Source organism: Ruegeria sp. G5, assembly GCF_056533365.1.
Map to the genome: position 1 here is coordinate 1 of NZ_JBQFOK010000013.1, position 57,062 is coordinate 57,062.

The 57,062-nt window shown below is 57.0% G+C and carries 55 protein-coding genes and 1 tRNA gene (1 of these 56 running past the window's edge); 24 read left to right on the plus strand and 32 right to left on the minus strand.

The features are described from left to right. Positions 1–88: 88 nt before the first annotated feature. Complete coding sequence (gene nspC, locus ACR0BD_RS18165; RefSeq protein ID WP_480832560.1) at positions 89–1,258, plus strand: carboxynorspermidine decarboxylase; 1,170 nt, start codon at positions 89–91, stop codon at positions 1,256–1,258. Further along, complete coding sequence (gene speB, locus ACR0BD_RS18170) at positions 1,255–2,097, plus strand: agmatinase (protein WP_480832562.1); 843 nt, start codon at positions 1,255–1,257, stop codon at positions 2,095–2,097. Before nspC ends, speB begins: the two co-directional genes overlap by 4 nt. On the opposite strand, the gene ACR0BD_RS18175 is transcribed toward speB, so the two are convergent. Continuing rightward, positions 2,094–2,684 (minus strand): HD domain-containing protein, encoded by a 591-nt coding sequence (locus ACR0BD_RS18175; protein ID WP_480699553.1) that lies wholly within the window; start codon positions 2,682–2,684, stop codon positions 2,094–2,096. The genes speB and ACR0BD_RS18175 overlap by 4 nt on opposite strands. Positions 2,685–2,784: 100 nt before the next feature. On the opposite strand from ACR0BD_RS18175, the gene ACR0BD_RS18180 reads away from it, so the two are divergent. After that, complete coding sequence (locus ACR0BD_RS18180) at positions 2,785–3,615, plus strand: LysR family transcriptional regulator (protein WP_480832564.1); 831 nt, start codon at positions 2,785–2,787, stop codon at positions 3,613–3,615. On the opposite strand, the gene lptF is transcribed toward ACR0BD_RS18180, so the two are convergent. Further along, positions 3,612–4,751, minus strand: coding sequence for an LPS export ABC transporter permease LptF (gene lptF / locus ACR0BD_RS18185; protein ID WP_480832566.1), 1,140 nt, complete (start codon positions 4,749–4,751; stop codon positions 3,612–3,614). The two genes, ACR0BD_RS18180 and lptF, sit on opposite strands and share 4 nt — an antisense overlap. A gap of 119 nt (positions 4,752–4,870) precedes the next feature. Next, positions 4,871–4,946: transfer RNA gene (locus tag ACR0BD_RS18190), tRNA-Trp, on the minus strand. A gap of 143 nt (positions 4,947–5,089) precedes the next feature. On the opposite strand from ACR0BD_RS18190, the gene ACR0BD_RS18195 reads away from it, so the two are divergent. Continuing rightward, the gene (locus ACR0BD_RS18195; protein WP_480832568.1) at positions 5,090–5,794 is read left to right on the plus strand and encodes a lysophospholipid acyltransferase family protein; all 705 of its coding nucleotides are present in this window, start codon (positions 5,090–5,092) and stop codon (positions 5,792–5,794) included. On the opposite strand, the gene ACR0BD_RS18200 is transcribed toward ACR0BD_RS18195, so the two are convergent. From ACR0BD_RS18200 to ACR0BD_RS18220, 5 genes are all read right to left on the minus strand, one after another. Beyond that, entirely contained in the window at positions 5,791–6,036 is a 246-nt protein-coding gene (locus ACR0BD_RS18200) for a MoaD/ThiS family protein (RefSeq protein WP_480832570.1), read from the minus strand. The two genes, ACR0BD_RS18195 and ACR0BD_RS18200, sit on opposite strands and share 4 nt — an antisense overlap. Further along, on the minus strand, positions 6,029–8,284 hold the full coding sequence (locus tag ACR0BD_RS18205; protein ID WP_480832572.1) for a xanthine dehydrogenase family protein molybdopterin-binding subunit: 2,256 nt from the start codon (positions 8,282–8,284) through the stop codon (positions 6,029–6,031). The genes ACR0BD_RS18200 and ACR0BD_RS18205 overlap by 8 nt, the downstream gene beginning before the upstream one ends. After that, positions 8,284–8,763 (minus strand): (2Fe-2S)-binding protein, encoded by a 480-nt coding sequence (locus ACR0BD_RS18210; protein ID WP_480699565.1) that lies wholly within the window; start codon positions 8,761–8,763, stop codon positions 8,284–8,286. The genes ACR0BD_RS18205 and ACR0BD_RS18210 overlap by 1 nt, the downstream gene beginning before the upstream one ends. Next, on the minus strand, positions 8,760–9,626 hold the full coding sequence (locus ACR0BD_RS18215; protein ID WP_480832573.1) for an FAD binding domain-containing protein: 867 nt from the start codon (positions 9,624–9,626) through the stop codon (positions 8,760–8,762). The genes ACR0BD_RS18210 and ACR0BD_RS18215 overlap by 4 nt, the downstream gene beginning before the upstream one ends. 128 nt (positions 9,627–9,754) lie before the next feature. Then, the gene (locus tag ACR0BD_RS18220; RefSeq protein ID WP_480832576.1) at positions 9,755–12,967 is read right to left on the minus strand and encodes a reductive dehalogenase; all 3,213 of its coding nucleotides are present in this window, start codon (positions 12,965–12,967) and stop codon (positions 9,755–9,757) included. A gap of 75 nt (positions 12,968–13,042) precedes the next feature. Here ACR0BD_RS18220 and ACR0BD_RS18225 point away from each other — a divergent pair, with 75 nt between their 5' ends. Beyond that, positions 13,043–13,939: a LysR family transcriptional regulator gene (locus tag ACR0BD_RS18225; protein WP_480832578.1), complete on the plus strand. Its 897-nt coding sequence runs from the start codon at positions 13,043–13,045 to the stop codon at positions 13,937–13,939. A 41-nt stretch (positions 13,940–13,980) separates the two neighbouring features. Here ACR0BD_RS18225 and ACR0BD_RS18230 read toward each other — a convergent pair whose 3' ends face one another. The 4 genes from ACR0BD_RS18230 to ACR0BD_RS18245 are packed head-to-tail and all read right to left on the minus strand — an operon-like array spanning position 13,981 to position 19,693. Continuing rightward, positions 13,981–15,252, minus strand: a complete 1,272-nt coding sequence (locus ACR0BD_RS18230) for an NAD(P)/FAD-dependent oxidoreductase (RefSeq protein ID WP_480832580.1) — start codon at positions 15,250–15,252, stop codon at positions 13,981–13,983. 35 nt (positions 15,253–15,287) lie between these two features. Next, the gene (locus tag ACR0BD_RS18235; RefSeq protein ID WP_480832582.1) at positions 15,288–16,322 is read right to left on the minus strand and encodes an ACP S-malonyltransferase; all 1,035 of its coding nucleotides are present in this window, start codon (positions 16,320–16,322) and stop codon (positions 15,288–15,290) included. Next, the gene (locus ACR0BD_RS18240; protein WP_480832584.1) at positions 16,319–18,511 is read right to left on the minus strand and encodes a dehydrogenase E1 component subunit alpha/beta; all 2,193 of its coding nucleotides are present in this window, start codon (positions 18,509–18,511) and stop codon (positions 16,319–16,321) included. Before ACR0BD_RS18240 ends, ACR0BD_RS18235 begins: the two co-directional genes overlap by 4 nt. Before the next feature lie 12 nt (positions 18,512–18,523). After that, positions 18,524–19,693 carry a pyridoxal phosphate-dependent aminotransferase gene (locus ACR0BD_RS18245; protein ID WP_480832585.1) on the minus strand — a complete coding sequence of 390 codons (1,170 nt, stop codon included), beginning with the start codon at positions 19,691–19,693 and terminating at the stop codon, positions 18,524–18,526. Between the two features lie 98 nt (positions 19,694–19,791). Between ACR0BD_RS18245 and ACR0BD_RS18250 the strand changes: the two genes are divergently transcribed. Further along, complete coding sequence (locus tag ACR0BD_RS18250) at positions 19,792–20,682, plus strand: LysR substrate-binding domain-containing protein (protein ID WP_480832587.1); 891 nt, start codon at positions 19,792–19,794, stop codon at positions 20,680–20,682. Positions 20,683–20,779: 97 nt separating this feature from the next. Here ACR0BD_RS18250 and ACR0BD_RS18255 read toward each other — a convergent pair whose 3' ends face one another. Together ACR0BD_RS18255 and ACR0BD_RS18260 are read right to left on the minus strand one after the other, a co-directional pair. After that, on the minus strand, positions 20,780–21,937 hold the full coding sequence (locus tag ACR0BD_RS18255; RefSeq protein ID WP_480832589.1) for an acyl-CoA dehydrogenase family protein: 1,158 nt from the start codon (positions 21,935–21,937) through the stop codon (positions 20,780–20,782). A gap of 104 nt (positions 21,938–22,041) precedes the next feature. Then, positions 22,042–22,608: a TetR/AcrR family transcriptional regulator gene (locus ACR0BD_RS18260; protein WP_480832591.1), complete on the minus strand. Its 567-nt coding sequence runs from the start codon at positions 22,606–22,608 to the stop codon at positions 22,042–22,044. 299 nt (positions 22,609–22,907) lie between these two features. Between ACR0BD_RS18260 and ACR0BD_RS18265 the strand changes: the two genes are divergently transcribed. The 7 genes from ACR0BD_RS18265 to ACR0BD_RS18295 all read left to right on the plus strand — a co-directional run bounded on the left by ACR0BD_RS18265 (position 22,908) and on the right by ACR0BD_RS18295 (position 31,312). Beyond that, on the plus strand, positions 22,908–23,372 hold the full coding sequence (locus tag ACR0BD_RS18265) for a nuclear transport factor 2 family protein (RefSeq protein WP_480832593.1): 465 nt from the start codon (positions 22,908–22,910) through the stop codon (positions 23,370–23,372). A gap of 9 nt (positions 23,373–23,381) precedes the next feature. Then, on the plus strand, positions 23,382–24,002 hold the full coding sequence (locus tag ACR0BD_RS18270; protein WP_480832595.1) for a pyridoxamine 5'-phosphate oxidase family protein: 621 nt from the start codon (positions 23,382–23,384) through the stop codon (positions 24,000–24,002). A gap of 42 nt (positions 24,003–24,044) precedes the next feature. Further along, positions 24,045–24,206: a hypothetical protein gene (locus ACR0BD_RS18275; protein WP_480699590.1), complete on the plus strand. Its 162-nt coding sequence runs from the start codon at positions 24,045–24,047 to the stop codon at positions 24,204–24,206. Between the two features lie 104 nt (positions 24,207–24,310). Further along, on the plus strand, positions 24,311–26,782 hold the full coding sequence (locus ACR0BD_RS18280) for a heavy metal translocating P-type ATPase (protein ID WP_480832668.1): 2,472 nt from the start codon (positions 24,311–24,313) through the stop codon (positions 26,780–26,782). After that, on the plus strand, positions 26,779–27,168 hold the full coding sequence (gene cueR / locus ACR0BD_RS18285; protein WP_480832597.1) for a Cu(I)-responsive transcriptional regulator: 390 nt from the start codon (positions 26,779–26,781) through the stop codon (positions 27,166–27,168). Before ACR0BD_RS18280 ends, cueR begins: the two co-directional genes overlap by 4 nt. A gap of 98 nt (positions 27,169–27,266) precedes the next feature. Further along, on the plus strand, positions 27,267–28,139 hold the full coding sequence (locus ACR0BD_RS18290; RefSeq protein ID WP_480832599.1) for an NAD(P)-dependent oxidoreductase: 873 nt from the start codon (positions 27,267–27,269) through the stop codon (positions 28,137–28,139). A gap of 107 nt (positions 28,140–28,246) precedes the next feature. Then, positions 28,247–31,312 (plus strand): aminotransferase class III-fold pyridoxal phosphate-dependent enzyme, encoded by a 3,066-nt coding sequence (locus tag ACR0BD_RS18295; protein ID WP_480832601.1) that lies wholly within the window; start codon positions 28,247–28,249, stop codon positions 31,310–31,312. Positions 31,313–31,360: 48 nt separating this feature from the next. On the opposite strand, the gene ACR0BD_RS18300 is transcribed toward ACR0BD_RS18295, so the two are convergent. Together ACR0BD_RS18300 and hemP are read right to left on the minus strand one after the other, a co-directional pair. Continuing rightward, positions 31,361–31,837 carry a hypothetical protein gene (locus ACR0BD_RS18300; RefSeq protein ID WP_480832603.1) on the minus strand — a complete coding sequence of 159 codons (477 nt, stop codon included), beginning with the start codon at positions 31,835–31,837 and terminating at the stop codon, positions 31,361–31,363. Further along, positions 31,834–32,001 carry a hemin uptake protein HemP gene (gene hemP / locus ACR0BD_RS18305; protein WP_082637147.1) on the minus strand — a complete coding sequence of 56 codons (168 nt, stop codon included), beginning with the start codon at positions 31,999–32,001 and terminating at the stop codon, positions 31,834–31,836. Before hemP ends, ACR0BD_RS18300 begins: the two co-directional genes overlap by 4 nt. A gap of 220 nt (positions 32,002–32,221) precedes the next feature. Here hemP and gph point away from each other — a divergent pair, with 220 nt between their 5' ends. Beyond that, positions 32,222–32,887, plus strand: a complete 666-nt coding sequence (gph, locus tag ACR0BD_RS18310; RefSeq protein WP_480832605.1) for a phosphoglycolate phosphatase — start codon at positions 32,222–32,224, stop codon at positions 32,885–32,887. 11 nt (positions 32,888–32,898) lie between these two features. Here gph and ACR0BD_RS18315 read toward each other — a convergent pair whose 3' ends face one another. Beyond that, complete coding sequence (locus ACR0BD_RS18315) at positions 32,899–34,245, minus strand: substrate-binding protein (RefSeq protein ID WP_480832607.1); 1,347 nt, start codon at positions 34,243–34,245, stop codon at positions 32,899–32,901. A gap of 676 nt (positions 34,246–34,921) precedes the next feature. On the opposite strand from ACR0BD_RS18315, the gene ACR0BD_RS18320 reads away from it, so the two are divergent. Continuing rightward, a complete protein-coding gene (locus tag ACR0BD_RS18320; RefSeq protein ID WP_480832609.1) occupies positions 34,922–35,767 on the plus strand; it encodes a helix-turn-helix transcriptional regulator in 846 nt (281 codons plus the stop codon). Further along, positions 35,767–36,258 carry an A24 family peptidase gene (locus ACR0BD_RS18325; RefSeq protein WP_480832611.1) on the plus strand — a complete coding sequence of 164 codons (492 nt, stop codon included), beginning with the start codon at positions 35,767–35,769 and terminating at the stop codon, positions 36,256–36,258. Before ACR0BD_RS18320 ends, ACR0BD_RS18325 begins: the two co-directional genes overlap by 1 nt. 3 nt (positions 36,259–36,261) lie before the next feature. Here the strand turns inward: ACR0BD_RS18325 and ACR0BD_RS18330 are convergent, their stop codons facing one another. From ACR0BD_RS18330 to urtA, 15 genes are all read right to left on the minus strand, one after another. Beyond that, positions 36,262–37,245, minus strand: a complete 984-nt coding sequence (locus ACR0BD_RS18330) for a type II secretion system F family protein (RefSeq protein WP_480832613.1) — start codon at positions 37,243–37,245, stop codon at positions 36,262–36,264. A gap of 12 nt (positions 37,246–37,257) precedes the next feature. After that, on the minus strand, positions 37,258–38,286 hold the full coding sequence (locus ACR0BD_RS18335; protein ID WP_480832615.1) for a type II secretion system F family protein: 1,029 nt from the start codon (positions 38,284–38,286) through the stop codon (positions 37,258–37,260). A 12-nt stretch (positions 38,287–38,298) separates the two neighbouring features. After that, positions 38,299–39,696, minus strand: coding sequence for a TadA family conjugal transfer-associated ATPase (locus tag ACR0BD_RS18340; RefSeq protein WP_480832617.1), 1,398 nt, complete (start codon positions 39,694–39,696; stop codon positions 38,299–38,301). A 51-nt stretch (positions 39,697–39,747) separates the two neighbouring features. Continuing rightward, positions 39,748–40,950 (minus strand): CpaE/TadZ family protein, encoded by a 1,203-nt coding sequence (locus ACR0BD_RS18345; RefSeq protein ID WP_480699616.1) that lies wholly within the window; start codon positions 40,948–40,950, stop codon positions 39,748–39,750. An 11-nt stretch (positions 40,951–40,961) separates the two neighbouring features. Then, positions 40,962–41,600: a TadE/TadG family type IV pilus assembly protein gene (locus tag ACR0BD_RS18350; RefSeq protein ID WP_480832619.1), complete on the minus strand. Its 639-nt coding sequence runs from the start codon at positions 41,598–41,600 to the stop codon at positions 40,962–40,964. Further along, a complete protein-coding gene (locus ACR0BD_RS18355) occupies positions 41,597–42,097 on the minus strand; it encodes a TadE/TadG family type IV pilus assembly protein (RefSeq protein ID WP_480832621.1) in 501 nt (166 codons plus the stop codon). The genes ACR0BD_RS18350 and ACR0BD_RS18355 overlap by 4 nt, the downstream gene beginning before the upstream one ends. Further along, positions 42,094–43,635, minus strand: a complete 1,542-nt coding sequence (locus ACR0BD_RS18360; RefSeq protein WP_480832622.1) for a TadE/TadG family type IV pilus assembly protein — start codon at positions 43,633–43,635, stop codon at positions 42,094–42,096. The genes ACR0BD_RS18355 and ACR0BD_RS18360 overlap by 4 nt, the downstream gene beginning before the upstream one ends. Positions 43,636–43,663: 28 nt before the next feature. Further along, positions 43,664–44,518, minus strand: coding sequence for a Flp pilus assembly protein CpaB (cpaB, locus tag ACR0BD_RS18365; RefSeq protein ID WP_480832624.1), 855 nt, complete (start codon positions 44,516–44,518; stop codon positions 43,664–43,666). Positions 44,519–44,687: 169 nt separating this feature from the next. Next, a complete protein-coding gene (locus tag ACR0BD_RS18370) occupies positions 44,688–44,867 on the minus strand; it encodes a Flp family type IVb pilin (RefSeq protein ID WP_480832626.1) in 180 nt (59 codons plus the stop codon). 145 nt (positions 44,868–45,012) lie between these two features. Further along, positions 45,013–45,192 carry a Flp family type IVb pilin gene (locus tag ACR0BD_RS18375; RefSeq protein WP_480832628.1) on the minus strand — a complete coding sequence of 60 codons (180 nt, stop codon included), beginning with the start codon at positions 45,190–45,192 and terminating at the stop codon, positions 45,013–45,015. A 390-nt stretch (positions 45,193–45,582) separates the two neighbouring features. Next, positions 45,583–46,278: an urea ABC transporter ATP-binding subunit UrtE gene (gene urtE / locus ACR0BD_RS18380; protein ID WP_480832630.1), complete on the minus strand. Its 696-nt coding sequence runs from the start codon at positions 46,276–46,278 to the stop codon at positions 45,583–45,585. A gap of 3 nt (positions 46,279–46,281) precedes the next feature. After that, positions 46,282–47,022 (minus strand): urea ABC transporter ATP-binding protein UrtD, encoded by a 741-nt coding sequence (urtD, locus tag ACR0BD_RS18385; protein WP_480699630.1) that lies wholly within the window; start codon positions 47,020–47,022, stop codon positions 46,282–46,284. Further along, on the minus strand, positions 47,019–48,248 hold the full coding sequence (gene urtC / locus ACR0BD_RS18390) for an urea ABC transporter permease subunit UrtC (RefSeq protein WP_480832632.1): 1,230 nt from the start codon (positions 48,246–48,248) through the stop codon (positions 47,019–47,021). The genes urtD and urtC overlap by 4 nt, the downstream gene beginning before the upstream one ends. A 3-nt stretch (positions 48,249–48,251) precedes the next feature. Continuing rightward, positions 48,252–50,204 (minus strand): urea ABC transporter permease subunit UrtB, encoded by a 1,953-nt coding sequence (gene urtB / locus ACR0BD_RS18395; protein ID WP_480832634.1) that lies wholly within the window; start codon positions 50,202–50,204, stop codon positions 48,252–48,254. A 61-nt stretch (positions 50,205–50,265) separates the two neighbouring features. Further along, the gene (gene urtA, locus ACR0BD_RS18400) at positions 50,266–51,546 is read right to left on the minus strand and encodes an urea ABC transporter substrate-binding protein (protein ID WP_480699636.1); all 1,281 of its coding nucleotides are present in this window, start codon (positions 51,544–51,546) and stop codon (positions 50,266–50,268) included. 408 nt (positions 51,547–51,954) lie between these two features. Between urtA and ACR0BD_RS18405 the strand changes: the two genes are divergently transcribed. From ACR0BD_RS18405 to ureG, 8 genes are all read left to right on the plus strand, one after another. Then, the gene (locus ACR0BD_RS18405) at positions 51,955–52,764 is read left to right on the plus strand and encodes an urease accessory protein UreD (RefSeq protein ID WP_480832636.1); all 810 of its coding nucleotides are present in this window, start codon (positions 51,955–51,957) and stop codon (positions 52,762–52,764) included. A gap of 1 nt (position 52,765) precedes the next feature. Beyond that, positions 52,766–53,068: an urease subunit gamma gene (locus ACR0BD_RS18410; RefSeq protein WP_170655068.1), complete on the plus strand. Its 303-nt coding sequence runs from the start codon at positions 52,766–52,768 to the stop codon at positions 53,066–53,068. A 15-nt stretch (positions 53,069–53,083) separates the two neighbouring features. Continuing rightward, the gene (locus tag ACR0BD_RS18415; RefSeq protein WP_480699640.1) at positions 53,084–53,245 is read left to right on the plus strand and encodes a peptidase M23; all 162 of its coding nucleotides are present in this window, start codon (positions 53,084–53,086) and stop codon (positions 53,243–53,245) included. After that, positions 53,242–53,547 (plus strand): urease subunit beta, encoded by a 306-nt coding sequence (locus ACR0BD_RS18420; protein ID WP_480832639.1) that lies wholly within the window; start codon positions 53,242–53,244, stop codon positions 53,545–53,547. Before ACR0BD_RS18415 ends, ACR0BD_RS18420 begins: the two co-directional genes overlap by 4 nt. Further along, entirely contained in the window at positions 53,547–55,307 is a 1,761-nt protein-coding gene (gene ureC, locus ACR0BD_RS18425) for an urease subunit alpha (RefSeq protein WP_480832641.1), read from the plus strand. The genes ACR0BD_RS18420 and ureC overlap by 1 nt, the downstream gene beginning before the upstream one ends. Positions 55,308–55,680: 373 nt before the next feature. Then, entirely contained in the window at positions 55,681–56,133 is a 453-nt protein-coding gene (locus ACR0BD_RS18430) for an urease accessory protein UreE (RefSeq protein ID WP_480699646.1), read from the plus strand. Beyond that, the gene (locus tag ACR0BD_RS18435; RefSeq protein WP_480832670.1) at positions 56,105–56,770 is read left to right on the plus strand and encodes an urease accessory protein UreF; all 666 of its coding nucleotides are present in this window, start codon (positions 56,105–56,107) and stop codon (positions 56,768–56,770) included. The genes ACR0BD_RS18430 and ACR0BD_RS18435 overlap by 29 nt, the downstream gene beginning before the upstream one ends. Further along, positions 56,767–57,062: the beginning of an urease accessory protein UreG gene (gene ureG / locus ACR0BD_RS18440; RefSeq protein WP_480832642.1), read on the plus strand. 364 nt of this gene lie beyond the right edge of the window; the window shows 296 of its 660 coding nt (coding positions 1–296); it begins with the start codon at positions 56,767–56,769; the stop codon falls past the right edge of the window. The genes ACR0BD_RS18435 and ureG overlap by 4 nt, the downstream gene beginning before the upstream one ends.

Here is a 57,062-nt window from a genome sequence, read left to right on the forward strand (position 1 = left end):
CTAGATCCAGAACTTCATCTCGCCAAAAATATGCCGGGGGGTCCGGGGGGCTGGCCGCCCGGCCTCTCCACAATCGGAGACGCCCGACATGTCCGACATGATGACGACCCAAGCCGGTGACGCCGGCGCCTTTCGCAATTTCGACCTCAGTCGCGTCCCCACACCTTGCTTTGTGATCGACGAAAAAGCGGTCGAGCGGAACCTGACCATCCTCTCCGATATCGGCACCCGCTCCGGCGCCCATGTCCTCAGCGCGCTCAAGGCGTTTTCGATGTTTTCACTGGCCCCGCTGGTGCGCCAGCACCTTGGCGGCACCTGCGCCAGTGGCATCTACGAGGCGCGCCTTGGACGCGAGGAATATGACGGCGAGGTTGCAACCTTTTGTGCCGGTTACAAGGACGCCGATATCGACGAAATCCTGTCGCTGTCTGACCACGTCATCTTCAACTCGCCCGCGCAAAAAGACCGTTTCCTGACCAAAGCCCAAGCCGCGAACGTTCAGGTCGGCCTGCGTATCAACCCCGAACATTCCGAGGGCGAGATTCCAAAATACGATCCCTGCGCGCCCTGCTCACGCCTCGGAACACCTGTCAGCCAATTGACCGCCGAGACCCTGAGCGGCGTCGACGGGCTGCACATGCACACGCTTTGCGAACAGGGGTTCGAACCGTTGCAACGCACTTGGGACGCGGTCGAACCTAAGCTCAAACCGTTCCTTGGCCAGCTGAAATGGCTGAATTTTGGCGGTGGCCACCACATCACACGCGATGATTATGACCGCGACGGGCTGGTGGCCTTCATCAAGACCATCCGGGAAACCTACGCGATCGACGTCTATCTCGAACCCGGCGAGGCCGTCGCGCTGGACGCGGGCATTCTGGTCGGCGAAATCCTCGACCTGCCCACCAATGGCATGAACCTCGCGATCACCGACATTTCCGCCACCTGTCACATGCCCGACGTGATCGAGGCCCCCTATCGCCCCGCACTGATGGACGAGGCCGAGGCGGGTCACACCTACCGCCTTGGCGGACCGTCATGCCTCGCAGGCGACGTGATCGGCGATTACACATGGGACAAACCGCTGGAGATCGGCCAGCGCTTTGCCTTCCTCGATCAGGCGCATTACTCGATGGTCAAGACCAACACGTTCAACGGAGTGCCTCTGCCCACTATCGCCCTGTGGAACAGCGAAACGGATGAGCTGAAAATCATCAAACAATTCGGCTATGACGACTTCAAGGACCGCCTCTCATGAGCATTTTCCTCGACAGTGAACTGACCGTCGCTGAGCGCTCGGAAGACGCGCGCTTTCGCGTGATCCCGGTGCCGCTGGAACGCACCGTGTCCTACGGTTCGGGCACCGCCAAAGGCCCTGAAGCCATCATCGAAGCCAGCAACGAACTAGAGCGTATCACGGGCCATAGCGAGCCCTGCGTCGAGGGCATTTTCACCGAAAACCCGCTGGATTGCGAAGGCCCCCTCCCTGAAGTTATGGAGCGCCTCGCCCAACGCACCGAGGCCGCCGTGCGCGCAGGCAAAGTGCCGGTGACTCTGGGCGGAGAGCATTCGCTCAGCTACGGCGCGGTGATGGGCGTGGCGCGCGCGCTGAACCAGCCCGTCGGTATCGTCCAAATCGACGCACATGCAGACCTGCGCAATGCTTATCAGGGTGAGAAACACTCGCACGCCTCTGTCATGCATCTGCTGGCCGAAGAAGGCATCAGACTGGCCCAGTTCGGCGTCCGCGCCTTTTCCACCGAAGAAGCGCACAGCCGTCTGAAAAACCACGTCTTCCATGTGGACGCCGAAGAGCTGGTCACTGGCAATATCCACGCTGTCGACCTGCCCGAAGACTTCCCCGAACTGGTCTACGTCAGTTTTGATGTTGACGGTCTGGACCCGTCACAGATGCCCGCCACCGGCACACCGGTTCCGGGCGGGCTGGGGTATTACCAAGCGCTGCGGTTGGTCGAACACGCCCTAAAAGGCCGCAAATGCGTGGGCTTCGACGTTGTAGAACTGGCCCCCGATGGCAACGCGGCGTGGGATTTCACCGCCGCGCAGATCGTTTATCGGCTAATGGCGTCCTGTTAATCTTCGGCTGTCTCATTCAGTTCCATATGCCCTTCGCCCTTATTTAACACGCGGCGCAGCATGGGCTCGAAGAATTCCAGCGGCTTGGTCGGATAGTCAGGATCAAACGCCTTTTGATCGTATTCATGGCAGAAATAGCGGCAGTCTTCCCAATAAGGGCTGTCGCGGTATTTGTCGCGCGCATTGCGATCTCCGCCCAGGTGATGGTTGTAGTAATAGCCCTGAAACACACAGTGATGTTTCAAAATCCAATAAACCTTTTCGCTGACATAGGGTTTCATCATCGCCGCTGACAGTTCGCCATGATTGTAAGGCGACAGGATATCGCCAGTGTCATGGATCAGGGCAGCGACTACCAATTCCTCATCCGCGCCATCCTCATAGGCGCGTGTCGCGGCCTGAAGGCTATGCTGGTAGCGGTTCACCGGGTAAGGCGTCCACTCTTCATCCAGCGATCGGATTGCGTCCAGAATACGATCGGGCAGCGCAGCATTATAGGCCTCTTCATACTCCATAACGGCGTCCCAATCTGCTTTGGTCGCCTCTTCAAAGCTTGTCCATGAGGGTTTGTGGCTTTTGTCCAGCATGACGCGACTCCCTAGCTGATGGTCTGTCGCATCATAACTGCACACGCATTAGCAAAAAAATGAATTGATTTTATCAATTTGATGAAAAAATACTTTCAATATGCAAATCAAAGCTTTTGAGACTTTTCTATGCGTTTCGGAAACGGGCGGCTTTCACGCAGCGGCCCGTAAGCTGAACGTGACGCAAACGGCCATCAGCGCCCGCATCAAATCGCTGGAAGAGGAAACCGGCAAACCCCTTTTCACCCGCGGCGCGGGTGGCACCAATCTGACAGAATTCGGCCGCCAGTTTCGACCCTATGCAGAACAAATGCTATCGCTGTGGTCTTTTGCTTCTCGGGATCTGCCTGCGCAGACCCAGAATCGGGTCGTGCTGAGGCTTGGGTCCCAGCTTAGTATCTGGGACCCTTTGCTGGTCGACCTAGCAGTAAGGTTTGAGCAAAAGCTGGGGCGGCTATTGCTGACGCTCAACTATGATCACGACCTAAACATGATCGACGCTGTTGCCACACATGTACTAGACGCCGCGCTGACCCATGAAAAACCTTCGGATACTCGCGTTATTTTTCAAGAGCTTGACGCCGAACGGCTGCTGCTGGTGGAAACACCGGAGAGCGTTGGTGAACCCGTATTCGCGAATTTGGAGTTGGGGCAGGTTTACCAAGACCATATTCGAGAAACCGCACGACAGGCCTCGAACCAAACGGTATTTCTTGGGAATTGCACCATGGCCTTGCGTTATGTCCTGCGGCGGGGCGGCATCGGGTATTTCCCCGAATACGTCATCGCTGAACATCTACAGTCCGGCGCGTTGAAACCTGTAAGCGGGGCACGTGACCTCATGCTGCCGCTGTATTTAGTGACGCGACCTGACAGCGCCAGTTTTGATGATATTCGGACTTGTTTGGCTGAACTTCGTAAACCCGGCTAAACCTTTGCCAACGTTTGGGAAGAAGCCTTGGCACGGGCCCGAATAAGCGGACGCCCCGCGATCAGAAGGAAGGCGCACGAGATCAAAATACCCATGACTGCGGGCAGATACAGCACGATCCATAAACCCGGATCATCAATCACGATTGGAGAAACAAATCCACGAACGCCTTCGAGCAAAACCAGAATCGTGAACGCGCCGAAAATCTGTGGCCACAATCCGAAACGCGAAAAGCTGCCCAGCATCAGGGTCGCATATCCCGCCATAGCGACGGCAACACAGATGGCGATCCATGAAAACCGTTGGTGGAGCTCTTCGATCAGTTCACCTTCGGTAAACCCCTCCGCCTCGGCAATCGCGGACCTGTTTTGCAAAAGCTCTCCGGTTGGGATGGCCTCAAGGCTGCGCTCGGTCATTCTGTTGGTATTGGTCAAGCCCGAGATGTCGTAAGACGCATCCTCGAACAACGTCGATGACAGCGTGCGGCCCTGCTGATCCAGACGCAGCGCCACGCCATCCACCATGACAAGGTGAATCCCCAAGCCGTTGTTAACCAGATAGGCGGTCTTGCTGGAATAACTGACAGGGCTTGTTTCGTCGCGTCGGTCAGACACAAATACTTCGTGCAAGGTACCGTCCAGATCAATTTGCCCGATATACACGGTGACGCCATAGGCGGGATGCAGAAACTCACCCTCATTCAATAGCTGTGCTGTGACGTCACCGGCAACTTCGGCCTGGCGGCGCTCCAACTGTTCAACCGAAGCGGGGCGCAGGAAAATACTGATGGAGGCCATCATCGCTCCGGCAACTAGCCCAAACAGGAACACGGAGCGCGCCAGCCGCCAGGGGCTCGATCCTGTCGCCAACATCACCGTAAGTTCGCTTTCGCGACTCAAGCGGTTTGTCGCGTAGACGGCGGCGGCAAAGACAGCCATCGGCATGACGGTACGGATCAGAGTGGGCAACGTAAGCGCAGTGAACTCAAGGAACACAACAGCCGACTGGCCGCCGCTGATTACCCGATCAAACAGGCTGACGGATCGAGTGATCCAAAAGACACCCACCAGAACCAAGGTGAAAAAGCCGAATAGAATCAGCAATTGCCGCAGGAAATATCCATCGAAACGCGACATGTATCCTCATTCGACCATTGGGTGTTCAGCCGGACAATATGCCAATCAACAGGACGAGGAAACCGCAATGCTGGCGATTTGTCGAAATTGCCGCGTGATCGTTCAAGTGTTTGAGGAAATGGCAGGGGCAGCAGGGTTCGAACCCGCGACCTACGGTTTTGGAGACCGTCGCTCTACCAACTGAGCTATACCCCTAAGGTGCGCCTCAGATATGACAGCCGCGCGGCGGACTCAAGAGGCTTTTTAAGATTCCGCCACTCAAACAGCAGATGACAAACAAGTTGCGCGCCGCGTCGAGTTCTATAAGACACGTTTTGCCCAACAGAAGGACCCCGCCTGTGAGTATTCGCAAGAAGATTGCCGACAGTGAAGCCGTCTTGAACTGGGTTGCGCGGCGCATTGCCTGGTATATCCGGCTGGTCAATCGCAATACGGAATGGCAGCGCATCGGGTATGAAGAGCTGGATCAACTGGCGGCCCAAGGCGAGCCGGTTATCGTTGTGCTTTGGCACCAGCGGCTGGCGCAATCCCCGTATTTCTACCCGTTGGACAAGGGCCGCATCTGTTCGATCACATCCTCTGCACGGGCCGGCAGCATGGTGGGCCGCGTTCAAAAGCTGTTCGGCATGGATACCATTGCCATGACCAGCAAACACAAAAGCAACGTCGCCGTATCGCGTGAAGTCATTGGGAAAATCAAGCAGGGTATTTCAATCGGCATCGCTGCTGACGGCCCCCGCGGGCCGGAACGGGTGCTGTCCACGGTGCCGCTGGTCTGGGCACGCACGACTGGAAAGCGGGTGTTCGGAATCACCTTCTCCGCACAACACGGCCGTGAAGCTGGCACATGGGATCGGTTGCTCATGCCCCGCCCCTGGCGCAACAAAGGTGTGTTTATTTGCCGCGAGTGGACTGAAACCGTGCCCCGCAAAGCGACCGAAGAGCAGATCGAGGCACTTCGTCAAAGCCTTGAACAACACATGAATGACATAACGGCAGAAGCCGACCGCATGGTCGATCGCGAACCCTGGTCGCCTGCTTAACCGCCTCTGAGGCGCTGCATCAGGTAAACTTCGGCGCCTTCCGGTATGGGTTCGGTGAGGCCTGTGGCAATGACCCGACCGTCAACAGCAATAGAAACGCCAGCATCTATTGGGGCCTGAAGCTGCGGGTGTACCCGCACCAGCTCTCTTAAAAGGTCACCTGTGGTCTTGGCCTCAACCTCGACCACTTGCTGGCCCCCGGTCAATGACCGGAGACCAGACCAAAGATGGACCTCAACCATTGTCCTTGAGTGCCGCCAGAATACGCGGCGGGGACATTGGCAGTTGCTTCATCCGAACACCTGCAGCGTTCGACACAGCATTGGCGATTGCGGCCAAAGGCGGCACGATGCCCGTCTCACCTACTCCGCGTACACCGAATGGGTGACCGGGGTTGGGCACTTCGACGATAACCGTGTCGATCATTGGCAGGTCACTTGCCACCGGGATGCGATAGTCGAGGAAGATCGAGTTTTGCAGGCGACCATCGTCGCCATAGATGTATTCCTCGTTCAGCGCCCAGCCAATGCCCTGCGCTGCACCCCCTTGGTACTGGCCTTCCACATAGGTTGGGTGGATGGCTTTACCTGCGTCCTGAATGACAGTGTAGCGAGTGATCGACGTTTTGCCGGTTTCGGGGTCAACCTCAGCGTCGACAATATGCGTGCCGAATGACACGCCAGCGCCTTCGGGTGTCGCCTCAAAATGGCCCGAGATCGGACCGCCGGTGCGTCCCATTTTCGCTGTGATATCAGCCAACGGCATCGGATCGAAATCACCTGCGTTCGGGCCAGAAGGCACCGCGCAGCCGTTTTCCCATTTCACCGCTTCGACCGGAATATCCCATTTGGCCGCTGCGCGTTCGCACAGCTTTTCAACCGCATGCCGGGCGGCCTTGATCGTGGCCAAACCCGACGCGTAGGTCACGCGCGAGCCGTGGCTGACATCGTTGTAGCCCAAGGTCGCGGTATCAGCGACGGTCACACGGATGTTTTCGTAGGGAATGCCCAGTACTTCGGCAGCCATCAGTGCCATCGACGCACGCGAGCCGCCAATATCCGGCGTTCCGACCATGACCTGCGCCGAGCCGTCCTCGGACAGAGCCAGAGTTACGGATGTCTCGCCCCCGTGGTTGAACCAGAAGCCGCAGGATATCCCACGCCCCTGCCCCGGTTTCAGCGGCGCTGAGTAATGCGGATGTGCTTTGGCCGCTTCGAGGGTTTCCACCAGTCCAATGCGTTCATACCGGGGGCCATAGCTGGCCTTGGTACCCTCATGCGCCGCGTTCTTCAAGCGCACGTCGACCGGATCCAAACCCAGCTTATTGCACAATTCGTCAATAACGGACTCGACCGCGAATGCCCCCATCGGGGCACCCGGCGCACGATAAGCGGCTTGTTTCGGACGGTTGGCCATGACGTCATAGCCGATCTGTTTGACGTTCGTCAGGTTGTAGGCCGCAAACGCGCACATCGCGGTCATGTCACATGGCGCGCCGGGGAAGGCACCGCCCTGCAGGCGAAATTCGCCACGTGCCGCAGTAATTGTGCCGTCCTTCTTCATCCCGATCTTGACGTCCATAGACGCCGAAGCAGTCGGTCCGGTCGAGCGGAACACCTCGGATCGGGTCATCACGATCTTGACGGGGCGGTTTGCCTTACGGCTCAGCGCCAGAGCAACCGGTTCGATGAACACGGTGGTCTTGCCACCAAAACCACCACCAATCTCGGACGCTGTCACACGCAGTTGCGAGGTCTCGATACCCAGAAGTGCCGCACAGGTTTTCTGCGCGATCCAGTGACCTTGGGTGGTGCACCACAGCTCACCCTTGCCGTCGGCGCCCAAAGACCCAAGACAGGCATGCGGCTCAATGTAACCCTGGTGCGTGGCCTCGGTGGTAAAGCTGTCTTCGATGACCAAATCGGCCTCGGCAAAGCCCGCGTCCACATCACCATGCCCACTTTCGTGATAGCGCACGACGTTCGGGTGCAAACCCTCAGGAACCGAGTAGTCCGCCGCGCCTTCGCGGATAACTGGCGCGTCCGAAGCCATCGCCTTGTCCACGTCGGTGACGTGCGGCAGAACCTCGTACTCGACCTCGATCAGTTTTAGCGCATCACGCGCCGCCAGCGCTGACGTTGCCGCCACGGCCGCTACGGCATGGCCATCATACAGGGCTTTTTCGCCTGCCATGACGTTTTCCAGCACGTTCCAGAACTCGCCCTCGAGACCCGGAAAGAACGGCACGTCTGCAAAATCGGCACGTGTAACGACAGCCTTGACGTCTTTGTGCGCCTCGGCTTTCGAGGTGTCGATTTTGACGATCCGCGCGTGCGCATGAGGCGAACGCAGAATAGCGCCATGCAGCATACCCGGTGCCGAGATATCAGCGCCGAACTTGGCGCGGCCCGTGACCTTGTCCAAACCGTCGGGACGGTCGGGGCGCGTGCCTACAAAATTGAATTCAGTTTTGCGATCGTCCAAAGCCATTATGACGCCTCCCGCATCTCAGCCGCCGTATCCATCACGGCGCGAATGATCTTGTCATAGCCGGTGCAGCGGCACAGGTTGCCTGCCAGCCAGTACCGGGTTTCTTCTTCGGTCGGGTTCGGGTTCTTTTCCAGCAACGACTTTGCCGCCACCAAAATACCCGGAGTACAGATGCCGCATTGCAGAGCGGCATATTCGATCATCTTCTTCTGCAAAGGATGCAGAACGTCACCATCTGCAATCCCTTCAACGGTTTCGATCTGCTTTCCGTCGGCCTCGACGCCCAGCATCAGGCACGAACAGACCAGACGACCGTCAACGGTAACCGAACAGGCACCGCAATCGCCGGTACCGCAGCCCTCTTTCGCGCCTGTCAGGTTCAGCTTGTCACGCAGACAATCCAGCAGCGTTTCGCGGGGGTCGCACAGATATTCGACACTGTCCCCGTTCACAGTCGTAGATACGTGGAGCTTGCTCATACTTCTTCTCCCTTTGCGCGGGCATATGCGATCTTGGCAGCGCGCTTGGCCAGAACACCAGCGACTTCGGTGCGGAACTCGATCGTGCCACGCTTGTCGTCGATCGGGTTGCATGCAGCCGACGCAGCCGTGGCCAAAGCATCCAGCGCAGCATCGTCCAGCGTTGTGCCGACAATGGCCTTGGCGCAATCTTCGACCAGCAAAACGGTTGGTGCGACCGCACCCAAAGACACACGTGCCTCGGTGACCGTGTCACCATCCAACCGCAGGTTCACACCGACGCCGACAACGGCAATGTCCATCTCGGTGCGCGGAATAAAACGCAGGTACGCGTCGCCACCATTCGCGCCGCGTGCGGGGATATTCACGGCGGAAATCACCTCGCCCTTGGAAAGCGACGTTTTTCCCGGGCCGGTCGGGACATCCTCGACCGCGATCTCACGGGTGCCTTCCGGACCGGTAACCGTCACGGTCACGCCCGCGGCCACCATTGCCGGGACCGAGTCCGCTGCCGGAGAGCCGTTGCACAGGTTGCCGGTCAACGTGGCGCGGCCCTGAACCTGGGTCGACCCGATCAGATCCATAGCCTCGACGACACCGGGCCAGTCACTGCCAAGCCCGGGATGCTCGCTCATTTCAGCGCCGGTGGCGGCGACACCCAGCGTCCAGCTGCCATCGGCATTGCGCGCTATATCACGCACACCATCAATTTTTTTAATGTCAATCAGCGTGTCTGGTGTAACCAGCTCTGAGCGCAGCTGGACCAGGACATCGGTGCCGCCGGCCAGAAACCGCGTTACGCCCGTTGCGTTTGCAGCCAGTGCCGAGGCTTCGGCAAAACTGGCGGGGCTGTGGTAGTTCATGAAAGAGTCCTCGCGCCTGTTGATCAGGATTCACTGGGTTCGCGCGAAAACTAATGCAGCAACCCCGTCGCGTCCATGCCTCTGAGCGACGAAAATGCAATTCTTGCATGTCGTTTTTGGGTGACCGTTCAAAGGTCCAGCTCAATTATTCCATCCACTTCCGCCGCGCGGCTTTGGCACAGGATTATGGCCGCTTCGCGCTGTTGATTGGAAAGAACAAAATCCCTGTGTTCCACCGCGCCGGATACCAAACCGCATTTGCACACACCGCAGATGCCGTCCGCGCATTTCACGTCAACGTGAACACCCGCCTCGTTCAACACTTGGGCGGCGTCTTTGTCGGCTGGCACGTGCAATTCCCGGCCTGACCGAACCAATCGAATGGTGAAAGGGTGATTCTCATAGTCGGGTTGTTCTGGAACCGAAAAATACTCCAAATGCCGCGCCTCTTCGGGAAATCCCTGCGCCTCGGCTGCCTGGATCACGCCGTCCATGTACCGCTCGGGGCCGCAGGTGTAGACGTGCCAACCGTCTTGATAGCCGGACAGAATGGCGTTCAGATCGGCGTGCGTTCCCTCGTCGGAAAAATGATAGTGCACGTGATTGGACCACGGCATCTTTGCCAGGTCGTCCAGATACCCGGCCGCGGTACGCGTGCTGGCGGAATAGTGCAGTTGGAACGGCTTACCCAATGCGTGCAGCCGATGCGCAAAGGCGATCATGGGTGTAATACCGATACCGCCGCCCATCAGGAAGGTCTTGGTCGCGGTCTCGTCCAGCTCAAAATGGTTGATCGGTTTCGAGATGAAAACCTTGCGCCCCTCATTGAAAATCCGGTGCAACAAGGCTGAACCGCCACGCCCTTCGTCCTCGCGCAGTACGCCGATCTGATAGGTCATAGGATCGGCAGGATCACCCGACATCGAATATTGACGCAGGAATTCCGGCGCGACCAGCACGTCCAGATGCGCGCCCGCCGTCCATTCGGGTAAGGCAGTGCCGTCGAGTGTCGAGAATTCGTACTTGGTCGCATCAGCGGTCATCTTGTCGACCTTGGTCAGCTCCACGCGCATCACCGGGGCATCACCTGCAATTTCATAGCGATGGATCACCGACAGATCGCCTGCGGCTTTGCGCGCCTTGTATTCATCTGCTGTGACCATGGCCTGATAGGCAGCGATCCCGGCCTCTCGGTCCATGGCGAAGGGATAAGGCCAGGGATGGGGGGCCAAGTAGGCTGGGTAGACCGCCAGCGTCTGATCCTCGTATTTCAGGTCGAGATCAGTTTGCAGATCACGTCGGTTCAAAGGATGCTTTGAGGGGCGATAGGCGCCGTCCGCCTGCAACTCAAGGTCCCACCACCATTTCTTGACGTCGTTCAGGCCGCCGTTGCCCACCATGTCGTCCAGCTTTGCCAATGCGGGCGCGGATTGCGGGATGTTCATCGCAGCCCAGCGAAAGGGGCGCTCTTTGAACAGTCCTTCGAGGTTCCAGGGGCAGGTTTTCATGCACCGGCCGCACATCGCTCCTCCCGGAGTGGTCACGCGGTAGGTTGCACATTTCTGGCTGTCGGATTTCCAGATCTCATAGCCGTTGAACATCAGCTTAGGCCCGGCGGTTATCGCACCCGACGGACATTCGCGGGCACATTTGTTGCAGCTTTCGCAAAAGGTCTGCAGCCCGAAATCAATCGGTTTGTCATGATCCATCGGCATATCGGTGGTCACCGCGCCAGACTTAAGACGTGGCCCGAGATACGGGTTCAGGATGACTTCACCGATCCGGCTGACCTCTCCCAGCCCCGACAACAACAGCAGCGGAGGTTGCAGGACCTCTCCGTCCATCACCGTATGGGCCTTGGCCGTGTAGCCAAGATTGCGGATTTGCTGCGCGATCACCCCACCCAACAGAGAGAAACGCAAATAAGCGCGCATTGACTGGGCAACGCTGATCCAGTCATCGCCGCTGGCACCCTCCATCGTTTCATAACCCTGATCGATGATCATACTGATGGCCTGATCATGGGGCGGAACGATCTCTTCACCCGTGGCATCATGCGAATACCACGCCCAATCCGGACACCGGCTGAGACCGACGGCGTCAACCCCAAGGAAATACGTCGCCGCCTTAATGTTCGCCGCGTTGCGGGCCGCATCGCTTGGCGGCACCGTATCGGCGCTATCCCCGTCTTGCAGCAATACGAACGCCCCCAACGCGCGGCGCTGGGCAAAGCTGGGCGCGGCCTTGCGAGCGTAATATCCGCCCTTTGCCGCGTCTTGCAGATTTTTGCCCATATCCCCGAACTGAGCCCGCGCGAACATGTCCGCACGCTTGGGGACACGGGCAACGTTTTCTTCGTCGATATATGTGGTCGGCGTCTCGACCCGCTTGAGCTTTTCATACGAGTGGGCACCGTCGACGTAGCGGCGTTTGGCATATGGATCCCGGTTCAGCGCATTCTTGGCAAACCCCGTCCCCAACCACCACGCCGGGCCTTGCGTGCGAAACCAGGGTTGCTGTGCCATTGGCTGCAAGGGTTGATCATGGGAGATGGGCATCTCGGTCGTCACGGCGGCCAATCCGAAACGGGTCCCAAGCCAGGGGGAAACGACATCTCCACCCTCGACCGACGCCAGACCGGCAGCGACAGCCAGCTTGCCCAAGTCCACTTCTGACGAGGTCGCCGTATGTGCCCGCGCATCATAGCCCAGCAGACGGATATAGTTGGCGATCACCACGGCATTCTCTGTGGCTAACAAGCAAGCGCGGTGATCCTGCGCATCAATAATCCAATCCGCCCCGGGTTCCGATGCATCCGGGTCGCGGTTGTGTTCAAACAGAAAAACGATGGCATGCTTATGCGCCTGCATTGGCCTTGGCGCGGCCTCCATGCTTTCTTTCAGATCGGCCATAATCACGTCGATCCCCGACGCCAACGTCTTGGTCTGACGCGTTTTCAGCGCATGCGCCAAACGATCTATGTCAGGATTTCGGCGCGGATCAGGCAAAAGCGCCTCAGGCGATAATGGACCGCAACCGACCATCGATGCATCGTTGAAATACCCGAAAGCTTTCAAATGGTTGGCGCGCTCTGCCGCGTCCGGGGGGATCTCGGATTTGACCGGATTCACAAACCCGTCGCGGATCGTGTCCATCATCGCCTGGAACTCGCCCATGGCGTTAACAATACTTTCCGGCTGGTCCGGGCGGCGAAAGCTGAGCGCAGGATCGGGCTTTACTGCAGACAAGTCGGGCATTGCCGCCTGGCGCGCCAGCCGTTCCAGCGGGTAAGGCCCCATATGAACCGGTCTGTTCTTGTCCGAGAAAAAGCGAATACTCATTCCAAGCCCCCTGTTTGCGCCCTTCCCATAACCCGGCGTGGACACCGAAACCATTCATGAATAATCATAGATAATATGAACAAAACTGATTTTACTGAACTGGACGGCAAGGTTCTGCGGGTATTCCTCGCGATACTCGAGGAAACCTCGGTCTCGAAAGCTGCGGACCGGCTTGGAGTTACGCAATCGGCCATCAGCCATACGTTGGCCAAATTGCGAAACGTTCTGGGCGACCCTTTGTTCGTGCGCTCAGGTCAGGGACTGACACCCACCGAACGCGCTCTGTCGTTGAAAGATCCGGTGCAGCGCGTGCTGGACGGGATGCGGGCTTTGACCGAAGACCGGCCTTTTGATCCGATGTCCGAAGAAATGCATATCCAGATAGCCACCAATGATATGCCGCGAGAGTTGATCTTTCCCAAGCTGTTGCGAACCACACGGGCAGAAGGCATCCGTTTGCAAATGGGTTTCATACCGTCCGGCGTACCAGACCCTGACTTGCTACGCAGTGACCGTTGCCAGCTTATGCTGACACCGCTGCCGCCCGACGGGCCAGATATCTTTCAGAAACGATTGCTACAAAGTCCACTGATGGTCTTTTACGACGCCGCACAACGCGAGCCCCCGTCAGACTGGGCAACCTACTGTGCCGCAGACCATGTTGAGGTTCGGTTTGCAGACGGGCGCAGCTCACGCGCGGTGATGCGCGGCGTGGATCAAACGCAAATCCGACCACCGACCGTCACCTTGCCCCATTTCAACGCGATCCCGTCTTTTGTGTCTGGCAGCAACCTGATTTCAACCGACACCGCCCTGATGAAACATGGACCCTTGGCCGCACTAGACTGCGCGCCGCTACCCTTCGCGTGTGAACCGGTTTCGATCTATATGGTGTGGCACCAGCGTTCAGCGAATGACCCGGCCCATCGTTGGCTGCGCGAGCGGATCGAAGTGATCGCGGCCACACTTTAAATATCAGACACGCTCCATCAGGGCAGACAGTCGCGTGAAGATCAGAACCTTGCCTTGACCAAATGGGTCAGCGCGGCCCCTGTCTCGAAATAAGCGCGACGCAAGCCTGTCCAACTTTCGGTATGCGTAGACACTGCCGGGATTGGCAAAAGGTCTGGATCGTCATTCACTAGGCTAAGCGCAGTCAAACGCCCGAAAACAGTACCCGGCCCGATACCACGTCCGGAAAACCCGTGTACCGACAACCCGTTCGGGCCAATCTGTGTGATTTTCGGGATATGGTCCGAGGTCATTGCGATCCGTCCATGCCATCCCGGCATCAACGTTTGATCCCGCAGTTGCGGATAAAGCTCGGCCATCTTTCGCCGGGCCCAAGCGCTATGCGCGTTACTGCCAGCATGGCCCAGATCACCCATGGCACCGATGATGAACCGGCCCTCCTGATCCAACCGGAAAGATGTCATAATCAACCCGGTATCCCAGCACCCTTCGCCACCTGCAATAACGCTGGCGCGGAGATTATCGCTGAGTGGGGCAGTCGCGAACTGGAAGTAATACACAGGCACGTAGGCTGGCGCGTGATCCTTCAATCCCTGATGGTATGCGTTCGTTGCCTGTATCACAGATTTCGCACGTACTGCTCCTCCGGCCGCCTGGATGACCCAAACGCCTGCCTCCTGCCGCATTGTCAAAACAGGGCTTTGAGTAAAGACCTGCGCACCCGCTTCGATCGCCGCACGCGCCAAACCACGCACATATCCAAGGGGCTGGATCGCACCGGCGCGAGGGTCGAACAGGGAGCCGTGAAAAACGCCGCTGCCGGTCCGCTGAGACGTCTGTTCCGCCGACAACAATTCCACCGGCGCACCCGCGGCGCTGAGCTGTGAAAACCGGCTTTTCAGGTCTGAGAGCCCTGCGGGCGAGTGGGCGCAATGCAGCGTTCCAGCCCGGGTCGGCTCGCAATCGATGTTGTGCCGGTCGATCAATTCAAACACGTCCGACGGGGCCTGCCCGAGAAGGTCGATCAGACGGTTACCTGCATCTGCACCCAAATGTGACCTTATCTCATCGGGTGGTAACCAAAGCCCTGCATTGGCCAGACCGACATTGCGGCCAGAACCGCCGTACCCAATCTCCTGCGCTTCAAGCAAGGCAACGGTTGCGCCTGCTTCTGCCGCCGCCAACGCGGCGGAGCACCCTGTATAGCCGCCCCCAATTACCGCCAGATCGACCGCCAGGTCGCCGGCCAACGGGGCGCAATCGACATGCTCGCGACAAGTTTCGCGCCAAAGGGATTGGTCATAGTCGGTCACTTAGGGCTCCTTAAAACCTTACCGCCATTGTGGCATCAACCGGTCGCAATCTTTCGCTGATCCTCTCGCCCCATCGCGATAAGGAAGGGTTGGGCTGCCTGCTGGGCCTGAAACATCTCTTTATCGCGCATCCCGCGCCAGTCTGCCAGAACCAGAGACTGCGCCACAGCACCGCCCAAGGTGGCACCCGGTCCGGTTACAATAAACAAGTCTGGCGCAAACTCGCGCGCGGCGGTTTGTATCGCACGTGTGAAATCATAAGTTTCGGTCACCTGATGACCCAAAGTATAGTCCCATAGGGCCTGAATGTCGGATGCACCCGGCCACCAGATTTTCCCACGACCATCGATCAAAGGACGGTCTGGTTGAGTGAACAACTCGGGCCCCAAAGCGGCCCGACCCTTGGCGGCAACTGGCACCTGAAGCGACGTGTGAAAGGCTGCATGGTTCGGCAATCGCATCGGAAAGCGATCCTGCACCACGGGCTGAGAGGCCTCGAACGCTTTCAACCCGTTTTCATTTCCGGCCAGAACCAGAATTCCACCCAGATCAATGGACAAAGCCAGATCACACGCCTCTGTCGCGTTGATCCGCGCCACATCTTCCAGCAATTCGGCCTTACGCGCAGCGTTGTCTGCCCAGTCGTCTTCTGTAAAGGGATAGACAAGCTGGCCACCGATCAGATGCGTTTGCATCAGGGTGCCCATCGTATTCACCACGCGAAAACCGTTCTCGGGTGATACCGCGCCTCCGGCGGCCAATGCGATGTACCACCCCATAGAATTGCCCGTAACGGCGACAACTTCGATGTCTTCGGCCAGCGCTTGGGCATCTGCCAGCGATGCTGCGTAGATCAGGGGTGAGGCCACATCGCCGCGAGAATACGTGCTGACGGAAAACCGCTCGGCCCCGTCCAGTTCACTCACGGTGTCCTGACCATTTTCAAGACGAAGCGCATCAAAGCTGCGCAGCAGTTCGGCGCGGTTGGAATGATGGCGGCGTAGATACCCCAGTTCCGGTTTGTTATACGTGCCGCGGCCAGGGCAGATAACGACGGCAGTGCGGGTCATGATCGACCTCCTGTCAGGGATAGTGCGGCTGACACGATGCCGTCCTTGGATGGCAAAGGCGCGGCATAGGCAGGACCTGTGGCGATAAAACTGTCCTCGGCCACAACACGGGCGACCGGAGTTGCTGGGTTATCCTCGGTGAAGAACGTCATTAGTGCTTCGGACTGGCTGCCGGTGCGGCGGCATTCGTCGACGACCAGAATATGCGCGCACCCCTTGGTCGCGGCGCGCAGTGCGTCAACCGGCAGCGGCGCGAGCCACCGCATGTCGACAATCCGCACCTTCAGACCAGCCGCCTCAAGTTCGGGCAGAGCTTGTTTGGACAGGTAATGTCCATTGCCATAGGTAACAATTGCCAGATCTGCACCGTCGCCGTGCACGCCGACCTCGCCCAGTGCAATGCGTTGGTCCCGGTCAGGATAGGTTGTCATCCAAGCCGCGTCCTGAGGTGCGTGCAGATCGCGCATTGGATAAAGCGCGATGGGTTCAAGAAAGACCACGACGCGCTGTTCTTCGCGCGCAAGACGCACGCATTCCCGCAACATCCGCGCTGCATCTGCACCGGTTGAGGGGCAAGCAATAATCACGCCGGGGATATCCCGTAGAACAGCCAAAGAGTTGTCATTGTGAAAATGCCCACCGAACCCTTTCTGATAGCCCAGACCCGCAATCCGAAGGACCATCGGGTTCGTAAACTGCCCGTTCGAGAAAAACGGCAGCGTAGCGGCCTCACCACGGATTTGATCCTCGGCATTGTGAAGATAGGCAAGGAACTGAATTTCCGGGATCGGTACAAATCCGTTATGCCCCATACCGATTGCCAGACCCAGAATGGACTGTTCATCCAAAAGCGTGTCGATCACCCGGTCCGGTCCAAACCGCTGCAGCAACTTTTGCGTCACTCCATAAACACCGCCCTTGCGGCCGACGTCTTCGCCCATGCAGACGATCTCGCCATGATCCAGCATCAGATCGGTCAATGCCCAGTTGATCAGGCGGCTCATCGGCTGCGGATCTTTCATCGCCCGCAGATCGCCCCCAAACGCCGCCGCCCGCGCCTCGGCACTGGGGCCGTTTGTGGGTTTGCAGTTGCGCTTAGGCGGTATCAGACTGGCCATCACATCTTTTGCGTCTGCCAGGTGCGGGCGAGAGGTGGCCTCGGCCGCGATACGGTCCGTGCGGGCGCATGTATGTGTGTAGATCGTCAGCGCCTGATCCGGCGTCAATGCCCCGGCTTGATCCAAAAGTCGGACGGAATGCAGCAATGGATCATTTGCCTCGTCCGCTTCTACTTCGGATTTGGGCAAATAGGTTGTGGGAACATCTGCACCCGCATGCCCGTACAACCGAACAGTTTTGAGGTGCAAAAACGCCGGTTTCCGGCGGGTCCTCACATAATCAGCGGCCTCTTTGGCGACAACATAGGTTTCGAATATATCCAGACCGTTGGCCTGGAAATATTTGATCCCCGGACGATGCTCCATCGAGGCCTGAATCCACCCTTTGGGTGTTTTGACGGAAATCCCGATCCCGTTGTCTTCACACACGAACAGCAACGGCAGAGGCGTGGATTGCACACTTGTCCAACCAGCTGTGTTGATGGCCCCCTGTGCCGTCGAATGGTTGGCCGACGCATCCCCGAACGAGCACATCGCAATCCCGTCTTCCGGCAACTCGCGGTGTTCAGGATCATGACGTCGCGCAGCCCCCAGCGAATAGGCCGCACCTACGGCCTTGGGCAAATGGCTTGCAATCGTCGAAGTCTGCGGCGGTATCATCAGCGCTTTGGACCCCAACACCTTGTGCCGCCCGCCCGAGGTCGGGTCTTCGCGTGAGCAAGCAAAGCTCAGCAGCATATCCCAGGCAATCTGTTGTCCGGGAACCTGCTCAGCCCGCGCGATCTGAAATGCGGCGTCGCGATAGTGCAAAAAGGCGATGTCGGTCGGGCGCAACGCATGTGCCACAGCGGCCATGCCTTCGTGCCCTGAAGAGCCGATCGTGTAGAACCCCTGCCCCGCCTTTTGCATTGCGCGACTGGTCCGATCCAATGCCCGGCTCAGGACCTGTGACCGAAACAGGGACACAGCTTCGGCATTGGACAACCCATCGCGTGGGCGGGCACCCGGCGGCAGATCGCCCTGCGCAACGCGGGTCAGGAAATTCTCGTGAACGATCTGAGCGCGATCCATTGGCGGCCTCTCTTACTTCAAACTGGCGGTCACATCGGCGATGCGGCGCATACCTTCTTGCAGGCTTTCCGTCGCGTAGGCAAAAGAAAGCCGCAAATGCCCCGACATGCCAAACGCGCGGCCCGGAACCAGTGCAACCCCCGTCTTTTCTAACAAAAAGCGGCAAAACTCATGATCTGTCGGCATTTTTTCGGGTGTTTTGGGGAAGACATAGAACGCTCCGTCCGGGACACTGCAATCCAGCCCTGCAGCGTTCAGACCCGCCACCACAAGATCACGCCGCGCGCGCATGGCATCGCGGCGCACGTCCAGAATATCTTGCGGGCCGGTAATGGCCGCCAAGGCCGCGGCCTGCGCAATGGAACAGGCGCCTGAGGTGACCTGCCCTTGAACAGCGGCCATCGCCTTGATCAATGGCGCTGGCCCCACGCCCCAACCAATGCGCCATCCTGTCATTGAATAGGCCTTGGACACACCACTGACCGTCAAAACCCGATCGGCCAGTTCAGGCACAGCCGCGCCAAACGATGCGAAAGGCACATAGGACAGGTGCTGGTAAATCTCGTCAGAAATCACCCAGACCTGCGGGTGGTTCTGTAGTACCTGTCCCAGCGCCTGCAACTCGGATGCCGAATAAACTGCGCCAGTCGGATTGGATGGAGAATTCAGCAAAAGCCATCGCGTCCGCGGCGTAATCGCGGCCTCCAGCTGCGCGGGGGTCATCTTGAACCCTTGCGATGCCGGGCAACTTACGACGATCGGGATACCTCCGGCCAGTCGGATCATGTCCGCGTAGCTTGTCCAGAACGGCGCGGCGGTGATGACCTCATCACCGGGATCAAGCGTCGCCATCATCGCGCCGGACAGAACCTGCTTCGCCCCGGTCGATACAATCACGTTTTCGGCCTGCACGCCCGCGTCTTGCGCAATGGCATTGCGCAATTGCGGTGTTCCCGCAGTCGCCGGGTACTTTGTCTGACCGCCCAGCGCGGCCTTATGTGCCGCTTCAACTACATGTTCCGGCGTTGGGAAATCAGGCTCGCCCGTGCTCAGCGCGATCACATCCGCACCCTGCGCCCTGAGACGGGCTGCGTGTTCCGAGATTTGAACGATTTCCGAAAGCTCAATCCCGCCAAGTCGGCTGGCCCTGCGAAAATCACTGCGGCTTTCAACTAATGTCATTGGTGCCCATCCCCAAACGCGAAACTGGTCCTTTGTATCGGTCTGGCGGATCGCAATTACCAGTGATATTCCGTCCGAAAGGTATGAGGATTTGTTATATGATCGCCCCGCGCCGCTTCCTGCCCTCTGTCCCATCGCTGCTGGCGTTGGAAGCTGTAGACCGCTTAGGCAGCGCTTCGGCCGCTGCCGAGGAATTATCCCTGACCCAAAGCGCCATAAGCCGCCAACTCAAGGCAATGGAAGAGCAGTTGGGGGTCGAGTTGCTTCAACGCACCCAGATGCGACTACACCTGACGCCCGCTGCCAGAGAATACGTGCAAGTCGCGCGCACCGCTTTACAGCAACTCGCACAAGCGTCACTAAAGCTCAAGGCCAACCCGACCGGAGGGTCTCTGAACCTGTCAATTCTTCCGGCCTTCGGGATGCACTGGCTCGCGCCGCGGCTGCGAGATTTCGCCCGCCGCCACCCTGAGGTGACAGTGAACCTGAACACGCGCCTTAAGCCCTTTGACTTTGAGGCTGAGCGTTTTGATGCGGCCATTCATTTCGGCCGAAAGGATTGGGCCGGTGTAAACTATCTGCCGATCATGCGCGAAGACGTATTGCCGGTTTGCGCCCCTGGGCTTTTGCCAGAGAACGCAGAGGACATGGATTGGTTGTTGAAAGCCCCTCTATTGCACCTTGAAACCCGACCCGACGCCTGGGAGCGCTGGTTCGCCGCCCAGGGACGGGATGTGTCTGGCATCCGTGGCATGCTGTTTGATCAGTTTTCGACAATGGGGCAGGCTACGATCCATGGCTTGGGCGTTGCGCTTTTGCCAAGCTATCTCGTTGCAGATGATCTGCGAACCGGACGCTTGGTAGCTGCTTGGCAAGGGCCTGCCATCAGTTTGGGAGAGTTCTTTCTGGTTTGGCCTCAATCCCGCGCCGAATCTGAACCCCTGAAATCCTTCAAACACTGGCTGAAAGAGCAAGTGGCGCAGCCATAAGACTTAGAGCCAGATTTTAGTGGGAAAACTGCCCGGCCCAACGGAAGGAGATGTTTCGCCAGAAACATCGACGACGGGCGGGAGCGCTTTGGGAATATTATGTGTCCAAAGACCGGGCGATGAGTTCCTTCATGATCTCATTCGTTCCGCCATAGATCATTTGTACCCGGGCATCTGCGTACAGACGCGCGATCGGGTATTCCATCATGAACCCGTATCCACCAAATAGCTGAAGACACTCATGCATGACTTCGTTTTGCGCCACAGAGCCCCAGTATTTGGCCATTGACGCGGTTGCCGCATCCAACGTTCCGTCCTCGAGCCGTGCGATGCAGTCGTTGACAAAGCTACGCAGCACCTCTGCTTTTGTCTTGCATTCAGCCAGCTTGAACCGGGTGTTCTGAAAGTCCATGACACGTTGCCCAAAGGCCTTGCGCTCTTGCGTATACTTGACCGTTTCAGCGATGGCGAAATCAATTGCACCCAGCGCCCCTATCGCGATTGTCAAACGTTCCCAAGGCAGTTGCTTCATCATCTGATAAAAGCCCTGCCCCTCTTCCGGACCGATCAGGTTTGTCATTGGAACCTTGACGTCCTCAAAAAACAGCTCGGCCGTGTCGTTTGCCTTCATGCCCAGTTTTTTCAGGTTGCGACCCTTGCGAAATCCTTCCGCCCCGTTCGTTTCGACGGCAACCAAAGACACTCCCTTAGACCCTAAGGTCTTATCCGTCTTTGCGGCCACAAGGATCAAGTCAGCGGATTGGCCGTTGGTGATGAAGATTTTCGAACCATTCAGCCGATAAGAATTTCCATCCTTTTCCGCCGTCGTCCGGATCGACTGAACATCGGAACCAGTCCCCGGCTCGGTCATGGCAAGCGCACCAACTATCTCACCCGTGGCCAGTTTGGGTAACCACTTTTGCTTTTGGTCCTCGCTTCCGTATGCGGTGATGTAATGCGTGACGATCGACTGGATGGCATATCCCCAGCCAGAGTCCCCCCTCGACGCCTGCGCGTACATCGTGACGGCATCAAACCCGATGTCGCCGCCGACACCGCCATACTCTTCTGGGATGGCACCGGCCATCAGCCCCATTTCACCAGCCTTGTGCCAAAACGCACGATCCACAACGCCAGCTTCGTTCCAACGCTCGATATTTGGCGTCAGTTCATCATCCATGAAGCGGTGCGCCATCTCGGCAAACATCTGGTGCTCTTCCGTCACCCAGTTGGCGGTTGTGGTAAACAGAGACATCTCGCGTCCTCCCGATTCAAGTTTCGGTAAGGGTAGCTGTGGTGTTGATCCATTCCAATGCGCGGACGCGGTTGCAACGCAACGTCTTTTTCGATCAACCCGCGTCAGTCCGACAGCGCATTGTCCAAAAGAACCTGTGCCGCGGCCTTCGCGTCGCGCGCGGGGCCGCAATTATCGATCAGAACCGCCGTCACGATGGCCCCTTCCATCAGAAGAAGAAGCTGACAGCCCAACTGGTCAGGATCCTTTGCGCCAGCCTTTCGGGCCGTCTTGACGAGGTATTCCAAAAAGACGCGCTTATGTTCGGCGGCCTGGGCGTGGATCGGATGGTCCTTGTCCTGATACTCAGCCCCCGCCTTGATGAACATGCACCCGCGATATCCGTCTTCCTCAAACCATTCTGCCAATGCGTCAAAGCCCGCAATCAACTGCTGGGCAGGTGTGTCGGCAAGCGCATCAACCCTCTCGAAGAACCACGCGCTGAACGTATCGTCTCGCAGGCGCAAAGCGGCAAGGATCAGGTCTTCCTTGGTGCGAAAGTGCTTGTACATCGACGTTTTCGACACGCCTGTTTCCGTGACCAGCTTATCCATACCGGTCGAATGAAACCCATCGCGGTAAAAGACCTGCAATGCGTTCCGGACAAGCTCATCACGTTTGTTTGGGCGCATGTTCGGCTCCTGAATGTACTGATCAGTACATAATATCCTAACGCTCAACTCACAAGTTTCAGCGCCGCAATCTGCAAAAAGATGCATCAAAAATGAGTGTTCTGGGACACAGCGTCTTTTTTCTCAACCCGAGACTTGCAAAAGTTTACCGATCGGTACATGATGAATTCAAGGTGTACCGATCTGTAAATAATGGAGCTTGTCAATGCGACGCCACAGCAGCCCAATACCACCTCAGTACGTCCCCATTTTATTATCTTTGGCAATTTTTGCCGCCACTTTGATCTGAAAGGCACCGTATGAGCCGTCCCCCTCTGCCCCCCTTCACTGAAGAAACAGCCATCCAAAAAGTGCGTATGGCCGAAAACGGCTGGAACAGCCGCGATCCTGATGTTGTGACGCCTGCCTATACCGAAGATAGCACGTGGCGAAATCGGGCAGAATTCATTTCGGGTCACGCAGACATCCACGCCTTCCTGACGCGCAAATGGAACAAAGAACTGGATTATCGGTTGATCAAAGAGCTTTGGGCCTTTTCCGGAAACAGGATCGCCGTGCGCTACGCCTATGAGTGGCACGACGACAGCGGACAGTGGTTCCGGTCTTACGGCAATGAGAACTGGGAATTCGCGGAAGACGGCCGCATGGCAAAACGTCACGCGTCTTTGAATGATTTGCCGATTGCCGAAGAAGACCGCCTGTTCCATTGGCCGCACGGCCCACGCCCGGATGACCATCCCGGTCTTTCTGATCTGGGTCTCTAGAAACTCACCATGCCGCGCGCTTTTTCAAAACTGTCTTTCACGCCGACCGTGCTTGCCCATCAAGAGCGAATGGGGTCGGCCAAGACCTATGCCAAGTTTATCGAAGGCGGCCCCCTTCAAGGTCACGAAATTGGCCCGGAAGAGAAAGCATTTATCGAAGCGCGTGATGGTTTCTACCAATCCAGTGTGTCGGAAACCGGTTGGCCGTATGTGCAATTTCGCGGTGGACCCATCGGTTTTTTGAAAGTCCTGGGTCCTCAGACACTCGGATATGCGGATTTCTCTGGGAACAAACAATACATTTCGCGCGGCAATCTGGATACCAATGACCGGGTTGCGATGATCCTTATGGATTATGCCAACCAGCGCCGCCTGAAAATTCTGGGCAGGGTCACGTTCACTGAAGGTGAGGCTGCAGCGGCCAGCCTCTATCCTGATGGGGCCGAGGCGGCGGCGGAACGCGCCGTAATCATTCGTGTCGAGGGGCTGGATTGGAACTGCCCCCGCCACATCACCCCCCGTTATTCCGAGGCCGAATTGCGCCCGCACCTGAACACGCTGGGCCAGCAATTGGCGCAGCTGCAGGCGGAAAATGAACAATTGAAGCGAAAGCTGGCTGAAAAATCCTGAATGGCACGGTGCCTGACCAATTATCTGTAAACGGAAAACAAAATGCGACGTTCGACGATTAACATTGCAGGTCTTTTCGTAATCGGTCTGGTGCTGTTTGTCGTGGCTTTGGTATTCGCGTTTTTCGCTTCCCCCGAAGCTGTTCGCAGCACACCGCCTGGCGTTTACAACTCACTTTTGCTGGAAATGTTGCGGGACCAATAACCGAATTTGCAACGCTGGTATGCGTGAAAACGCACCCTTTCCCCTTGACCTTCCTGTGACTGGAACCCCCATAAACAGAACAGTCGCATATCGGGATGAGTCGGATGGAAAACCCTCAATCGACCCAGTTGAAGATTACGGGAATGGGCTGCGCGTCGTGTGTTGGCCGCGTTGAAACTGCTTTGCGCGGTGTACCGGGCGTTGCAGAAGCATCCGTGAATTTTGCCACCGAAACCGCCCTTGTGAAATATGACGGTCCGCTCGGCGCTTTGACGGACGCGCTGGATGTCGCGGGTTATCCGGCTGCGACCACCGAGACGACCTTAAAGATTGACGGGCTGAGCTGCGCCTCGTGCGTGGCGCGGCTGGAACGCGCGCTGATGGCAGCACCGGCCGTGGTCAGTGCCCAGGTGAACCTTGCCACGGAAACCGCAACGCTCCGCTTTATCGACGCGGCAACCGATCCGCTGGAACTCGCCACGCTTTGCAAAGACACAGGTTATCCGGCGCATGCGGTGCAGGCAGATGAGCCAAACTCAGAAAAAACCCAAGAGGCGAGATCGCTGGCCCGCACGACGCTCGTCGCGGCCGTTCTGGCCCTGCCGGTATTCGTTTTGGAAATGGGCGGGCATATGGTCCCGGCCTTTCATCACTGGATACACACGACCATCGGTATGCAGACCAATTATCTGATCCAGTTTGCGCTGACCACTGCATTGCTGATTGGACCGGGGCGGGTCTTTTACCGCAAGGGGATCCCCGCCCTGCTGAAAGGTGCGCCGGATATGAATGCGTTGGTCGCGATCGGTACGGGTGCAGCCTATTTGTTTTCTGTGACATCCACCTTCGCGCCCAAGCTTTTGCCTGAAGGCAGCGCAAACGTGTATTTCGAAGCCGCTTCGGTCATCGTGGTGCTGATCCTTTTGGGGCGCGTGATGGAGGCGCGGGCCAAAGGGCGCACCGGCGCTGCAATTCGCAAGCTTGTCGGGCTGCAACCCAAGACCGCTCGGGTTGAACGGGGCGACACGACAGTCGACCAGCCGATCGCCGAGATCAGAGTTGGTGACATCATTCAGGTCCGTCCAGGAGAACGTTTGCCCGTCGACGGTGAGGTTCTGGACGGCACCTCATATGTCGATGAAAGTATGATCAGCGGTGAGCCTGTGCCTGTGGGTAAGGCCCCCAAGGCTCAGGTCGTCGGCGGCACGGTGAACGGAACGGGCGCGCTGCGCATTCGTGCCACACGCGTCGGGGCCGATACCGTTCTGGCTCAGGTGATCCGAATGGTAGAACAGGCGCAGGGGGCTAAACTGCCTATTCAGGCGATGGTCGACCGGATTACGGCGTGGTTCGTCCCCGCAGTGATCGGAGTAGCCTTGCTGACAATAGCAGTCTGGCTTTTGTTCGGCCCAGCGCCCGCACTGCCGATGGCGATGGTGACAGGGGTCTCTGTCCTGATTATCGCCTGCCCATGCGCCATGGGGCTGGCAACCCCAACGTCGATCATGGTCGGAACCGGGCGCGCCGCCGAGTTGGGCGTGTTGTTCCGCAAAGGCGATGCGTTGCAACAGCTGCAGCAGGCCAGAATCATTGCCTTGGACAAAACCGGCACGCTGACCATGGGGCGCCCCGAGCTAGAAAGCGTCACGACAACAAACGGATTTGACCGTGACACCGTACTCCGCCTCGCAGCAGCGGTCGAGTCCCGCTCTGAACATCCTATTGCTTCGGCTATTACCCGCGCCGGTCCATCGGCGTTGCCTGAACTTGCAGATTTTCAGTCTCTGACCGGGCTCGGTGTGAAGGCCGTGACAGAAGGGCATGCGGTATTAATCGGGTCTTCCCGTCTGATGGAAAAAAACCAGATTGACCTATCCGACTTGAGCGCCGAGGCCGAGCTAAGAGCAACCGAAGGTGCAACGCCGCTGTTTGTCGCGATCGACGGGCAGGCCGCAGCCCTGTTGGCGGTATCAGACCCGGTCAAACCCGGAACTGCTGAGGCTTTGGCCGAGTTGCACAGTATGGGGCTGACGCTGGCGATGATCACAGGCGACAATGCCCGCACGGCACAGGCTTTGGCGCAAATACTGGGCATCGACCACGTCACTGCCGAAGTCCTTCCCGACGGTAAACTGACAGCGATTAACACCCTACGCGATCAGCACGGGGCGCTGGCCTTTGTGGGCGACGGCATCAACGATGCCCCCGCACTGGCAGCCGCTGATACAGGTATTGCCATCGGCACCGGGACGGATGTTGCGATTGAAACGGCGGACGTTGTGTTGATGTCGGGCGATTTGCGAGGGGTAATCAATGCGGTTGAAATCAGCCGCCGGACGATGCGCAATATTCATCAGAACCTGGGCTGGGCCTTTGGATACAATGCGTTGCTGATCCCGGTGGCCGCCGGGGCTCTCTATCCGTTTGGAGGGCCGCTTTTGTCCCCGGCGCTTGCTGCTGGTGCGATGGCACTGTCCAGTGTGTTTGTCGTATCCAACGCATTGCGTCTGCGCCGCGTTCGCACGCGCTTTCACCTGACTGAAAAAGCCCCTGCGCCACAGGCGGTGCCGGCATGAATATCGGAGACGTATCAACACAGACCGGACTGCCCGCGAAAACCATCCGCTATTATGAAGACATTGGCCTGATCAAACCTTTGCGAGATGACAATGGCTATCGCCGGTTTCGCAGTCAGGATCTGCACAAACTGAATTTTCTGGGCCGGGCCCGGGCGCTGGGTTTTACGATCGAGGATTGCCGAACCCTGATGGCGCTTTATGAGGATGAAACCCGCGCCAGCGCTGACGTTAAAAAGGTTGCCCGGGCTCATATGGCGCAGATCGAGGCAAAGATCGCGGATCTGAACGCCATGCGAGACACCTTGGGGCATTTGATTGACGCCTGCGCGGGCGATGATCGCCCTGACTGTCCCATCCTGCGGGATTTGGGCGGCAAGCCGTGACATGGGGTTGCCCTTTGGGCGCAGCTTTGGTTTGTCAGTGCTGAACATCCCGGCCTGCTGCACTAGATAAGGTCCGGACAGCAGAGAGGATCTTAACTATGGCAAAAGTCGCATTCCTGGGCCTGGGGGTCATGGGCTATCCGATGGCCGGACACCTGCAGGCCGCAGGTCACCAAGTCACCGTCTACAACAGAACCGCGGCAAAGGCCGAAGCCTGGGTTGCGCAGCATGGCGGCGCAATGGCAGCAACGCCGCGCGCAGCGGCCGAAGGCGCAGAGTTTGTGATGGCCTGTGTTGGAAATGACGACGATCTGCGCATGGTTTGCACAGGAGACGACGGAGCGTTTCCGGGCATGTCAGACGGCGCGATCTTTGTCGACCACACGACCGTTTCTGCAAAAGTCACGAGCGAGCTGTACGAGACCGGCAAAGCCGCTGGAATCGCTTTCGTCGACGCTCCGATCTCGGGCGGTCAGGCGGGTGCCGAAAACGGCGTTCTGTCGATCATGTGTGGCGGGGATCAGGCGTCCTATGACGCCGCAGAGCCCGTCATGCAGGTTTATTCCAAGATCTGTCGCCGGATCGGGGAAAGCGGTGCGGGACAAATGACCAAAATGTGCAACCAGATTGCCATTGCCGGGCTTGTTCAGGGCTTGAGCGAAGCGCTGCATTTTGCCGAAAAAGCAGGATTGGACGGACGTGCCGTCGTCGAGGTTATCAGTCAGGGTGCGGCTGGCAGCTGGCAGATGGCCAATCGGTATGAAACTATGCTGGACGATCATTTCGATCACGGTTTTGCTGTCGATTGGATGCGCAAGGATCTGGGTATTTGCCTGAATACGGCGAACAAAACGGGTGCGTCACTGCCGGTGACTGCGTTGGTCGATCAGTTCTACAAAGATGTGCAAAAACTGGGCGGCGGTCGGTGGGACACATCCTCGCTGATCAAACGCTTGCGCGCGCTGGATTGAGGGTAAGGGGGCTGTCTGCCCCCTCTTGGCCCGTTGGGCCAATTCACCCCCGAGGATATTTTTGGCCAGATGAAGAGGATCCCGCGTCTGACGGGACAGGATTTTGAATGGATGACGTAATGGCGTTCTGGGCGGATTTGGTGCGGCAGCGCTGGGGGTTGGGTGCATCACTAACCCGCCTGGATGGCGAATATGATCTGAACTTTCTGGTTCAGGCTACCAACGGACAGGATTACGTTCTGAAAGTTATGCGTCCGGGCTGTTCGGTTGAGTTAGTGGACATGCAGATCAAGGCATTGAACCACATCGCGTCCGAAGCGCCTGGATTGCCGTTTCCGAAAGTTATTGCGGACTTGAGCGGGCTCGAACTGCCGGAGATTGCGGACCCGCATGGGCAGCCTCGGCTGGCTTGGATGCTGGAGCGGTTGCCGGGGCAATGCTATGCCGCAGTTGCACCGAAGTCGGCTGAATTGATCCTGAAACTGGGTCGCGTTCTGGGCGCGACAGATCGGGTTTTGGAGTCCTTTGGCCACGATTGTTTGCACCGCGCGGATTTCAAGTGGGATTTGATGCAAGCGCATTGGATCGCCGATCGATTGGATGCGATTACTGACCCTGCGCGCCGCGCTTTGCTGGTGGATATCTGCGCGCAATTTCAGGCGCACTCGAAGGCACTGGCCGATCTGCCGAAACAGGCGATCCACAATGATGCAAACGACTATAACATTCTGGTCGAAGGTGCGTTGGATCAACGTCAGAGCATTTCGGGCTTGATTGATCTGGGGGATATGTGCGCCGCGCCGCGCGTCTGCGAATTGGCGATAGCGGGGGCCTATGTGGTTCTGGACCATCCAAACCCAGAGAAAGCGCTGGCAGAACTGGTCCGTGGATACCATGCCGCCAATCGGTTAAAGGCAGAAGAGGTCGATTTGATCTGGCCATTGCTGCGCATGCGCTTGGCAGTTTCGGTAGTCAATTCGACCTTAATGGCCGCCCAAAACCCTGATGATCCTTACATCACTATCAGCCAGGCACCCGCATGGCGCTTTCTTGAAAATGTAAACATCAATGGCGGGCTAATACCTGCCCGCTTGCGCGTTGCATGCGGGCTGCCCGTCACAGACGGGGCGGCGCGTGTGCAAACCTATCTGTCAGAACACCGGGGCGGGTTTGCGCCAATGTTCGACAGGGATCTCAGCGATGCCCCGATGGGGTCGTTGTCTGTGGAAAACTGTGTTTGGCCTCAAAATCCGTTCCACATGCCTCTGGCTGAGGCAGCGCGTGTGGGCGAAGAATATGGTGAGGGGCTTTGGCTGGGATACTACAACGAACCACGCCTGATTTATGCCGAACCCGGGTTTCGCAAGGGTCCGTGGAAGGCCTCCGATCGGCGTACCGTGCATCTGGCGGTCGATGTTTTCGCCTCCGCCGGTACAGTATTGCACGCCCCCATGAGCGGGCGGGTCGAAGCCGTCGAAAACCGGGACGCACATCTTGATTACGGCGGCGTCATTATTTTGCACCATGAAACGCCCGAAGGGGACGCGTTTTACACGCTCTATGGTCATCTGGATCCTGAAGTCTGCGACCGGTTAAAACCCGGCGATCCGGTAGCACAGGGTGCGGCTTTTGCGCGTCTGGGGGATGCCACGCAAAACGGCGGCTGGGCACCGCATGTTCATTTCCAACTGGCTATGACCACAGATGGAATGCAGGCCGATTGGCCCGGCGTAGGTGACCCCGACGAGATGGAGTTGTGGAACGCGATTTGCCCGAACCCCGCTGCGTTACTGAACCTGCCGGATGACAAGGTGTGCTACCAACCCACCGACAAACAAGCGATCGCGCAAGGTCGCAAAGCCCATTTTGGCGGCAATCTTAGCCTGACCTATGACGACCCGGTGATGTTGGTGCGTGGGTGGAAGCACCACTTGTTTGATGAGTGGGGCCGCCCTTACCTGGACGCCTACAACAATGTTCCGCATGTGGGCCATGCGCATCCACGTATTCAGGCCGTTGCAGCGGATCAGCTGAAGAGGATGAATTCGAACACCCGGTATTTACACCCAGCGCAGACGGCCTTTGCCGAGAAAGTATTGTCTAAGTTTCCAGACCCATTCGAGGTTTGCTTTTTCGTCAATTCGGGCACCGAAGCAAACGAATTGGCGCTGCGCTTGGCCCGCGCCCATACTGGGGCCAAGGGCATTGTCACCCCTGATCACGGGTATCACGGCAACACCAATACAGCCGTCGCGATTTCGGCGTACAAGTTCAACAAACCCGGTGGCGTTGGACAGGCTGACTGGGTCGAACTGGTAGAAGTGGCTGATGACTATCGCGGCTCTTTCAAGCGTGATGACCCCGAACGCGCGCGAAAATACGCAGACCTTGTCGATCCTGCCATCACGGCTTTGCTGGACAAGAGTCAGGGCCTGGCCGGATTCATCGCCGAAACCTTTCCTTCCGTTGGTGGTCAGATTATTCCGCCCAAGGGTTACTTGCCTGCGGTCTACGAGAAAATCCGCGCTGCGGGCGGGGTTTGCATTGCCGACGAGGTTCAGACCGGACTGGGACGTCTGGGCGACTATTACTTTGGTTTTGAGCACCAAGGCGCGGTACCGGATATCGTTGTGCTGGGTAAGCCGATTGGCAACGGGCATCCATTGGGGGTCGTGGTCACAACCAAGGAAATTGCCCAAAGCTTTGACAATGGGATCGAGTTCTTTTCGACCTTTGGGGGTTCGGCCCTGTCCTGCCGGATAGGCAAGGAAGTTCTGGATATCGTCGATGATGAAGGGTTGCAGGACAACGCTCGCACGATGGGCAACCGCTTGAAGGATGGCTTGCGCCAGATCGAAACGGAATTCGGGTGCGTCGGCGATGTGCGTGGGATGGGGCTGTTTCTTGGGGTTGAACTAATCAACCCGGATGGGTCCGAAGGCACCAAGATTTGCAAGTACGTCAAAAACAGAATGCGTGATTATCGAATTCTGATTGGCAGCGAAGGTCCAAAAGACAATATCCTGAAGATCCGCCCTCCTTTGACCATTGAGGCCGATGATGTGGACATGATCCTGTGGGCATTGCGCAATGTTCTGACAGAAGTTGGCGATTACGCCCCTGCCCCTGATTGCGACCACACGCATCACCACGCCGGATGCGGATGTTGCTAAAGGAACAAAGCCCGGACTGAATGCCCGGGCTTTGAACCTGCTCGACCGTTAATGAAGCACTGCCGAGGGGGATCTATGTCCGGTACTGGGAACCGGCAGCGATACCGTCATTCTGCGCAGTGCCAACCCTAACTCTTCGGACAAAGAGGCAAGTGCAGGCGCAAAGTCGGGGCGCACAATCAGCGAAGCCATCATCATCGCATCTTCGCGTGCGCCTTCGGACGCAGCCGCGATCATCTGAGCAAAACAGTTCTCGTCCGCGCCGAGGCAGGAACACCCCAATCCGTGCCGGATCAAAGGACGCCGCCCGTGATGTGCACATAAGGAACACAACCGGTCCAAGGTCAGCATGGCCAAACGCCCTTGATCTGTGCCCAAAGCTATCTCGAAATCACTGGCAGCATCCGCCCGCGCCTGCGCACCATCGCTCCATAGGCGCAAGTACATCACGGCCCCCGCCTCTAGCGGGCTAAGGTCCGCCAAACGCCCGACCGCCGCACCGCCTCGCGTAGTGGACCCCCTCATTTCGTCAGGATCAATTTGCCAGCGCGGGTGATACGCAGCGTGTAAAGCTGATCGCCCAGTTCAATATGCGCAAGATTGCCGCCTTTGGTCAGGTCTTCGGCTTTATGGGCTGGCAGCATGGATACTGCGTAGGATTGGCTGGGGTTCGGGTTCTGCACATTCATAATGACAACTCCAGACGCTTTCGGCGAAAGGCCTTTTTCTGTTCGCATTTCAAATATCTGGCTGACCCGAATCCGGGGTGGCTGTCGATCTTAACATTAATCTGATTATTTTAGTCAGGTATGTCAAGTGCGATTTATACCACTCATGCGCCGGGGTGATTTGCACTCTGTCAACGCGCGGGATAGGTCTGGCGCGGCAGCTAGCAAGGACGACGCATCAATGACCGCGACAATCATGTTCGATCTGGACGGAACCCTGATTGATTCCATCCCCGATATCGCGGCAGCCGCGAACAAGATGCTGCAAAGTCAGGATCTGGACCCGTTACCGCAAACCACTATCAAGCAGTTCGTCGGCAACGGCCTGCCCAAGCTAGTTGAGAGGGTCATCCTGCACTGCGGCCTTCCCCTTGAACGCCACGAAGAGCTGACAAAAATCACGCTGGACTACTATACTGCTGCCTCCAGCGACTTGACCGTACCCTATCCCGGCGTGTCCGAAGCGCTGACCGAGTTACGCAATATGGGCTGTGTTCTGGGTATCTGCACCAACAAACCCGAAGCTCCAGCGCGCCATATCCTGCAGGCCCTCAACCTTGCGCATCATTTCAGCACAGTCTTTGGCGGCGACACACTGGAGACCCGCAAGCCTGACCCAGCGCATCTGCATGCGAGTTTTGATGCGGTGCAAAACGCGGGCCCTCGCCTTTTTGTCGGGGACAGCGAGGTCGATGCCGAGACCGCCCAGCGCGCTCAGATACCCTTTTTGCTGTTCACGGAAGGGTATCGGAAAACCCCGGTCGCCGACATTCCGCATACCTTGAGTTTTGACCACAACAATAAGCTGCCATCTTTCGTAACCGAAGTCGTGTCACGACTGGTTTAAGTTGGCAGCTTTCAGGTGCCCGGATTGCACGAACCAAGCTGACCGCCCGCGAACATCGGGTGATCCGATGGATAGGTTACCTGCTCCACTGGTGTCACATCGACTATTTCCAGCTTATCAAAGTCGTTGGTCGGGTTCTGTCGCCCTCTCACCACCAAAACGTCTTTGAAGCACTGGTGATCGTCTGCCCGGTACAGTGTCGGACCGTTTCCAAGACCGTCAAATTCAAATCCCTCAAGGGCTTCGACAACACCACATGGGTTGAACGTACCCGCACGTTCACATGCGTCGGCATACAACAATGTCTGAGCGTAGCACGTCTGCGCCGCACTCGATGGCGGTTTGCCGTACCTGTCACTAAAGGATTTCACAAAGGCCTTGGTACCTTCATCCTGCAACTGCCAGTTCCAATTCATTGAACCAAGAACACCCTTTATGTTCTCGCCTGCCGCGTTCGCGATTATTTCGGTGTGCAAAGGCACGACGATCCTAAAGTCTTTACCGTTTGCAACCTTATCCAAAAGACCAGACTGGATTGCATTGGTCAGAGAGTTCACGAGGTTTCCGCCATAATGATTCAAAACCAGCACGTCCGCACCCGCGTCCAGGACCGGAGCAACATAGTTCGCAAAGTCGGTCGACCCGAGCGGTGTTTTAACCCTGTCGACGGTTTCCCACCCCATAGCTTCGGTCGAGGCAACTAACGCCTCCTCCTGACTGCGGCCCCAGTTGAAATCAGCCGTCAGATGATAGGCACGGCGCTCTTGGCCCAATTCGGTGGCCAGCACGGGTGCCAGCGCGGCGCCTGACATGTAGGCGTTAAAGAAATGACGGAACCCGTTAGCTTTTTTATTCTTACCTGTCGTATCATTTGCGTGGCTCAGACCGGCCATGAAAATCACACCCGCTTCCTGACACAGATCCTGAACAGCAATTGCCACGCCAGAGGTCGAGCCGCCGTTTATCATAATCGCGCCGCCATTCTCGATCATCGATTTGGCCGACGCACGTCCAGCATCCGATTTGGTCTTTGTGTCGCCGGTAATAAACGCGACTTTCTTGCCCAGGATACCGTTCCCGCTAAGCTCTTTGGACGAGAACGTGTTCAGGCAACCACCGTCGCCTTCGCCATTCAGGTGTTCAACCGCAAGCTGTTGCGCCAGCAGTTCGTCATTCCCTTCCTCGGTATAAGGCCCTGTGAGCGCATTGTTGAACCCCAGCGTAACCGAAGAGCCAGTAGGTTTGTTGGTGTATGCAGCCGCGGACGAGGCCGTGAATACCATTGGCAAGGCCAGGCCCGAACCGGCAGCTATGCCGGACCTTAGAACGCCGCGGCGCGTGAAAGATTTGCCAGTCATTCGCTCATGCCATTTCCCATTTTCTATACGCCGACTCTTGTTCCAGCGAATGAAAACGCATCCTGCGTTCTAAAAATACAAACGAGCTTCTGAAGAAGCGCTCAATAACCAATTAAAAATGCCGCTATGGTCTGTAAATGAAAGAGCAAAAAACGAGAGGTTCTGAAACATTTTTGACACATAACATGCATCCGGCTTTCGACCTGCCACACATTCAAAAGCCAAATAATCTGATGTTTCTATTCGTAGACGTTAAACTTTAGTGCACGACATACCCTGTTAAACAGATACCACCTGACAGTGTTTACTCCGAGCTTTTCGTATGCTCCCGGTTCACTTAGGGAAATTGGCAATATCCATGCATTTCGGTGATATCATCGCGTGAATACCAACAGAACAAAAGGGGAATACTCCGGGCAATACCAAGGGTATTTAGGCACTTTATTGTCTGCCTAAGGCGGAACAGTGAAGCATATTTTGTGGCTTTGTCTATAATTTGGCGGCCAATTGGTCACAACTTCCAGCATAACGCCAGAATTTATGTACCGTTAATTTTCAGTTAATTTTTAAAGTGATACTTTCGATATCTGATAAGAATCGTTGAAAGACAGTATGGGCATTTGCCCGATTTCGGCGTAAGCCACAATTTGTTGTAACAAGTATGGAACGGTGACGTATGGATGGGGGGAAGGCTCAAAGTGGGGCGTGGCTGCCAAACGCGCTTCATGCACGAGCAATCATAAATTTCATTCATTGGAGTCAGGGCGGACTTGTTCTGGACGCTGCGCTGAAAGGCATTGTTGAAGCCTTTGGTGCAGAGTGCGGAGTGATAAGCCGCCTGTGGCTGAACAAGGGTGCCCATCGCATTGCCGCGCGTGCTGACACGCGCGATGTCGCGAACGGTCGGAACTTGTTCATGTCGTTCGCGAACGATGCGCTTGGCCCGTTTCGCAACATGCCTAAGCGTGGTTCTGTTTTCAGCCTGCGTGAAGACGGTGAGGACCCGGGAAAATGGTCGCCTGTCCTGACGGATTGGGTTTCGAACCGCAGAATTTCAGATATTCTGTTTGTGTGCCTGGACCATCAGGCAGGCGAGATCGATTTTCTGGAGCTTCATTTCGGGCCAGGTTCGGATCCGCGCTTTAAAGAGGCGATCGAACAAATCACCCCACAGTTGTCGGAAACCTTTCAGAGCCGCCGTGCTGGTCTGGTGACCGAAGCCTTGTCACGCCAGACTGTGGCGACGATCCGCAAAACCTGCACCGATGTCCCAATTCTGAGCACAGACAACCCGACGGGGCTGACACGCGCTGAGTGGCGCGTCTGTGTTCTGGTTTCTCGCGGGATTTCCACACAGGCGATCGGTGCTGAACTGGGGATCGGACCTGCAACTGTCAGAACACACCTCAAACATATCTACTCAAAAACCGGTCTGGACAATTTCCATATGCTGGCGCGCAGACTAGTTTCGGTCGAAGAGCGTGAAGCTCTTCATGGGAAACTACATCAAGCAAGGGCTTAATGCCTGACACAGACTGGCAAACTTGGATAGCTCTTTGGCTTTTCGCACCGCTTTTTGCGGCAATCGCATGGACTGATTTCACTCAGCTGCGAATCCCCAACACCTATTGCATGATCGGCGTGGCAATTTTTCTTGTCACCGCCCCGTTCCTGGCGTGGAACGAGCTGCTGCTCCGCGCGCTCATCGGCGGGGTGTGCTTTGCAGTTTGCTTCGGTTTGTTTGCGATCAGATGGTTGGGCGGTGGAGATGCCAAAATGCTTCCGATCGTCTTTCTTGTCATTCCTGTCCGCGCACTACCTGACTATCTTTTGTTGCTCGCGGTCGCGATGGCGCTTGGCATTGCATTGATGATCACGCTTCGCCGTTTCGCTAAAGAGTTTTCGCAACGCTTCACATCAACGGCCCAATCGCGAGAGTTTCCAATGGGTATCGCGATCGGATCATCCGGGTTGGTCCTGGTGATCTGGTCGATCACGCAGGTAACCCAGTAGATCTTAGTTGCCGAAAGTCTCCATGTAACGGATGACGATAGGTGCCAGGATGAGCCCGGCAATGGCTGGCAGCATCAAACTCGCCATAACGGCAGACATCTGAACGGGCAGCTTGTTGGCTTTCTCCTGAGCGCGCAATTCACGCAACTCGCGCATCTCTTCCGCATATGTGTTCAGAGCAGACGCCAATGGAACACCAAACCGTGTCGACTGAAGAACCACGCTGACAAAGGCGCTCATCTCTTCAATGCCAGTGCGGCGTGCCATCCGCATCAGTGCTGCGTCACGGTCCCGGCCTGCTTGGATTTCGCTGAGTGCAATCAGGATTTCTTCGGACATCTCAGGTGCCACCAATTGCATTTCAACGGCAACTTTCAGAAGGGCCTGGTCGAACCCCATGCCGGCTTCAATCCCAATCTGCAAAAGATCAAGCATGTTCGGGAACGCATTCTCCATCACCCGTTTGCGTTCTTTAATACGCGTGCTCATCCAAAGGTGTGGGCCATAGAAGCCGATTGCCCCTAAGATGACGACGTTACGCAACGTGGTCAGCAGATCCAACCCGGCCATGTATTCCGCGATACGGGCACCAAAATTATTCGGTGGCTGCCAGTTCAGCAGGAAAATGAACGTGAGCGGCAGGAATGTCGCCAACCCAAGACGAATAAAGTAGTAACCCGCGATGGCATTTTTTCCACGAAACCCAGAGCGCGCGAGCACCTGACCAACTTCGAGCCGCTCGCTGGCGTCTGTCGGGATCAGCGCCGCGCTAAGTCCGGTTGGCGTTTCTCCCTCAAGTTTATCAGGTGTTGTGCGTGCAAGGTTCTGCCGCGGGCGACTGGGTGCCATACGCTCAGCAGCTGTCGAACGTTCGCTGAACGCGGATGAAATTCCGAAAAACGCAACCACTGCACCGATGATAACCACGGCAAAAATAAGGATTTGCGATGCGAAACCGTTTTCAAGAATTGAATTTACAAATTCCATCGAAAGAACTCCTTATATCCGGAAATTCACCAATTTAAACAACACAATGGCATTCAAAACGATTGCCGCAGCAATCACGCCCATCACCGGCCAGAATTGCGGAGCGTCAGCAACATCACCATAATAGGTCGGCGTCACAATCGTCATGAACACGGCAATCAAAACCGGAATGCTGGACAGAATGAATGCGGTCATACGACCCTCTGCGGAAATCGCTTTGACTTTACGCCGCAAGGACATACGTGCCCGGATCACCCGTGCCAGAGTTCTGAGGATCCCGGCCAAATCGCCACCGGTACCATGCTGCATCATCAGCGCAACGGCGAGGTATTGAATATCCTCTTCGTCGATGCGGTCTGCCAGGTTTTTCATGGCATCCGTAAGCTCTTCGCCATATGCAACCTGGTCCACGATCAGGCCAAATTCAGTCCCGATAGGATCTGGCATCTCTTCGGCAACACTCTGCAGTGTCGTGTTCAGGGGGTGGCCTACTTTTAGACCACGCGCCATCAGATCCAAGGCATCCGGTAATTGCTTGATCAGATTCGCCTTACGTTTTCTGAGTGTGGACCCCAGAATGACCAGAGGCCCAATTAGAAACACGACAGCGGAAATTGGAACCACCTGATACGGGTTAGCGATTGTCGAGCCCCCGATCGCACAGATCAGGAACGCCACAACGCAGGCCACCAGAAACATCTCAGGGACCATATTCAACCCTGACGCCTTCAAAGCCGCCGGCAAATCGCCCACGAATGGGAAATTCCTTATGAACGGCTTCGCCTCCTGAGGCTTCAGAAGGTTCAGGACGTCCTCACCGCTTCTGCCTTCGTTCAGCATCTGAACGCGGCGGTTGATAGCCTCTTCCCGGTTTTCACCGCGACGCAGGAACTGTCGAATACCTTCCCAGGCGATCAAAGCGCCCAGGAACATGACCAATGCAAGAACAAACCGAACGTCAAAGCCCGCAATTTCCATCTCGGGCCCCACCAGGGCATTGATGTTCAGGTTAGCGAAGTATGATCGAATTTGTTCAAACATGACCGGTCTCCTTTAGCTGAATTTGACCGTAGACAGATCAACCCCAGCAGCGGCCAATGCCTCGCTGGACTTCGGTCGAATGCCTGTTGCCATGAACCGACCGAGAACTTTACCGTTCTCGTCTTTACCTTCGCGCTTGAAGACAAAGATATCCTGCATGGTGACGATATCGCCTTCCATGCCGGTAACCTCGGCAATCGACGTCACGCGGCGCGTACCGTCCGACAAGCGGTTGAGCTGCAAGACAAAATTCACAGCAGACGCGATGGTTGCGCGGATCGCCGCGTGAGGCAGTTCCATGCCACCCATCTGCACCATCTGCTCAACACGAGACAGGGCGTCCCGAGGGCTGTTGGCGTGAACCGTGGTCATCGAGCCGTCGTGGCCGGTGTTCATAGCTTGAAGCATGTCAAACGCTTCCGAGCCTCGCACCTCGCCTACAACAATACGGTCCGGACGCATCCGCAGCGCGTTGCGAACCAGGTCACGCTGTGCCACCGCACCCGTGCCGTCCAGACCCGCTGGGCGGGTTTCCATGCGCAATACGTGTTCTTGCTGCAGCTGAAGTTCGGCCGCGTCTTCGATGGTAACGATCCGTTCATTATGGCCAATATAAGAAGACAAAGCGTTCAGCATTGTCGTCTTACCAGAACCTGTACCGCCTGAGATCAGCACGTTCATTTTGGCTTCGACCAGACCCTTCAACAACTCAGCGGCACTATCGTTCAGAGCTTCGTTTTGAACCAGACGCTGCATCGTCAAAGGCACGCGTGCAAACTTACGAATGGAAAGGGCCGGACCATCCAGCGCACAGGGGCGAATGATGGCATTTACACGGCTGCCGTCTTCCAGTCGCGCATCAACCCAAGGCTGGCGTTCATCAATACGACGGCCAACGCGGCTGACAATCTTGTCGATAATTCTCAGCAGGTGCCGCTCATCCCGGAACCGTGCTGCAGTCTTTTCAAGAATACCTGCGCGCTCGACGAAGATCTGTTCATGACCATTTACGAGGATGTCGTTGATCGTCGGATCAGCAAGCAACGGCTCAAGAGGGCCAAGGCCAAGTACCTCGTGCATCAGCTCTTCGACCAGTTGCTTGATCTCGTCGCTGCGCATGGCGCGGCCTTCAGCGCGAAGCAGATCTGTGGCGTGTTTGCCGATCTCACCGCGCAGCGTGTCCTCTTCAACCTTGTCAATAACGGCGAGGTTGAGCTTATCCAGCAACGAGTTGTGCATCCGGGCTTTCAGGTCAATCCGGTCAAGCTCACGCTCTTGCATGGCAGCTTTCTTCTCGGCACCAAACGCAGCCATGTCTGAAACTTTGGCCTCTGCCGGCTTTGGATCCAGGGCAACAACCTTGGCAGCGTTAGGAGTTGGACGACCCGGTCTGTCAAATTCACGAAACATTATATCAACCTTTTACTTTATCTTCCGTCACAGCTTCAGAAGCGGGTTCCGTTAGTTATTCATGCGCGGTGGCAGCGATGCTCTGGTATCGTCCGCTAGTTTCTTGATCGCACGTGTCGCTGGAGCGCGGTTGGAGACTTCCTGGAGCGGAATTCCGCGGTCTACGGATTCACGCACAGTCCGGTCATCCTTCGGCACCCAATAAGAAAAGTCCTTTTCAAGCAACTTGGTCGCAGCGCGATGATGTGCGGCTGGGAACAGCGGTTTTTTCTCAAGGCTTGCAACCAGTTGGATATCAAGCGCTGGATTTTCGCTGTGGTAAAAATCAATAAGCTTACGCGCCGAGCGTACCGATGGAACGGCGACGTCGGTCACAAGATACAGCCGGTCGGCCTGTGTCAGCACCGGGGTGATCCATTCCACCAAGGCACGCGGCAGGTCCACGATCACATAGTCATGCGAACGCTTGAGGCTGTCGAGAATTGCGTCAATCTGTTCGTCCTTAATGGCCGACAGAGGACCATAGCGGGAAGGCGCAGCCAGAACGTCGACACCGCAAGGCGCCTTTGTCATTGCCTGCTCAAGGAAAGCGCTGTCGGGGATGCTTTCTTCCATCGCCATACGCCACATGGCGTCGCTTTCTTCAACATCCATAAGGGCCGCGATCGAGCCAAACTGGAAGTCCAGATCGACAACCGCAACTTCATTTGCGGCTTTCTTCTTAAAGAATCCCTCTTTCTGTTGCAGCTCGTTCGCCATATTCGCGGCAACCAGCGACGATCCGACGCCACCACGGGATTTCGCTACGGCGATTACTTTCCCAAGGGTTGCGTGCCCGCCCCAAACCGCAGGCAATTGCGCCTGACGACGGGTCCGAATTGCATCGACCTGGGGTACGATTTCTTCATTAATGGCTTTGCGCGGCAAAACCTCATCCACACCCAATTTCGAGAGCTGCCGTGCTTTTTCCAGCGGCATGTCTTCGGGCGCCAGCGCGATGATGATTGCGTTGGGCATCCGCGCGTCACAGATGCTTTTGGCTGTCTCCAGCATCTTGTCGCTGTCTTCTTCGACATCAAACAGGACAACATCGTTCAGCGCAGTGAGTGAAATTGCCGATCCGTTCACACCCGAGACAGTATCTTTTCGTCCCGTGAACTGGCAGTTCTCCTGCTCGGCGAGTGATCCCTCGATGGCCGAATAGATCTCTTCGTCCGGCGAAATCAACAATACTGAAATATTTTTTCCACTCATTATACTTCTCCTTACTCTGCTGCCCCGATGCCCAAGTCTTCGGCAGGTACCGAAGTGCTCATCGCGGGAAGGGAAATGCTGTTTGGGGTATTGGAAGTGACCGCCGGGCTGCTGGACGCAAGCGCAGCCAAACCAGCCAGCGGCATTACGAAATCAAAATTGACGTTGATAAGTTCGGCCGTAACAACCGGGGTGTAGGGTCCACCCAGGAAACCAAGGCGCGAGTCATGTGTATAAGCAAACTGTACGTTGGCAGGCGTTGTACCTGGCGGCAAAAGCGCCTCGATCTCATCCCAGATACGCTCTCCATAAGCTGTGTTGATGTCCAGCGTGCACGGCGCAGGCAATGTCGGCGTTGCGCAGACACCGCCCGTTCGGCACAGGGTGCCAAATCTCGTGTCACCCGCCGGATTGCTAGCGAGCTCATGCGTAGCGGGCAGCGCCCCACATTGTGCAGGACCGACAGTTGCCAAGCGTGCAGCTTTCTGCATCGCCTTCTGCGCCGTCGTTGTCGACCAATACAGGCGACCGTAGTCCACGATGCCGAACATCAGCAACAGGAACATTGGGATAACCAGGCCAAGCTCGACCAGTGCGGCACCACGTTCCTGTCTGCGGAACGCGCGGAGTATATGTGTTAAGCGTTTCATACCCCATACACCTTGCTTTGATCCGAGATTTCGGTGTTCAGCGGCCCCAAAGAGGTACCAAACAGGCTGAAAACATTGCCAAACAGGAAGTCGATGCGAATTTGCGCGGTGACTTCAACAACCGAGGACGGGTTTACACGATAGTCGCCACTGCGCGGAACGCATGTTGGCACAACGTCCACCACGGTCGTTCCAAGAGGCAGGACAGCCGAGCCACCCAACTGATTGGTGACAATGTCAGTCGCGATCATGTCGTAGCCTGCGTTCAGCGTAGACGCTCCGCCTGCACACAAATCAATCGGCGCGATACGTGCAATCATTCGGGACGCATCGCGAACACCAGCTGCGGTTGCCTGATGGATCCAGGTGATGCGACCGCCTTCGACGATAACTGCGATGAACAGCATCAACAGGGGCAGGACCATCGCGAACTCGACCATCGGGGCGCCAGATTCACAGCGCTTCAGACGTAGGATTTGAGCAACAAGACGTTTCACCGGTACAACCTCACTACATCACGGAAAATACCGTCATCATCATTGCCACCAAATCCGCCACCGCCGACCTGTTCAACAACTTCAAGAAAGATGTCGAAATCGGTGCCCGAGTCGCTATCCAAAGGTTGGATCAAGAAGCCTTTTATGAATTCCTCCACCGGGACATCTTCGGCGCGGCCTTGCACGTTGTTTGCTGCGCAATCGATAGCCGCCAGGATGAACGTCCGACGATCAGGGTCTGTAGAGGCCGGCGCATTACACTGAGGCACCCCGCTCTCGGCGCGATCGGGTGACAGAATTGGTCCTCCGGCGGCCTGAGCGATTTCTTCCAAATACAGTTGGTAGCGCGTCGTATTCGCCGGCAAATTCCGAATGGCATCTGCTGCCAGGCTTGTGTTGACGGTCAAATCACCCAGTGGTCCATCACCGTAGTTGTAGTCTTCATAGCGGGCCCGGCCAGTGGACCAATCACCGTCACCGAACCGACCATCTCCGCCTGGGAAACTGCAGGAATCTGTTGCGAAACAATCATCCGGTTGTAGCGGAAGAGTATTTGTGGAGATTTCCGGCTGACCGCTGATACAGCTATTCCCACCACCGTTGCCGTTACCGTTCCCATTACCACTCGGTTGAACAAACCCAGAGATTACGTTTGGTCCTGGTGCATAGGCTGGGTCATTTCTAAAGCTGTTCAGAGTCGCTTCGAAGTAGTCGAATCTTGAGTTATAAATCGCACCGGCAATACCCTGACGCTGTCCTGGCTCGGTGTCGACGCCACGTTGCGCTACGCACCGACCGATGTTGCCTTCTGCCGCAATCAGGCAAATGTAAAGGCTTGAGCCATTCAACCCGGCACATGGCCCCAGTGGGTTGATGCCAAAATCTTCAGGGTCAAGGAAGCCAAAGTTGCCGGGGCCCCAAGGCGCGTTTGCCTGGCCAGTCCGCAACTTGATTGCGGTTCCAATATTGGCGTTCGCGGTCCAACCCGGAGGGATACAGAACATCAGTGGCGTTACATCACAGGCGTAGGACGTAAAACCCGCAATCGCTACCGCGCTAACTTCTGCATCCTCGGGGGTTGCCCCCAAAAGGCTGGACAAAGCACGGGTAAAGGGCAGGAACACCGTACGCGGGGTCGCCGTGACCTCTACCAGAACAGCAGCTCTTTGATTGGTCGTGACAAACGCGGCTACCGAAGCCTCATCACGGGCGTCATCGGGCAGGTTCGTCAGAAACCGTAGGGAAAAATCTGCGGCAGAGTTCAGCGTCTGGCTACCATCTGCAAAGAACTGTTCGTCCTCGATCATCGCAGCAGCCGCAGCTGTGGCACGGTCGATGGAGTCACCGTTACCATCTAGCTCACCCGCCGCAGCCAAGGCAACGTGATCTGCGTAGGACTGCAAATCCGTCTGGGTTGAGACGACACGGCCAAGGTCAAAAGTCAGGGCCACGAAGCCGAAGATAAACACCAGGCTCATTCCGACAAAAACCAGAATTGTGCCGCTTTCGTCGTTCCTGAACTTTTTAACCGTACGCATCTCAAACCCTCCGGAACACTCGTTAAACTTAGTTCACTGTGCTGGACGTATCCGTTACAGGAACCTCTTCTTCTTCATCCGCGGTGATGAAGACTTTTTCTTCCTGAACGTCCGAGACACCACGGCGCACCTTGACGATCGGCTGTACTGTGTCTTCATCGGTTGGCGATTTTTCCAACAGAATGTCGCTGAGACGCACAGATTCCAGCGGCTTGTCTTCATCCCCTTGCAAGGACCGAAGCGACAGGCTCAACTGTCCGGCTTTTTGCGCCAGCGCCAGCCGCTGACCTTGTTCCGGCGTCACTTCAACAGTGACGGTGCGGGCAATCCCGGGCTCATCCAACTCTTCGTCTGCAGTTTGGTCGACACCAATGATGCGAATGTTTTGCAGGATGGTGATCGCGCGCAGTTCTTCGTTTGAACCGCGGGTCAGAACGATGTCAACAAAGTCACCCGGGGTAACGAACCCACCAACGCCGGTTTGGGCGTCAACGTTAATTGCCATCGCGCGGTTATTTTCGCCAATGGTCTGAACAATGGTAACTTTTTCGCCGAACTCTGACACTTTTGACGCCAGCAGGATCTCACCCTGAGCCAGCGCACGTTTCGCGCGACGCGGGTCTGCGCCGGGCTCGGGCAGAACATCATCGAAGCTGGTGAAAACACCGGCCGGGACCGAATCTACCGGCCATTCAATCGTGGTCAGTTTGTGACCTTCGATCGGCGTCCCGAAAGCGATATCTTCAGCCACCGCTACAACCCGAACGATCGACGCGTCCGCAGCTGCTTCTTGATTTCTCTGTAGTTGATCTTGGGCGATCAGGACGGCACCGCCGGCCAGTCCGACACCCAGAAACGTCATTAGAAAAGACTTAATGCGCATAATGCCCTCCAATTTCCGAAGTCGGTTTAGGTCATCAGATACGGGCGAGTTGCTATATTGCCTTTACACAAGTCGACTAGAGAGCTGACGAAAACCGTTTAATTCTAGTGCGATACCCCGCAAGATCTTTGACGGGATATCTGGTTCATAGCGTACTTTGCCGCGTCGCTTAGCGAGTTGCTGCGCTGACGGCTGCCGAGAAGTTGTCACTCGTGGTGTCAGCAAGGTTCGTTAGAACCGTACCACCAACAACGATCGCAACGAACAGCGCGATACCGTATTCAACAAGTGTCGCACCGCGCTCGTCCTCACGAAGTTTCAGGAACACCTTACGAATAGAATTTTTCATGTCTCTTACTCCATACTCTTTAATCAAGTGCGATACGACGCACACAGTAAGCACTAGCCTTTGGTTGCAGATTTTTTCTGGCTATGTCGGCACTGTTTTTCAAAAATCGAAAATCAGCGCCGATTGTGCTTACAACTTGGCGCAGTTAGCGGGTAGCCGCTGTTACCGCGTCGCTGAAGTTCGAGCTTGTCTGACCGGCCAGGTTGGTCAGAACAGTACCGCCAACGACGATCGCAACGAACAGCGCGATGCCGTATTCAACCAGGGTCGCACCGCGCTCGTCGTCACGCAGCTTCAGGAAAATCTTGCGAATTGAATTCTTCATAATTTGTACTCCAGACTGTTTTACCAAGTGCGAAATCTCCGCACACACACGAGGTACACATCCCCGTTAATAGAATTGATACCAATCGGTGTTCATCTAAACCTCCCCCCAAACGAAAAGGTTTTCCCGTATAACGGGAATTTTCTTTCGAATTGGGCAGATTTGTGGCCGGAGTTTGGTAGAAATCAATCAAATACACCGAGATTCGCCGGAATCAGGGTGCGGTCGAATCGTAAATAGGGAATTTGCACAGATTTAAGGTGGCGAACCCCATTTCCCGCGTTCGTTCACGGAAGTAACGCGTCGCGTGATCGTATTGAGCTGAGAAACACAAAAGCCCACCGTATTCGGCGGGCCTTAGTTCACATACTACATCAAAAAAATTAGGCGTCAGACCGTGACGCCCTGTAGCACCTGATCGCGTGACAGCTCTTGCCGGGTGCCTTCCATCAGAATCTCGCCCCGTCTGAGGACGACGAACCTGTCTGCCAGGTCGTAGGCAAAATCAAAATACTGCTCGACCAGAACGATCGCCATCTCACCTTTGGTTCTGAGGTGGCGAATAACGTCTCCGATCTGCTGTATGATATTGGGCTGGATTCCTTCGGTGGGTTCGTCCAGCAACAACAAGCTCGGCTTGGTGATCAATGCCCGGGCGATAGCCAATTGCTGCTGCTGCCCCCCAGACAGGTCTCCGCCCCTGCGATTTTGCATTTGGTTGAGAACCGGGAACAGGTCGAAAATCTCGTCCGGAATAAAGTGCTGATCTGATGGCAGGCAAGCGAACCCAGTCTCCAGGTTCTCGCGCACTGTTAAAAGCGGAAAGATCTCTCTTCCCTGCGGAACATAAGCGACACCTTTCCAGGCCATTCGGTGGGCGGGGAGTGCTGGCAGGGTTTCACCATTCAGCTCAAGCGATCCGCCCGAACGCGGATGCGTCCCTGAGATCGCTTTGATCAGGCTTGTCTTGCCAACGCCGTTTGTGCCCATGACACAGGTCACTTCACCCACTGCGGCCTCCATCGAAATGCCGTATAGGATTTGCGAGTGACCATAGTGCAAAGTCAGATCATTCAGTTTCAGCATCGCTCAACGCCCCAGATAGACGTCAATGACGTCCTGATTTGATGTGACATGGTCCAATGAGCCCTCTGCCAGAACTGAGCCTTCGTGCAGAACTGTGACCTTGCAATTCAGGCGGCGGACGAATTCCATATCATGCTCCACCACAACCACGGCACGGGTTTTGGCAGCCTGCACCAGCAGATCAGTGGTGTGTTCCCGTTCCTGCGGGGTCATCCCGGCGGCAGGTTCATCAACCAGCAACAATCGAGGTTCTTGCGCCAGTAACATCCCAATCTCGAGCCATTGCTTCTGACCATGGCTGAGTTCACCCGATTTACGACTCAGTTCATCCTTAAGGCCGATCTCGGCAGCCAATTCTTCAACCTTCTCCAGATCGGCCGAAGACGGTCGGTAGAACAAGACACCCAGCCAGCCGCGCTTGTTCTTCAACGCCATCAGCAGGTTTTCCTGGACGGTCTGATCCTCGAACACGGTGGGTTTCTGGAATTTCCGCCCGATCCCCGCCTGCGCGATCTTGGCCTCGCTCATACGCAGAAGAGAGACAGATTTCTCACCCCAGATCACCCTGCCCTCATCAGGCCGGGTTTTGCCGGTGACGATATCCATGAAGGTCGTTTTACCTGCCCCGTTTGGTCCGATCACGGCGCGCAGCTCTGCATTGCCGATCTGGAAAGAAAGGTTGTTGATCGCACGGAAGCCGTCGAAGGTGACCGAAACGCCGCTGACCTCTAGCAGAGTACTCATTCCGTGGCCTCCTTTTCGCGCAATGCGCTGTCATCAGGCCCAAGGGCCGCGCCGTGGCGCTGTGGCGCGCGGCGGTTGGTCCAAAGGTCGAACAACCCGCCGATACCCTTGGGGGCGAACAGCGTCACCAGCACGAAGGACACGCCCAGCAGCACCTGCCACCAGTCGACCCATTTGATCGTGTAGAAGCCCAGCGGAATGTCCGGGGCCTGTCCGCCGGTGAACCATGTGCTGAGCAAACTCACAAACGCCGCGCCGATCACCGCGCCATACAGGCGGCCGCGCCCGCCTATGGCGACCCAGACGGCCAGATAGATCGAGGCGATCGGGGCCATTTCCTCGGGGTTGATGATACCCGCTTGCGGGTAATAAAGCGCGCCCGCGATTGCCGCGATGCAGGCGGTCAGGGTGAAGACGGCCAGTTTGTAGACCTCGACCGAGTAGCCAAGGAACCGAACACGCGCCTCGTTATCGCGGATACCACGGATGACCGAGCCAAATTTGCCCGACACGACCCACGCGGCCAGCATGTAGCCCAGCCCCAAGGCCAAAGCCGAGGCCCAGAGGAACCACATCGACACCACATCCTGCGAGGCGGTGACGCCGGGCAGGTTCTGCAGGCCGGACAGGCCATTGTTGCCGCGCAAGCCGCTGTCGTTCTGGAACAGGTACAGGGCCAGCGCCAAAGTCATGGCCTGAGTCAGGATCGACAGGTAGACGCCCGTCACCCGGCTGCGAAACGCGAGCCAACCAAAGATCAGCGCCAGAAGGCCCGGCACCAGCACGACCAGCGCCAGTTGCAGGAACAGGCTGTCCGAAAAGGACCAGATCAGCGGAAATTCGGACGATCCGACAACGCCGAAGATTTGCGTGCCGATGGCGTCCACGACCTCGGACGGGGTGGGCGGGATATCGGCTTGGGACAGTGACTCGACCACGATCAAACGCGTGCGTTCGTACATCAGCCACATGCCGATCATATAGCCGCCCAACCCGAAAAAGGCGAAATGGCCTAGTGAAAGAATGCCCGTGAACCCCCAGACCAAATCCATCGCGACGGCGATCAGGCACAGGCACAGGGTTTTGCCCAACGTCTTGACGAAACTGGTTGAGATCACGCCGATCCCGAACCCTTCGGACAAAACGGTGACGCCCAAAGTGAACAGGGACAGGATGGCCAGAAAGACCAGCACCGAGGGATTCTTGGCGACAAAGCTGCGTTCCATGGCTCAATCCCCCGCCGCGCGGCCTTTGAGGGCGATAATGCCCCTTGGCCGGAACTGGATGAAAATGATGATGAAGATGATCATGTAGGTTTGCGCGGCCAGAGTGTTCGACGGGTTCATCCACTCGATCCCCTTTTGCAGGAAGCCGATCATGCCTGCCCCCGCCAGCGCCCCCCAGATATTGCCGACACCGCCAACAACCACGGTCATGAAGCTTTGCACGATATAGTCGCTGCCCAGATCGGACGTGACCTTGGCGAACAGACCAATCGCGACCCCCGCAATCCCGGCGATGCCCGAGCCCAGCCCGAAGGTCAGCATATTCACCCGCCCCGGGTTGATGCCCATAGACCCAGCCATGCGTGGGTTCTGCGTGACGGCGCGCATCTCAAGCCCCAGCCGCGTGCGTTTCATGATGTAGAGGAACAGCCCCAGAAAGATCATCGCCAGAACGAAGATCGCGATACGGATGTAACTGATCGAGACCACATCGTTCAGCACCCAAGCCCCGTCCAGCCAGCCGGGCGCCGTCAGCGGCCGGGCCTGCGTGCCAAAAATGTTCTTGGCCAGCTGCTGCAGCGCAATCGAGATACCAAACGTCGCAAGAAGCGTCTCCAGCGGGCGGGAATACAGCCAACGGATCACCAGCCGCTCCATCGCGACGCCCATGGCGAAGGTGACCGCAAAGGCCATCGGGATGGCGACGATGATCGACAGCGTATGGTCGGGGATGAACTGCTGCACCACATAGCCGGTGTACGCGCCCATCATGATGAACTCGCCATGGGCCATGTTGATGACGCCCATCACGCCGAAGGTGATGGCAAGACCGATAGCGGCAAGGAAATAGATCGAGGCCAGAGAAATCGCGTCCAGTGTCAGGTCAAGCGTCTGGTTCAGGCCGACCTTCAACTCAATCTTTTCCAGTGCCTGTACCGCGGCGGCGGTCACTTCGGGTGAGGGTTCCGTGTAGGTGTCAAAGAACACATGTTCAGCCAGCGCCGCGTCTATGTCGGCCTCAGTCACCAAGGCGGGAACGACCCCGGCCTCGGCCAAGGCTGCATAAGCCCGAGCGCGAGTAGCATCCGTATTCAGTTGGGCAACCGGAATGTCACCAACACGGCCACCGTCAATATTGGCCGCAAGAGCTGCCCGGATATCATCTGGTGAAATGCGTGGAGGTGCCAGATCGCTGGTCACCAGCAAGTCATACGCCTCATCGCGCGACAATTCACTGGAATCCGGTTCCAAAACGGCGGCGATATTCGCATCAGACGGCAATTCCGACGCTGCCTGTCGTGTCGTGACGATCAAGGGGTTCAACGCCCCACGGACGTCGACACCCAGATCGTCGGACATTTGCTCAATCGCGGCCACGCGCGCGGCGGTATCCTCGTCATACCCAATCGTCAGTAACCGTTCGAGCCACTGTTTCTGAGCCTTCAGATCAGCGTCGGGTTCATCGTCAATTGAGGCGCGCAAAGGGTTCAAAAGAACACCTTCGGGATCACGTGCTATAGATTCTAGTGCGGCCAGTCGTTTTGCGCGATCAGGATCAGTCAGTTGGAACTGCACCAGCGCCGTTCCAATCATCGCGCGGATGCCGCTGTTGGGTTTCAACTGTTTCAGGTCGGATTTCTCGAACGTGCCGACAACCTCTCCGGTGTCGAAATCGGTCAGTTCATAAGACCGCCCCTCACCCTTTTTCCCGGCAAAGAACAGACCATCCGACTTGCGCATCCACATGTCTTTGGCGGCCCATGTCTCAAGCATCACTTGCGCTTGCGGCAACCCGCTGGACGCAATCGCATCGATCGCTGGCCCGATCGTCTTGCGCGAGCTTTTGGCGATGATCTCCTGATGCTCTTGCAGGATCGGTTGCAGACCGGCCTCTTGCGCGTTGGCAGTCAGGCAGGCGCATAGAATTGCGAGGCCCGCAAGGAAAAGTCGTAACATGTGGTGAAACCCGAGGTGTCTTTAGGGCAAGGCGGGCGATAACACCCGCCTTGCGTAAGGTTTAGTAGTTCGACAGGGTCTGAACGCAGGTCTCGGTCTCGGTGTTGTACATACCGCAGCCCAGTTCTTTCCAATCCGACTTCAGAACCGCCGATTCCGGCAGGAAGTCGGTCCAGGCATCGCCCGGTACAACGTCGGTTTCGCTGATGATGTCGAACTGACCGTCTTCCTGAATCTCACCGATCAGAACCGGTTTGGCCAGGTGGTGGTTCGGCAGCATGACAGCAGTACCACCGGTCAGGTTCGGGAATTCCTGGCCGTACATGGCAGCGCGTACATCATCAACTTCGGTCGAGCCCGCAGCAGTGGCCGCGTTCACCCACATGTTGAAGCCGATATAGTGGGCTTCCATTGGGTCGTTGGTCACGCGATCTTCGCCCATGGTGGCTTTCCATGTTTCGACGAATTCTGCGTTGGCATCGGTATCGGCAGACTGGAAGTAGTTCCACGCCGCCAGGTGGCCCACAAGGTTGGTGGTATCCAGACCAGACAGTTCCTCTTCACCGACCGAAAACGCCACAACAGGAATGTCATCAGCCGATACGCCAGCAGCGGCCAGTTCTTTATAGAAGCCGATGTTGGCGTCACCGTTGATGGTCGAGATTACGCCGACTTTTTTACCATCTGCACCCAAGGCGACCACGTCCGCCACGATCTTGGACCAGTCAGAATGACCGAAGGGTGTGTAGTTTACAAAGATATCCTCTTCCGCGATTCCCTTACCCTTCAGGTAGCTTTCGAGAATGTTGTTGGTGGTGCGGGGATAGACATAGTCCGTACCCAGCAGGGCAAACTTTTCAACGCCCAGTTCGTCCAGGAAGTAATCGGTCGCAGGAATTGCCTGCTGGTTCGGTGCAGCACCGGTGTAGAAAACGTTCTTGGACGACTCTTCGCCCTCATACTGAACCGGATAGAACAGCAGGCCGTTCAGCTCTTCGATGACCGGCAGAACCGACTTACGGCTAACGGAGGTCCAGTTGCCAAAGATCACATCCACTTCGTGCACGGTCAGCAGCTCACGCGCTTTTTCCGCAAACAGCGGCCAGTCGGATGCGGGGTCGACCACAACGGCTTCCAGCTGTTTACCCAGCAGCCCGCCTTTGGCGTTTTGCTGGTCGATCAGCATCAGCATCGTGTCTTTCAACGTGGTTTCCGAAATCGCCATGGTGCCCGACAGCGAGTGCAGCACACCGACCTTGATGGTATCTTCTGCCGACAGCGCAGCAGTGGCCATTGCAGCAAATACAACCGATCCGGCGAGCGTGGATTTGAGAGATTTCATGTAGTCCTCCTGGGCGGGGCCGGGAGAGAGGGCTTGCGCTTGTGCGCACTCTTCTTCTACCTGATCCCCGCAACTGTTGTTGCGATCCGTGTGGCGGTTGTGTTCGAGGTCCAATTCGCGCAGCCGTCACACACCCCCGGTAGTTGTTTGCCCGGCAGGCCCCATACGCATTCTGCAACGCGGCAAAATAGGCAAACTGGCGGGCGAAAGATTTGATCACGCTCGCCCCGTTTGCACAATTTTTAACCTAAATGCCGGATGTGTGATTAAAAATTAATCCAATAGGGCTGCTCGGCGCACAAAAGCGACAGGACACAATAGAGTTTCGACATCGCAGCGGTGAAAAAAGCGCCAGACGAAAAACACCCGAAGGCTGCCGCGATTACACACCAATCCCCTATAACGCCCGTGACGCAGGCCGCACCGCCTCGTGCCGAAGGACGAATTGCGCTGAGTGCCAAGCCGCTGGGTAAGCGCAGCGTCATTGAAGGCTTTCGCCAGTCCGGTTCATATAAGTGCCTGTTCCCTCACGGCGCAGACACGCATCTGGATGCGGTGCTGCTGAACACGGCCGGGGGCGTGACCGGCGGCGATCGTTTCCTGTTTTCAGGCAAGGCGGCCTCGGGCACTACGATGACGCTGACCACGCAGGCGTGCGAGCGCGCCTATAAAGCCCAACCGGGGCAAACGGGTCGGATAAGGAACACGGTGACGGTTGAACCAAATGCACGCGTTAACTGGTTGCCGCAAGAAACGATACTTTTTAACGGCAGCGCCTTAGATCGGCGCCTGATCATCAACCTTGCGCCAAAGGCTTCGGCTTTGATGGTAGAGCCTTTGGTATTTGGCCGCCCTGCTATGGGCGAGGTCCTGACAGATATTCACCTGCAAGACAGGATCGAGATTCGGCGCTCGGACACGCCGATCTTCATTGATGCTTTGTCTTTCGAAGGCGATTTGAACGCGCATTTGTCACGACCCACGATTGCAAATGGCGCGGGGGCGATGGCGCTGATCGTCTTTGCGTCGCCAACAGCCGAAGGGCAGTTGGATCCGATCCGTAAACTGTTGCCGACAACAGGCGGCGCAAGCCTGCTGCATGACGACCTGCTGGTTATCCGCTTGCTGGCAGATGACAGCTTTACCCTTCGCCGCACTTTGATGCCGATCCTGCGGCGGCTGAACAACGATACCCTCCCACGATGCTGGATGCTCTGACATGAATTTGACGCCCCGAGAAAAAGACAAACTGCTGGTCGCCATGGCCGCCGAGGTCGCCCGTAAACGGCTGGCCAGAGGCGTCAGGCTAAACCACCCCGAGGCAATCGCCCTGATCACCGACGCCGTGGTCGAAGGCGCCCGCGACGGGCGGTCCGTCGCCGACATGATGCAGGCCGGAGCCGAAGTGATCACTCGCGATCAATGCATGGAGGGCGTGCCCGAGATGATCCACGAGGTTCAGGTCGAAGCCACCTTTCCCGATGGCACCAAGCTGGTGACCGTTCACAACCCCATTCGCTGACAAAAGGAACCAAATATGACCCGTATGCTTTTCCCCGCCCTGATCCTTGCAGGCCCCGCCGCAGCGCATAATGACACACATGTTCACGCGCATGGGTCAGACTATGCCACGTTGGGCGTTGGTCTTGCCGTCGTTGCGCTGGCTGCTTTGGCACTGATGGTGAAGCTGAACAAATGATCCCCGGAGAGCTCTTCCCGGCGGACGGTGAAATCACCCTGAACGCCGATGCCGAGGCGATCACCCTTATGGTCGCCAATACCGGAGACCGCCCGGTTCAGGTCGGCTCGCACTATCACTTTGCGGAAACCAATCCGGCGCTTGAATTTGATCGGGCCGCTGCGCATGGCCTGCGTCTGGACATCGCGCCGGGCACTGCAGTGCGGTTTGAGCCGGGACAAAAACGCGAAGTCACACTGATCCCCATTGGCGGCGGACGCCAGATCTACGGGTTCAATCAAAAGGTAATGGGGGCGCTCTGATGCCAGCAACGATAAAACGGTCCGATTACGCAGCGATGTTCGGCCCCACCACTGGTGACAAGCTGCGTCTGGCTGATACCGATCTGGTGATCGAGGTTGAACGCGATTTGTCCGCCGAGCGCGCGGGCGCAGCCGCGACCGGCGGAACCGGAGACAATGCTCTTTTATATGGTGAAGAGGTCAAGTTCGGCGGCGGCAAGGTGATCCGCGACGGGATGGGGCAGTCTCAGGTTACACGCGCCGCGGGGGCCGTGGATACCGTCATCACCAACGCGCTGATCGTTGATCACTCGGGTATCTACAAGGCGGATGTGGGCCTGAAAGACGGGCGTATTGCCAAGATCGGTAAGGCCGGAAACCCCGACACGCAACCCGGCGTCGACATCATCATCGGCCCCGGCACAGAGGCTATCGCAGGCGAAGGGCGCATCCTGACCGCAGGCGGATTCGACAGCCATATCCACTTTATCTGCCCCCAACAGATCGAGGATGCGCTGCATTCCGGGCTGACCACCATGCTGGGCGGCGGCACCGGCCCCGCGCATGGCACCTTGGCGACCACCTGCACGCCCGGCCCCTGGCATATCGGGCGCATGTTGCAGGCGGCTGATGCCTTTCCGATGAATCTGGCTTTTGCAGGTAAGGGCAACGCCTCGCTGCCCGCCGCGCTGGAGGAGCAGGTCAAAGCCGGGGCCTGCGCCCTGAAGCTGCACGAAGATTGGGGCACGACCCCTGCCGCCATCGACTGCTGCCTATCAGTCGCGGATGCGATGGACGTGCAGGTGATGATCCACACCGACACGCTGAACGAGTCCGGTTTCGTAGAAAACACCGTGGCAGCCATGAAGGGCCGGACGATCCACGCATTCCATACCGAGGGCGCAGGCGGCGGTCACGCCCCGGATATCATCAAGATCTGTGGTGAGAACCACGTTCTGCCCTCGTCCACCAATCCGACGCGACCTTTTACCGTAAACACGGTCGAAGAGCATCTGGACATGCTGATGGTGTGCCACCACCTCGACAAGTCCATTCCCGAAGACGTGGCCTTTGCTGAAAGCCGCATCCGTCGCGAGACCATCGCGGCCGAGGATATTCTGCATGACATGGGCGCGTTCTCGATCATCGCCTCGGATAGTCAGGCCATGGGTCGAGTCGGAGAGGTTCTGATCCGTACATGGCAGACCGCCGATAAGATGAAGAAGCAACGCGGTCGACTGCCCGAAGAAACAGGTGATAACGACAACCTGCGTGTACGCCGCTATATCGCCAAGTACACGATCAACCCTGCCATCGCGCATGGCCTGAGCCATGAGATTGGCAGTATCGAAGAAGGCAAACGCGCCGACCTTGTTCTGTGGAACCCAGCCTTCTTCGGTGTAAAGCCCGAGATGGTTCTGCTGGGCGGCACAATTGCCTGCGCTCAGATGGGCGATCCCAATGCTTCAATCCCGACGCCGCAGCCGGTCTATAGTCGCCCGATGTTCGGGGCCTACGGGCGCTCGGTCGAAAATTCGGCCATCACCTTTGTTTCCGCAGCGGCCCAAGCAGATGGGATCGGCGACAGCCTCGGCTTGGCGAAACAGACAGTCGCTGTGCAGAACACGCGCAATATCGGTAAGCGTGATCTGCTGCTGAACGATGCCACACCCGAGGTCGAGGTTGATCCCGAAACCTATGAAGTGCGCGCAGACGGAGAGTTATTGACCTGCCAGCCTGCCGAGGTCCTGCCGATGGCACAGCGCTATTTTATGTTCTGACCAAAAAGGGGCCGCGTTGCAGCATAGGCAGCGCGGTCATGACCGAAGACACACTAGTTAATGAGGCCAGCATGAAATTTACTAAAGAGCATGAGCGGACCAGCGTCTCAGAGGGTCCAAATGGCACATTCTGCGACAACACCACAGGCGCGTTCTTCGTTAGCCGCACTGATCGCATGGCACGGCCAGTCAGTCTTTTGCGCACTCACTCGAATAGCCGAAGCACAATCGAAGGTTCAGAAAATCGTCGACCTGTAATCGCTAGGCAACGAGGAACTGCGCAAACGCTGCCTCACACACGATTGGATCGTAAACTGCGTTTTCGCGAACTCAGTCTGGCTCCGACCGGGTCCGCCGCAGGGGGGCTATACTGATGAATGCCCTGCTGTGTACGGCCCGCCAGTATCACGATCACACCCATGGTGAACCTGCCGACCTCTTATCGCTGACCTATGAGGATCGCTTTCTGCGGCGCAAGGTCCTGACATGCGAAAGCGGTGAGCAAATTCTGATCGACCTTTCGAAGACAACCTCACTGGACCATGGTGGCGCGCTGATCCTTGATGACGGTCGGGAAGTTGGAATACAGGCCGCGCCGGAAGCGCTGCTTGAGATTACTGCGCCCGACCTAACCCGCATCGCGTGGCATGTAGGCAACCGACATACACCCTGTCAGGTAGGGTCGGACCGGCTGCTGATACAGGTCGACCATGTCATCCGTGACATGCTTTTGAAACTCGGCGCGACAGTGCGCGAAGTGCGCGAGCCCTTTACGCCCGAAGGTGGTGCCTATGGTCATGGCAGGACGCATGGTCACGCCCACTGACGCCGATATCCTGACGCTGACGCAGTGGCTGTCGCCTGCCTATCCGGTTGGCGGCTTCGCCTATTCTCATGGGCTGGAATGGTCTATCGAGTCCGGCCGCGTGCGCAATGTAAAAGATACAGGCGATTGGATTTCAGACGTCCTGACGCACGGCACAGGCCGAAACGACTGCATCTTTCTGATTGCCGCATACAACGCGGACACACCCCAAGACTTGTGTGATGTTGACCAACGCGCGCGTGCGTTTTGCGCCTCGGCTGAACGGCTGCTTGAGACCCGCCTGTTGGGCGAGGCCTTTGGCAACGTAACGGCCGGGATTTGGGAACTGGACGTGCAATCCTTGACCTATCCGGTTGCCTTGGGACACGCTGCGAAACTACAAAACCTACCCCTAGGGTTGACCGCGCAGATGTATCTTCAGGCATTCATGTCAAACCTCGTCGCTTGCGCAACGCGCCTTGTGCCTCTGGGCCAAACCGAAGGACAGCGTTTGATCCGCGATCTGACGCCTCTTTGCCAACAAATCGCGAGCGATGCTTTAGACGCTGATCCCGATGATCTTGGATCGACCGCCTTTATTTCCGACATCGCGTCGATGAAACACGAAACTCAATATTCAAGGATGTTCCGAACATGAGCAGCATGAACGGCCCTCTGCGCGTGGGCATCGGTGGCCCTGTTGGCGCGGGCAAAACCACTTTGACCGCCGCCCTGTCCGAAGCTTTGCGCGACAAACTATCGATCGGTGTCATCACCAATGACATCTACACGCGCGAAGACGCCGAAGCCCTGATGCGCATGCAGATTCTTCCGCAAGATCGCATTATTGGCGTCGAAACGGGGGGATGTCCTCACACAGCAATCCGCGAGGACGCCTCGATCAATCTGGCCGCGGTTGCTGAGATGCAATCCCGCCACCCCGAGATTGA

Bases quoted from the DNA above. Each gene is read 5' to 3' on its own strand.
- nspC (WP_480832560.1), top strand. From the start codon at position 89: ATGTCCGACATGATGACGACCCAAGCCGGTGACGCCGGCGCCTTTCGC.
- speB (WP_480832562.1), top strand. From the start codon at position 1,255: ATGAGCATTTTCCTCGACAGTGAACTGACCGTCGCTGAGCGCTCGGAA.
- ACR0BD_RS18175 (WP_480699553.1), bottom strand. From the start codon at position 2,684: ATGCTGGACAAAAGCCACAAACCCTCATGGACAAGCTTTGAAGAGGCG.
- ACR0BD_RS18180 (WP_480832564.1), top strand. From the start codon at position 2,785: ATGCAAATCAAAGCTTTTGAGACTTTTCTATGCGTTTCGGAAACGGGC.
- lptF (WP_480832566.1), bottom strand. From the start codon at position 4,751: ATGTCGCGTTTCGATGGATATTTCCTGCGGCAATTGCTGATTCTATTC.
- ACR0BD_RS18200 (WP_480832570.1), bottom strand. From the start codon at position 6,036: ATGGTTGAGGTCCATCTTTGGTCTGGTCTCCGGTCATTGACCGGGGGC.
- ACR0BD_RS18205 (WP_480832572.1), bottom strand. From the start codon at position 8,284: ATGGCTTTGGACGATCGCAAAACTGAATTCAATTTTGTAGGCACGCGC.
- ACR0BD_RS18210 (WP_480699565.1), bottom strand. From the start codon at position 8,763: ATGAGCAAGCTCCACGTATCTACGACTGTGAACGGGGACAGTGTCGAA.
- ACR0BD_RS18215 (WP_480832573.1), bottom strand. From the start codon at position 9,626: ATGAACTACCACAGCCCCGCCAGTTTTGCCGAAGCCTCGGCACTGGCT.
- ACR0BD_RS18220 (WP_480832576.1), bottom strand. From the start codon at position 12,967: ATGAGTATTCGCTTTTTCTCGGACAAGAACAGACCGGTTCATATGGGG.
- ACR0BD_RS18225 (WP_480832578.1), top strand. From the start codon at position 13,043: ATGAACAAAACTGATTTTACTGAACTGGACGGCAAGGTTCTGCGGGTA.
- ACR0BD_RS18235 (WP_480832582.1), bottom strand. From the start codon at position 16,322: ATGACCCGCACTGCCGTCGTTATCTGCCCTGGCCGCGGCACGTATAAC.
- ACR0BD_RS18240 (WP_480832584.1), bottom strand. From the start codon at position 18,511: ATGGATCGCGCTCAGATCGTTCACGAGAATTTCCTGACCCGCGTTGCG.
- ACR0BD_RS18245 (WP_480832585.1), bottom strand. From the start codon at position 19,693: ATGACATTAGTTGAAAGCCGCAGTGATTTTCGCAGGGCCAGCCGACTT.
- ACR0BD_RS18250 (WP_480832587.1), top strand. From the start codon at position 19,792: ATGATCGCCCCGCGCCGCTTCCTGCCCTCTGTCCCATCGCTGCTGGCG.
- ACR0BD_RS18255 (WP_480832589.1), bottom strand. From the start codon at position 21,937: ATGTCTCTGTTTACCACAACCGCCAACTGGGTGACGGAAGAGCACCAG.
- ACR0BD_RS18260 (WP_480832591.1), bottom strand. From the start codon at position 22,608: ATGCGCCCAAACAAACGTGATGAGCTTGTCCGGAACGCATTGCAGGTC.
- ACR0BD_RS18265 (WP_480832593.1), top strand. From the start codon at position 22,908: ATGAGCCGTCCCCCTCTGCCCCCCTTCACTGAAGAAACAGCCATCCAA.
- ACR0BD_RS18270 (WP_480832595.1), top strand. From the start codon at position 23,382: ATGCCGCGCGCTTTTTCAAAACTGTCTTTCACGCCGACCGTGCTTGCC.
- ACR0BD_RS18275 (WP_480699590.1), top strand. From the start codon at position 24,045: ATGCGACGTTCGACGATTAACATTGCAGGTCTTTTCGTAATCGGTCTG.
- ACR0BD_RS18280 (WP_480832668.1), top strand. From the start codon at position 24,311: ATGGAAAACCCTCAATCGACCCAGTTGAAGATTACGGGAATGGGCTGC.
- cueR (WP_480832597.1), top strand. From the start codon at position 26,779: ATGAATATCGGAGACGTATCAACACAGACCGGACTGCCCGCGAAAACC.
- ACR0BD_RS18290 (WP_480832599.1), top strand. From the start codon at position 27,267: ATGGCAAAAGTCGCATTCCTGGGCCTGGGGGTCATGGGCTATCCGATG.
- ACR0BD_RS18295 (WP_480832601.1), top strand. From the start codon at position 28,247: ATGGATGACGTAATGGCGTTCTGGGCGGATTTGGTGCGGCAGCGCTGG.
- ACR0BD_RS18300 (WP_480832603.1), bottom strand. From the start codon at position 31,837: ATGAGGGGGTCCACTACGCGAGGCGGTGCGGCGGTCGGGCGTTTGGCG.
- hemP (WP_082637147.1), bottom strand. From the start codon at position 32,001: ATGAATGTGCAGAACCCGAACCCCAGCCAATCCTACGCAGTATCCATG.
- gph (WP_480832605.1), top strand. From the start codon at position 32,222: ATGACCGCGACAATCATGTTCGATCTGGACGGAACCCTGATTGATTCC.
- ACR0BD_RS18315 (WP_480832607.1), bottom strand. From the start codon at position 34,245: ATGACTGGCAAATCTTTCACGCGCCGCGGCGTTCTAAGGTCCGGCATA.
- ACR0BD_RS18320 (WP_480832609.1), top strand. From the start codon at position 34,922: ATGGATGGGGGGAAGGCTCAAAGTGGGGCGTGGCTGCCAAACGCGCTT.
- ACR0BD_RS18325 (WP_480832611.1), top strand. From the start codon at position 35,767: ATGCCTGACACAGACTGGCAAACTTGGATAGCTCTTTGGCTTTTCGCA.
- ACR0BD_RS18330 (WP_480832613.1), bottom strand. From the start codon at position 37,245: ATGGAATTTGTAAATTCAATTCTTGAAAACGGTTTCGCATCGCAAATC.
- ACR0BD_RS18335 (WP_480832615.1), bottom strand. From the start codon at position 38,286: ATGTTTGAACAAATTCGATCATACTTCGCTAACCTGAACATCAATGCC.
- ACR0BD_RS18340 (WP_480832617.1), bottom strand. From the start codon at position 39,696: ATGTTTCGTGAATTTGACAGACCGGGTCGTCCAACTCCTAACGCTGCC.
- ACR0BD_RS18345 (WP_480699616.1), bottom strand. From the start codon at position 40,950: ATGAGTGGAAAAAATATTTCAGTATTGTTGATTTCGCCGGACGAAGAG.
- ACR0BD_RS18350 (WP_480832619.1), bottom strand. From the start codon at position 41,600: ATGAAACGCTTAACACATATACTCCGCGCGTTCCGCAGACAGGAACGT.
- ACR0BD_RS18360 (WP_480832622.1), bottom strand. From the start codon at position 43,635: ATGCGTACGGTTAAAAAGTTCAGGAACGACGAAAGCGGCACAATTCTG.
- cpaB (WP_480832624.1), bottom strand. From the start codon at position 44,518: ATGCGCATTAAGTCTTTTCTAATGACGTTTCTGGGTGTCGGACTGGCC.
- ACR0BD_RS18370 (WP_480832626.1), bottom strand. From the start codon at position 44,867: ATGAAAAATTCTATTCGTAAGGTGTTCCTGAAACTTCGTGAGGACGAG.
- ACR0BD_RS18375 (WP_480832628.1), bottom strand. From the start codon at position 45,192: ATGAAGAATTCAATTCGCAAGATTTTCCTGAAGCTGCGTGACGACGAG.
- urtE (WP_480832630.1), bottom strand. From the start codon at position 46,278: ATGCTGAAACTGAATGATCTGACTTTGCACTATGGTCACTCGCAAATC.
- urtD (WP_480699630.1), bottom strand. From the start codon at position 47,022: ATGAGTACTCTGCTAGAGGTCAGCGGCGTTTCGGTCACCTTCGACGGC.
- urtC (WP_480832632.1), bottom strand. From the start codon at position 48,248: ATGGAACGCAGCTTTGTCGCCAAGAATCCCTCGGTGCTGGTCTTTCTG.
- urtB (WP_480832634.1), bottom strand. From the start codon at position 50,204: ATGTTACGACTTTTCCTTGCGGGCCTCGCAATTCTATGCGCCTGCCTG.
- urtA (WP_480699636.1), bottom strand. From the start codon at position 51,546: ATGAAATCTCTCAAATCCACGCTCGCCGGATCGGTTGTATTTGCTGCA.
- ACR0BD_RS18410 (WP_170655068.1), top strand. From the start codon at position 52,766: ATGAATTTGACGCCCCGAGAAAAAGACAAACTGCTGGTCGCCATGGCC.
- ACR0BD_RS18415 (WP_480699640.1), top strand. From the start codon at position 53,084: ATGACCCGTATGCTTTTCCCCGCCCTGATCCTTGCAGGCCCCGCCGCA.
- ACR0BD_RS18420 (WP_480832639.1), top strand. From the start codon at position 53,242: ATGATCCCCGGAGAGCTCTTCCCGGCGGACGGTGAAATCACCCTGAAC.
- ureC (WP_480832641.1), top strand. From the start codon at position 53,547: ATGCCAGCAACGATAAAACGGTCCGATTACGCAGCGATGTTCGGCCCC.
- ACR0BD_RS18430 (WP_480699646.1), top strand. From the start codon at position 55,681: ATGAATGCCCTGCTGTGTACGGCCCGCCAGTATCACGATCACACCCAT.
- ACR0BD_RS18435 (WP_480832670.1), top strand. From the start codon at position 56,105: ATGGCAGGACGCATGGTCACGCCCACTGACGCCGATATCCTGACGCTG.